Below are 45,147 nucleotides of genomic sequence, written 5' to 3'. Positions count from 1 at the left end.
GGTGCTGTACATGGCGCCGACGACGGCATTGAACGTCAGATCGTGGTGCGGCAGTCGCTGGAGAAGGCATTGGGCCTGCTCGATGAGCGCGAGCAGACCGTGATTCAGCTGTACTACGAGTTTGACCTGAGCCTGGCCGAGATCGGTGCGGTGCTCGGACTGACATCGGCACGTGTGTGCCAGATCAGCAAGAAGGCGCTGATGAAGATGCGAGAGCATCTTGGACAGCATTGATAGGGCGCTCGCCGTCGTGACCGCGCGGCGGCAACACAGGAAAAGATCATGCAACAGATATTTGGCATTCTGGTCGTGATGGCCTGCGTGTTTGGCGGCTTCATGTTCATGGGCGGCAACTTCGACAAGCTGTGGCAGCCGGTCGAGCTGCTGATCATTGTTGGTGCGGCGGCGGGTGCAATGGTGCTCGGCAACCCCCGTCACGTGCTGGTTGAGATGGGGGCGCAGCTGCGCAAGGTCGTCACGATCCGCAAGCGCGCAACGAACAAAGAATTTCAGCGTCAGCTTCTGCTGCTGATGTATGAGCTGCTCAACCTGGGCCGCGACCTGAAGGCGCTCGACAGCCACGTCGAGGCACCGGCAGACAGCCCACTGTTCCAGCGTTATCCGCTTGTGCTTCAGGACCCGCCGCTGCTGGCCTTCATCGTCGACAACTTCCGTCTGATGGCGATGGGAAAAATCAGCGCGCACGAGCTTGAAAGTGTGATGGAGCACGAACTGCTTGCCATCCATGAAGATCTTGAACAGCCGTCGCGCTCCATGAAGAAGATTTCGGATGCGATGCCGGGTTTCGGGATTGTCGCGGCCGTGCTTGGCATTGTGATGGCAATGAACAGCATCAACGAAGGTGCCAGCGCCGGTGAGCTTGCCGAAAAAGTGGGCGCGGCGATGATCGGAACCTTCATCGGCATTTTCTTCTGCTATGGCGTGCTTGACCCACTCTCGAACCTGATCAAGCAGGTCGTCAAGGCAGAGATGTCCGACCTCGAATGCGTGAAGGTTGTGCTGATTGCGTTTGCTGCCGGCAAGCCCGCGTTGCTCGCTATCGATTCCGGGCGCCGCGTTATGCAACTGACGGACAAGCCGAGCTTCTTGCAGCTTGAGGGCTGGATCGGCAGCCTCGACGGAGTCCGCGCGTGAGCTCGAACCCTGACCTGACATTGTCCGAGGCTGGCGCGAAGACGGACACGGCGCTACCGAAACGCGGGCGCCGGGGCGCGGAGCATGGTGACTTGATCATCAAGCGCGCGGCCAAGCGCGGTCACGATGATGACCATGGCGGTACCTGGAAAGTCGCGTTTGCCGATTTCTGTCTTGCGCTGATGTGTCTGTTTCTGTTGCTGTGGGTGCTGGGCGCACGCAATGAGGAAGAGACCAGCCTCAAGCTTATTGAGATGGCAGACAGTGTTGCCTATGAGGGCAGTTCTGGTGTGCTGGATGGCACACCCGCGGCGCCGCCTTCTGTCACCCCCCGAGAGGAGTTGGCACCGCGCGGCCAGGACGCATACAGCGCGGACACTGCAGCACCTGCAACGATGCCTGCCGAAACGGAAGCAGCATTGCGTGCGCTGGCAGAACGTGTTCGCCAGGTGGGCGAAGACATTGGCCTGCGCGACAACCTGCAAGCGATCATTACGCCGCTCGGCTTGCGTGTGATGCTGCACGATACCGATGAGCAGGGTGTATTCGTGAGCGGTGGAGCGACGCCATCAGCGCTGTTCCGGCCGATGCTCACTAAGCTGGGCGCACTCATGGGTGCGGTCGGTAACCCGCTGCTGGTGATTGGCCATACCGATTCGGTGCCATATCGGGGCCGGGGGTTCAGCACGCGGTCGAACTGGCATTTGTCCACAGACCGCGCCATGGCGGCCCGGCGCGGTCTGATTGAAGGGGGCATGACTTCATCGCAAGTGCTGCAGGTGGTCGGCATGGCCGATCGCGCACCGTTGGTGGACAACCCCCGTGCGGCGACCAACCGCCGGATCGAATTCCTGGTGCTCACGCCGCAACGCGCACACGCGATCAAGGCGATGTTTGGGCTGCCGGAGCAAGTCGTACCCCTCGTCGAGGGCGTTAACGCGGCATCGGGAGGGGATCCGGAGGCCGCACAGATTGGCGTGCGGATCGAAGCCGCGCGAGAACACGAACAGAATTTAATGGGTGCGGAAAATCGGTCGTCTTGAGGGTTCAGGTGTCTATTGAATCTTTAAAGGCCGAGTGGCCGTAAGGTGAAATCATGCGAATCGCAAATGCGGCGGGCCTGCCCGCAATCAATGAACCGGACAGCACCCCGCGCGCCGACGCGGTGAAACGTACGGAAGCGCCTGTTCCGACCATGGGTGCCGCCGATAAGACCCGCGACCGGGAAGCGATCGAGGCGGCGCGTGCCGCACTCGACCGCACGCCGGAGGTGGATGCCGCACGCGTTGCGGAGATCCGCGCGGCATTGCAGGCCGGTGAGATCCGCTTCGATGCGGCAAAGCTCGCAGGTGTGATTCAGAGATACCACGGAGGACATGAATGACGGTAAAAGGCAATCCTCGCCAACTCGTGGCCGACATCGTTGCTGATGGCGTCGGTTACCGAAAGCTCGCGCAACTGCTGGATGACCAGTTTGCCGCGGCGCTGCGGCTCGACGCCGCGCTGCTTGGCCAGCTCGCCAAAACGATTGCTGCTGAGGCAGATTCGATCGATGCACGTCGTCGTCATCGCGTTGAACTGCTGGGCAATGCGCCCGGCGCGGTCCAAGCATTCGGTGAACGCGCGTTGGCAGGGGAGCGGCACACGGCACAGCGGAAGTCCTTCATTGCGCGCTGCAATGAACTGAATGCCCTGACGGCCCGCTGCAAGGCGCTGGGAGCGCGCAATGGCGCGCTGCTAGCCGCACAGTACGAAGCGATGCAACGCCTCATGCACGGAGAGCGCCATGTCTATGTCCCTGCGTGACATAGCGCTGCGGTCAACGCCTTCCACGCCATCGGCTGCGCCGGCGCCGTCAGTCGCTCAGGCTTCGCTTGCTGCCGGCGCACGTTCGCGTGCGTCGGCCGCGAGCTTTGGGTCGTTGTACACCTCACTGAGCCGCGATATCAACGGTTCGATTCGCAACGGCTTTGAGCGGACGAGTACTTCGCAACTGTCGTCGCAGGCCGTGCAGTGGCACGAAGCCATGCGCATGCGCAACGAGGCGGCAAAGGCCGAGCGCACCACCAACGGCAAGGCGCTGACGTCTGCCGCATTCGTGACCACGGCCGGGCCGGTCGACCCGGATCGACAGGCTTTCTTGGCAAAGATCATGCCGCACGCCCGGCGCGCGGGTGAAACGCTCGGCGCTGCGCCGGAGCTGATCGCCGCACACGCTGCGCTGGAATCAGGTTGGGGGGCCAAGCCGCTGACGAATGCGCGCGGCGAGACCACGCACAACCTGTTCGGCATCAAGGCAACGGGCAACTGGAAGGGCGCATCGGCGGCGTCCACCACCACGGAATACTTGGGTGGCGTTGCAACCAAGGTGGTGGAGCATTTCCGCGCGTATCCAACGTACGCAGGCGCGTTTCGCGATTACGCGGCGCTGCTGAAAAATTCACCGCGCTATGCCGATGCGCTCGACGCCGGCAGTGACGCACGCCAGTTCGCACGCGCGCTCAAACGGGGCGGCTATGCAACCGATCCGGCCTATGAGAACAAGCTCGTGCAGGTTGTTGAGCAGGTAAGGAAGCTCTTCCGATAACGGCAGCGTTCCTGGGCTATCCCTATTTTGCTGCGCCGACCGGCTCAACGATGCCGGCGCCGGTGATGCGCGCCGTGATGACCTTGCTGGTGCTCACGTTCTTCACGCGGATCACGTCATCGATGGCGCCGTCCTGCATGGCGGTGCCCGCGCTTGTCACTTCGATCGGGCCGGCATTCGCCACGATCTGCACTGCCTGCCCCCGGCGGACCACCACCACCCCTTTCAATATGCGTGCCTGAACGACTTGGCCGGCTTTCAACGCGCGCCGAGGTGCCCGCCCGACAACGGCAGCTGGGTCGAGCAGCGCATCGGGGGTGAGTGCCAGATCACGTACTTCAAGTGCCACATCATCCGCCGTGAGCGGTTGATTGGCCAGCAGCGCGGACGCTGTGACGACTACCGGCGTCTTAATGTGGGCATGCACCACATAAACGCTCGCGCGTGACGTGCCCGGGCAGCGCACCGAAAAGCGCATTCGTGTGAGCACCTTCGTGTCGGCAGGGGATACGTTGTAAGCCTCGCCGCACGCAGGGGCAGCCCGGCGCGGCGGCACCACCGTCACCGAGGTGTCTGCGTCGGTAAGCCGATGTTCTTCAACGTAGCGCCCGATCCATTCCTGCGCCGCCTGCTCAACCTGCGCGGCGGCAGGATCACCAGCAAGTGGCAGCGCCTGTGCAGACGCCGCCCCCGCCAGGCTCGATAGCGCGAACACAGCCACCATCGTGGCCGCTGTTGGGGCCATTACCGTCGCCATTCGTGCGATCTGTCGCAAAACACAGGGTACGGGCATGTGGGTTTCCGTTTGTGAACGTGGCCCGATTATAGGAAAGATGTGCTCACGCCGTCCCATGCAAAACGGTTCGTTTGCCCCCGTCTCAATTCCCCGTTCAACGTCTGTACAACTTCTTCGCCGCGCATTTTCGATCCGCATAACCTCCTGTCTGTCCGATGACCAATCCGCCGCCAGCGCCAGCGCTGTGCGGCTTCTTCCGGAGGCAAGCAGCCAAGATGGGACTGAATTTGGAAAACGCGCTCGGCGTCCACCCCGCGGCATTGAAAGTGCGCGCGGAACGCACGAAGCTCCTCGCATCCAACCTCGCCAACGAGTCGACGCCCGGTTATCAGGCGCGCGATCTCGATTTCCGCGCGAGTCTGGACCAGGCACTCGCCAACGATGGGTTCGAGGCCGCGTTGCAGTTCGGCGGTAGCGACCCGAAGTACCGCGTGCCGAGCCGGCCCTCGCAAGACGGCAACACGGTGGAGCTCGGCGTCGAGCAAGCCGCGTTCTCGCAGAACACGGCCGATTTCCAGGCGAGCCTGACCTTCGTCAACATGAAGATCAAAGGCCTGAAGGCCGCGATCACCGGGAATATCTGATGAGCTTCAAAGACATTTCACAGATCGCCGGTTCGGCGATGACCGCGCAGACCGTGCGGCTCAACACGATCGCAAGCAACCTCGCCAACGCAGGCACGTCCGGTACGGAAGACACTGCGTACCGCGCCCGCAAGCCGGTGTTCGCATCGGTATTTGAGAACGGTGGTGCGCGCGTGCAGGTGCTCGATGTCATTTCCACCGACGACGCGCTCACGACGCGGCACGAGCCTGGGCACCCGCTGGCCGATGAAAACGGCATGGTGTACTACTCGAACGTCAGCCCGGTCGAGGAAATGACCGACATGATGGCCGCGTCGCGCGCTTTCTCCACCAACGCCGAGGTGCTCACGCGCCTCAAGGGCATGCAGCAAGACTTGCTGCGCATGGGCGAGGGCTGACCAGGATGAATATCCAAAACAACGGCACGCAAGCCAACAACGGCGCAGGCGTGGGTGACGGTGCATCGCTGCCGGGCGCCAACAAAGATTCGGGCAGCCTGTCGAACATGTTCACCACACTGCTGATCGCGCAGATCCAGAATCAGGATCCGCTCGCCCCGATGGAAGCCAGCCAGTTCGTCACGCAGTTTGCGCAGATGAGCCAGGTGGAAGCCATGCAGACGCTGGCTCAGATCAGCGCCGCGACGGCCGCCATGCAGGAAAGCATGCTCGTCGTGTCGCTTGGCTCGCAGGTGGGTTCGCTGGTGCGTGTGCGTGCCGATTCCGTCGAGCTGGATGGCGAGACCGTGCGCGGCGGCTTTACGCTGGACTCGTCGGCCAGCGATGTGGAGCTCATTCTGACTGGCCCTGACGGCACAGAGCACAAGATCCCGCTGGGCCCGCGCGAGGCCGGCACGGTCGATTTCGAGATCGACCCGGCTGAACATGATCTGCCGCCCGGCGACTACAAGGTGCGCATATCGACCGACACCGGCGAAAAGCCCGACGTTGAACTGACCGGAGAACTGCAGAGCGTGCGCCTAGGCGCCGACGGCCGCGTGATCCTGTCTGTTGCCGGCGTTGGCGACGTTGACACCGCTGATATCACCCGCTTCCTTGGTCGTCCGCAGAAGAAAGAACAAGCCCACGAGCAAGAGCGAGAAAACGGTCTCTTTCCCATCCCCTTTCTGAATAGGTTCCTGTCATGAGCTTCAACATCGCACTTGCTGGCATCAATGCAATCAACGGCCAGCTCAATCAGATCAGCAACAACATCGCCAACAGCGGTACGGTTGGCTTCAAGTCCGGCCGAGCGAACTTTGCGTCGAGCTACATCAACGCCATGCCATCGGGTGTGTCGATCGGCTCGACCTCGCAGTCGATGAGCATCAGCGGCAACCTCCTGCCCACCGGCCGCGGCATGGACGCCGCCATCTCGGGCAAGGGCTTCTTTGTCTCGCGTGATACCGACGGCTCGATGGTGTATTCGCGCGCCGGCATGTTCGACGTCGATAAAGACGGCAATGTGGTCGACTTCATGCTTCGTCGCGTGCAGGGCTATGGCGAGAGCGGCGCGCTGGGCGACCTGACGGTGCCCACGGGCGGGATTCCCGCAGAGGCCAGCAGCTCACTGGAGTACGTCGGCAATATGTCTGCCGACTGGAAGGAGCCCAGCGTCACGCCATTCGATAAGGACAACCCGCAGTCGTACAACGGCATGTCGGCCACCACCGTGACCGATTCGCTCGGCCGCGAGCACACCGTGACGCAGTACTTCGTTAAGGGCGCCGGCAACGATATGCAGGTGTACTACGCCATGGATGGTGAAGACGTTGGTCTGCCCACATTCCTGAGCTTTGACACCGAGGGCAAGATGGTCATGCCGATCGGCTCCGTGGATCTGGACCTGGGCACGCCGACTGGCGCGGCGCCGTTGTCGATCGCCATCAGCTACACCGGCACGACCATGTTTGGCGGAGACCAGAGCACCGCGAAGAACCGCGCGGACGGCTACAAGTCCGGCACGGTGACGGGCGTGTCGCTGGCCGAAGACGGCTCGATCCAGGTGCAGTACAGCAACGGCAAGAAGCTATCGGCGGGTCAACTGGCCATCGCTACGTTCCAGAATGAAAACGGCCTGGTGCCAGTGGATGGTTCAGCCTGGCAGGCCAGCGGTGCTACGGGTGAGCCGCTGCTTGGCACAGCGGGTGTGGGCATGGCGGGCAAGCTGGCCGTGGGCGCGGTCGAGCAGTCGAACGTCGACATGACCTCCGAACTGGTGAACCTGATGGGCGCGCAGCAGAACTACCAGGCCAACTCGAAGGTGCTGTCCACCGAGAACGAAATGATGCGCACGCTGATGCAGGCGCTGTAACGCGATGGATGCATTTATCTATACCGCGATGACCGGCGCAGACCACTCGCTGCGCGCGCTCAACGTTCGGGCCGGCAACCTGGCAAACGCGCAGACGGCGGGCTTTCGCGCCGATTTGGCGACCGTCACCAGTGAGGCAGCGCAGGGCTATGGCTACGACTCGCGTCATCACGCCGCGCTGACGGCAACGCACGTCGACCACACGCCCGGCAAGCTTAACGAGACGGGCCGCGCGCTGGACGTGGCGATCAGCGGCGCCGGTTATCTGGCGGTGGAGACCGACGACGGCGTGGCTTACACGCGCACCGGCTCGCTTCGGCTCGAAGGCGATGGATCTCTGACGCTGAACGGCCGCACGGTGCTGGGCGACGGTGGCCCCATCGTGCTGCCTGAGCACGACACCCTGACGATCGGCACGGACGGCACGATTTCCATCGTTGCCACCGGTGAGCAGGGCACGCAAGACGTCGGGCGCCTGCTGCTGGTGAACCCCGAGCCGGCAGACCTGATGAAGAACGCGCAGGGCCTGATCGTGTCGCGCAGCGGCACCGAGTACGGGGCGGACGCCAACGTCGCCGTCAAGGGCGGGCATCTGGAAGGCAGCAACGTGTCTGCGGTCGAGGAAATGATGCAGACCATGTCGCTCACGCGCTCGTTTGAAATGCAGATGAAGCTCTACAAGGTGGCGGACGAAATGGCCGACGCCGGTAACCGGTTGATCCGCGGTTAAGCGGATGCAGGCGACCCAATCAACACACAACGCTAAAGGTCAACTATGAATCCCGCATTGTGGATCAGCAAAACAGGCATTCAGGCGCAGGAATCGAAGCTGCAGACAATCGCGAACAACCTGGCCAACGTCAACACGGTCGGCTTCAAGCGCGATCGCGCGGTCTTCGAAGATCTGTTTTATCGCACCGAGCAACAACCGGGCGCGCAAGTTGCGGACAACGCGACGGCACCGGGCGTGCAACTGGGCAACGGTACCCGGCTGGTCGGTACGCAGAAGGTGTTCACCTCCGGTGCTCTGCAGACGACTGGTCAGACGCACGACGTAGCCATCGTTGGTAACGGCTTCCTGCAGGTCGAAATGGCCAACGGCGAGGTGGGCTATACCCGTGCGGGCCAGCTCCGGCGCAACCAGGAAGGGCGTCTGACCAATGGGCAGGGGCTGCCGATCGTGCCATCGATCGACATTCCCGCCGATGTAACGGGCCTGACGATTGGCGAGAACGGTGTTGTGTCAGTCACGACTGGCGCAAACACGACGCCGACCGAGATCGGCCAGCTGCAGCTCGCCAACTTCTTGAACCCGGCCGGCCTGCTCGCACTGGGTGACAACCTGTACGCCGAAACCAGTGCCAGTGGCCCACCGAACGAAGGCGAGCCGGGGCGCGACGGGTTGGGCACGCTCAAGCAGGGCGCGCTGGAAGGCTCGAACGTGACGGCTGTGGAAGAAATGGTCGAGATGATCGCTGCGCAGCGCACCTATGAGATGAACACCAAGGTGTTGTCCGCTGCGGACAACATGATGCAGTACCTCTCCCAGGCGGCACGATGATGAACGCCGCCCGCTTGCTCGCTGCATGTGCTGCGCTGGCCGTGCTGGCCGGTTGCGCCACGGGGCCACTGCACGACTACGACCGTTCGCCAGAAGTGGACGACATGCCGGACACCGCATTCGAGGTGCGCCGTGGGTCGGCGGGTGGCGTGCTGGTGCCGGATCAAGCGTGGTCGCTCACCTCCGATATACGCGCATTCCGCTCCGGCGATGTGCTTACCGTCGAGCTGGACGAAACCACGCAGGCGAGCAAGAAGAGCGGCACGCAAGTCGGCAAGAACAGCAGCGTAAGTGCGAGCAAACCATCGGTCTTTGGCGTGGAGCTGCCGTTGGATGCCACTTTGGGTGCCAAGCGCGGCTTTGACGGTACGGGCTCAAGCTCGCAGCAGAACATGCTGCGTGGCTCCGTCACCGTGGTGGTGCAGCGTGTGCTGCCCAACGGCCTGCTGCAGGTGCGTGGTGAAAAACGCCTCGTGCTGAACCAGGGGGAAGAGACCGTGCGGCTGTCGGGCTATGTGCGCGCGGCCGATATTGACGCAAACAACCGCGTGTCGTCGCAGCGTGTGGCCAATGCGCGGATCCACTACGCGGGCCGCGGCTCGCTGGCCGACGCCAACCAACCCGGCTGGCTGACGCGTTTCTTTAACAGCCCGTGGATGCCGTTCTGAGCCTATTCAAAGGATTTGCTATGAAACTGACCCGCCTCGCCAGTGTTGCCGCCGCCTGTTTGATTGCGATGACCGCAACGGTTTTCGGTCCTGTGCGCAACGTGCATGCACAAACGGTCGGCGCTCTCGTCGATGTAGAGGGCGTGCGTGAAAACGCGCTCGTCGGCTATGGTATCGTCGTTGGGCTGGCTGGGTCGGGTGACGGCACGCAAGCCAAGTACACCACGCAGTCGCTGGCGAATATGCTCAAGCAGTTCGGCACGCGTCTGCCGGAGAACGTCAACCTGCGCTCGCGCAACGCGGCGGCTGTCATGGTGAGTGCGACCTTTCCGCCGGGCTATCGGCGCGGTCAGACGATTGACGTGACCGTCTCGTCGCTGGGCGATGCCAAGAGCTTGCGCGGCGGTACGCTGCTGATGACGCCGCTGCGCGCGGCTGACGGCGATGTCTATGCGCTGGCGCAGGGCAACCTGGTGATTCCAGGCCTAAATGCACAGGGCCGTAGCGGGTCGAGCGTCACCATCAATACGCCCACCACGGGCCGCATTCCGAAAGGAGCAACGATCGAGCGCGAAGTGGCGACGGATTTTGCAGAAACGCCCAGCGTGCGCCTGAACCTCAAGCGGCCGGATTTCCAGACGGCGTCACGCATTGTCGATGCCATCAACCAGGCACTCGGTGGCGAAGTGGCGAGCACGGCAGATGCGACCTCGGTAGACGTGGCCGCGCCTCAGGGGCCGAGTCAGCGCGTTGCGTTTGTCGCCAAGGTGCGCGCACTGAAGGTTGGGCAAACAGAGGTGGCGCCGCGCATCGTATTTAACTCGCGCACAGGCACCGTCGTTATCAGTCAAGGGGTGACTGTCAAGCCCGCTGTTGTTTCGCACGGGGCGCTGAAGGTGACGATTGCCGAAGGCACGGCAGTCAGCCAGCCGAACGAATTTGCGCGTGGCACCACGGTTGCCGCGCCGGTTAGCGAGATTGATGTCTCGCAGCGCGGCGGCAACGCCTTCCAGTGGAAGTCCGGTGCAAGCTTGCAGGCGATTGTCGACACGATCAACCGCACCGGCGCGACTCCTGATGACCTGATGGCGATTCTGCAGGCGCTGTCCGAAGCCGGCGCGCTGACGGGCGAGCTGGTGGTGATCTGACGAGGAACCAAGCAATGACACACGATTTCATGCCGATTTCACGCGCGTCCAATAGCGCTACAGGCGCCGATGCGAGCGCTATCCGCCCGGCCGAAGCCACGGATCGCCAGAAAATTGAAGCCGCTGCCGTGCAGTTTGAGGGCATGTTCATCGCCCAGATGCTCAACGAGATGAAGAAGGCAACTGACCAGCTCAAGGCGGACAACGGCTTTGATGACAAGTCCAGCGATTCGATGCTCGACTACGCAAACCGGGTTGTGGCTGATGCGATTGCGCATCAGCGGGCGTTCGGCATTGCCGACACGCTGGTCGCACAGATGCTACCGCGCGAGACCGCGAGCACGAACGACTAACGCGCTTTGGGCGCATTCAACGGATAACGGAGCACGTACATCATGAACATCACCCGAATCGGCCTGTCCGGCACGCTTGCAGCGCAGGCTGGGCTCAACATGTCGGCGCGCAACACCGCAAACCTGCTGACGCCTGGCTATACGCGCCAGGGCGTGATGCTGATCTCGCGCGTTGGCGGCGGTGTTGACGTGGGCTCGCTGATCCGCTTTGGCGATCACTACAAGACTGAGCAGAAGTGGGCATCGAATGGCCCGGCTGGCCAGTATGGCGTTGGAGAGTCGTATTTCCGCCAGCTTGAGGAGGTGATGGGCCTGGAAGACGGCAGTGTCAAGGCCGGACTCGACCGGTTCTTCGGCGCGCTTGATGAGGCCAGCGCCGACGTCACCAACCCCGCGCTGCGCCAGCAGGTGTTGATGGCAGCGAGCGGGCTGGCCACGAGCTTCAACAATCTGCAGCAAATGATGCGCGGCCAGCTCGACACGCTGCGCCAGCAAAGCGCAGCCACGGCAGACCAGATCAACGGCCTGAGCGCATCCATTGCGGACCTGAACCGGCGCATTGCCGATGCCGAGGCGATGGGCGGTGCGCCGTCCGAGCTGATCGACCAGCGCGACCAGGCGATCGACCAACTGGCCGCCCTGGCCGAGATTCGCACGGTGCGCCAGCCGGATGGCACGATTGACGTGAACCTCGTGGGTGGCGCGCCGCTCGTGGCGGGGTCGCAAGTGGCCAAGCTGGGTGTCGAGACGCTGGCAGACGGCACGTTTGGTCTGACCTACGAGCTTGGCGGCACGCAGCATGCGCTGGACGGCAGCAAGGTGGGCGGTTCGCTGGGCGGGCTGTTCACGTTCGCACAAGATACGCTGCTGCCGCAAATGGAGGCGATGCGCTCACTTGCTGGCGAGATTGCCGATCGCTTCAACACGCAGATGCAGGCCGGCTACGGCATGGATGGCCAGCCGGGCCAACCGCTGTTCACGTTTGATCCGGTCACGGGCCGTTTGACGGTCAATGACATGACACCTGACCAGCTTGGCTTCTCGTCGGACCCGAGCGCACCTGGCAACAACGACAACCTGCTCAAGTTGATCGGCCTGCGCTCCGAGAAGATCAACCTGCCGGGCTTTGGTGAAACCTCGCTTGGCGACGCGTACACGATGCTTGTCGGCAAGCTTGGCGCTCAAGCCCAGCAAAACCAGTCGATGCTGGCGATGGCGGGCGAGGTCCGCAAGCAGTCGGAAGAGGCATGGCTTGCGGTGTCGGGTGTCAGCATGGAGGAGGAAGCCGTCAACATCGCTGAGTACATGCAGGTGTATTCGGCCAACATGAAAGTCATCTCTGTCGCGAATGAGTTGTTTGACGCGACGATCAAGAGCTTCTAAGGAGAACACCATGCGTATCACCAACCAGCAACTCGGCAACATGATGCTCTCCACCTTGCGGGCGTCGAGCTCCAAGGCCGCTGACCTTACGTCCAAGATGACGTCAGGCCAGCGTGTGCAGCGTGCGTCTGACGACCCGATTGCCGCCGTGCGGCTGCTGATGCTTGAGCGCGACACGTCGTTGACGGCACGCTATCGCAAGAACATTGACACGCTGACAGTGCGCCTGCAGAAGAACGAAGCCCATCTGGACGGCATGCTCGACACCATGATGTCGGCCAAGGACATGCTGACAGCCGCCGCCGACGGCAGCCACAGCGCGCCTGACCTGAACGCCATGGCGGGCCCGCTGCGTACGCTGCTCGACAACCTCAAGCACGCCGCCAACGCAAAGGACAGCGATGGCAACTACCTGTTCTCCGGCACGCTCACGGGCACGGCCCCGATTGCCTACGATCCGAGTGCACCCGCCGGCAGCCGATATACGTATGCGGGCAACGCCGAGACGCAGAGCGTCGTGATCGGACATGGCGTGACGCAAACCGCCAACGTGACGGTCGATCAATTGGCTGAGGTCATGAACAAGCTCGAAGCCGCAGTCGATGCGCTTGGCGATGCGAACGTCGATCCGAACGCCCCCGCGCTGCGGGACATCGTGACGGCGGCCCTCGATGCCACGTCGAGCAAGGGTGTGGATGCGCTGTCCGCGAAGATTGCTGGCCTGGGTGGTGCGCAGAACACGCTTCAACTGATGGACGACAACCATTCGGCGCAGCTCATTGCCAATGGGCAGGCGACGCAACTGGTGGGTGAGCTGGATTTTGCTGAGGCCTACGACCAACTCAATAACTACATAGCAGCCATGAAGGGTACGTACCAGATTTACGGCCGCATGAAGCAGTTGTCGCTGTTCGACGCCATCTGAGATCGTCGCCATGGATACGCGACTGAGCACACAGGGCATCGAGCGTGCGCATTTGGGACGTAGCAGCGATGCTACGGTATCCAGCCATTCACGGCGCGGGGCGGACGCGGCGCAGGCGGCCCAGGCATCGGCTGCGCTGTCTGCCAGCGCGCAAACGCTGCCGATCCCCAAAAGCAAGCTGATCGGCCCCCCTCTGTTGCCTGGCGCGGCGGCCAATTTCACGGCCAGCCAGGCCCAGCTGAATACCGATGTGACCGGCGTGCAGCGCGCGTTGGCCTTTGCCGATGCGGCTGCCGTGCACTTGCATGGACTGAAAGCATCGTTGAGCGCCGCGCTGAGCGGTGCGCCGCGCGCCGGTGACGATCCGGCAGCCAGGATTGCCAGGTTCGATGCGCTTTGGCGTGAGCGAGCGGCGGCAACAGGTGGCGTGCTCGACGCCCAACTCGCTGTGCGTCCAGCGGGGGACGCGACACGCACCTTTCGCCTGCGCGGGCTGGACGTTGAGCAATGGCGCCGCGGTAGCCCAGAAATGCTGACGTTTCACCCCGCAGGGCTGGGTAAGCAAACAGCTTCGCTCACGTTTGGCGACGACACGCTGGAGCCCGCTGCGTTTGCGCGGCGACTGGACCGTGCGCTGGCCAGCAATGGTATCCGCGTAACGCTGGCGGCAGATGGGCAGGTCGACTTCACGGTTGCTGAATCCCGCTGGCCGGTTGTGCGTGACCAGATGATGCTGCGCGGCGCAGGCAAGCGCTTTCCGGGTGGTCGACCAAGCCGTGCGCGCGCTGATGTGGCGCCGGAGGCTGTGGAGCCTGGGCGCTGGAAGGCCGGTGACCGAGCATCGCAACGTGTGGCATTGCGCGAGGTTGTGCTTGCGCTTGAAGGCCTCGGTCAAGCGCAGCAGACGCTGCGCGCGGAGCTCGACGTCGCTTCCAAGGGCGTGCGGGAAGGAACGGGGCGCGCAGCCAGAACGCTGGCCAACGATGCGGCCCAATCGGTGACGGCAGAACTCTCGCGCACCGGCGACTACAACGTGCTGTCGGCCGTCTCGGCAACGCTCTCGGGCCTGAGCCGCGCACGCGTTGAAACCTTGCTCAAGGCCTGAGCACAGGGTGCGGCGTTGCCGGAATCGTCAACAGCCAGTTGATCATCAAGATTCTGTTGAACATTGTTCAGCGTCGCTTGTGAATCAGTGACTCTGACGGGGAGATCCACTTCCCGAAAGGAGACATCGGCGATGAAGCACTCCCCCCGTTTGTTCCGCCCGCGCTTGAGCGCCGGCACGCAAATCCTTCTTGCGCTCATCCTTGGTATCGCAGCGGGCCACTTTATTGGTGAGCCGGCCAAGATGCTGCAACCGTTGGGCGACGTGTTCATGTCGCTGATCCGCATGTGCGTGATCCCGGTCGTGTTTGTGTCGCTCATCAACGGCATTACCTCGTTGTCCGATCTTGCCGCCATGCGCCGGATCGCCTGGAAATCGATCGCCATCTATGCGCTGCTGATGTCTGCAACGGCCGTACTCGCCATGAGCACGGCAGGGCTGTTCGAAATCGGCAGGGGTTTTGATTTGCCCGTTGTGGTGGACGCCACGGCGCTTGTCGAGCCGACCAGCCTGAAAGATGCGCTGTTGTCGGCCATTCCATCCAATCCATTCAAATCGTTTTCCGACGGGGCACTGCTGCCGACCATCGTGTTCGCTATCTTCTTCGGCCTGGCGATCAACCTGTCGGGCGAACGCGGTGAACCCGTGCGCGGCTTTTTCGACAGCCTGTCGGCCGTCGTCTTCAAGCTGATCGGTATGGTGCTCAAATTTGCGCCGGCTGGCGTGTTCGGGCTGATGGCCTACGTGACGGCTGATCATGGTTTCTCGGCGCTGGGCCATCTCGGCTCGCTTGTGGCGGTCAACTATGCGGTGCTGGTGGTGGTGATGCTCGTCATGTGCAGCATGTTGCTGGCCGTGTTTGGCCTCAACCCGTTGCCATTCCTGCGCAAGATGCTGCCGGTGCAGCTCTTCGCGTACTCGTCGGCAAGCAGCGCGGCTACGCTTCCGCTCAACATGGAGACCTGCCAGACGCGCCTGGGTGTCGATGGCCGCATCGCAAGCTTCGTGCTGCCGCTGGGCTCGACCATCAACATGGCCGGTCTGGCGAGCTACCTGGGCACCGTGGCGATTTTTGCCAGCAATGCCTATGGCATCGAGCTGTCGATGGGGCAGATGGTGATGGTGGTCGTCACGACCACGCTCGCCTCGATTGGTGCGGCTGGCATTCCGGGCGCGGGCCTGGTGGTGATGAGCCTGGTGCTGACGGCGGTTGGGTTGCCTCTGGAGGTGATCGCTGTCATCGCTGCTGTGGACCGGCTGATCGACATGTGCTGCACGTCCGCCAACGTGACGGGCGATACGGTGACGGCCGTGGTCGTGGCGCGTGCGGAAGGTGCGCTGGATATCGACAAGTACAACCGCGCGTAAGCAATGTAAGAGGCGGGGTACGGTGCAGCCAACGGCGCCGCGCTCCCATACCAACAGGCCACCCAGGGTGGCCTTTTTTTCGTGTTGCGTTTCCTTCAGGTGCTTTCCTGGGCATCGGCTGTGGTTGTAGAGCCTGCTGTTGTTGCAGGTCTCTACTGGCACGGCTGAAATAGGAGGCGTGCGAAGGCCGCGAACACTACGAGAAGCGCAGCCCCTCAAAAACTGGGGTGAGCAGACCCCTGATGTTGTCGGCGTCTCGATCTGGCGTGCAGAGAACAACCGGTTCGAATATGGCGACCCGGCCACCGGAAAATCACGGCGCCAGAAGGGTGGCGCCGGCCATGTCCTTTTCTCCGAGGGCAACGCCGACCAGGTCCGCGTTCGACATCGGAAGCGTGCTGGTACGTCGGCTGAAACACTGAATGCGCGTGAGTTCACCGACTCCCGAGAGGCGCCGCAACCTAGGAATGCGGGCAATCCGACGGTCCGGAGTGATGTCGTGCATACGCCCTAACGCTGGCGCGCATGCGATCCGCTTCAGCCAGCCCAGCCCCGCACGATAGCGAACCTGCGTCCATCGCACCCATGCAAAAAGGCCCGCGGCATTGCTGCAGCGGGCCTTTTGCATGCTGGTCCTGACCGGCGTCTTACCCCAGCGCGCCAACGACGCTGACTTCCTTGTTCTCCGGAATTTCGTTGTACGACAGCACGGCCAGCCCTGGTGCAAACAGCTTGGCGTAACGCGCGAGTATCGGCCGGATACGCGGAATCACCAGAAGCAGCGGGGTCAGGCCCATCTGCTTCATCTGCTCGGTCACGGCGGGCATGTGCGTCTGCAGTTGCGAGAGCACATTCGGCTCGACCGGGAAGTTGTCGATCGGGGCGCGCACGCCGGATTGCTCCGAACGGCTGAGCGCACTCAACAGGATGTTCTCTAGTTCGGTCGTCAGGCTGAAGCCCTTGAGCTCCGCTTGCTGGCCGTTGAGCCCCGCCACGATCTGGCGGCGTAGCGCGCAGCGGACCTCGGCAGCAAGCAGCAACGGTTCCTTGGTGGTCTCGGATGCCTCCACCAGCGTGGCGGCCACAGTCTCGATGTCCTTGATCGACACGTTCTCAGCCAGCAGCGTTCGGAAGACCTTGCGCAGTTGGCTGTGCGTCAGCGCCTTGCCCAAGGCATCGCTCAACACTGGTGCAATGGTGGTCAGACGCTCGATGATGGCCGTGACGTTGTCGTAGCTGAACAGCTCGGGCAGGGCTTCGCGCACCAGCTTGCTGGCGTGCGTGGCGATGACCGTGGCGCAATCGACCACTTGGTAGCCGAGGCCGAGCGCATGTGCCTTCTGTTCGGGTTCGATCCAGGTCACGGGCATGCCGTAGGCCGGGTCCACGCCAGGCGTGCCATCGAGCTCGCCGTACACGGTGGGTGACGGAATGGCCATCATCTTGCCGGGCTGCACCTGCGCTTGGGCCAGTGCGGTGCCGTTGAGCATGATGGCGTAGCCGGCAGGCGGCAGGCTCATGTCGTCACGCGCGCCAATGGGTGGCAGCAGAAAGCCGAGCGATTCTGACAGGCTCTGGCGCGTGCCCTGCAGGCGGCGCACGAGCGGCGCACCTTGTGTACGGTCTACGAGCTGTACGAGCTTGTAACCCAGCGACACCGAGAGCGCATCCACGTACGGCAGGCTGCTCCAGTCCAGCGTTTCCTCACGCGGGGCGGCCAGGGCGGCCTCCATCGTGCGAGCGGTTTCGCTGGCGCTTTCCTCTTCCGCCGGAGAGGGGCGCCGCGCCATTTTCCAGCCCACATAGCCCAGCACAGCCGCAAAGCCCAGGAACACCAGCGTCGGCATGCCCGGAATCAGGCCCAGCGCAGCCATCAGGGCAGCGGCGCTGAACAGTACAACGGGCGAAGCCAACAACTGCTGGCCGACTTGTTGTTCGAAATCGCGCGAGTCGTTGATCCGGGTGACGATCACCGCAGCGGCGGCCGACAGCAGCAGCGCAGGAATTTGCGCAACCAGGCCGTCACCGATCGTCAGCAGTGCGTATTGGCGGAAGGCGTCGGCGGTGGACAGGTCGTGCATCATCACGCCAATCACCAGACCGCCGATCAGGTTGATGACGAGCACCAGAATGCCGGCGATGGCGTCCCCACGCACAAACTTCGAGGCACCGTCCATTGCGCCGTAGAAGTCGGCTTCGGAGGTGACGTCCTTGCGGCGCTTCTGGGCCTGCTCCTGCGTGATGACGCCAGCGTTCAGATCCGCATCGATGGCCATCTGCTTGCCGGGTAGCGCATCAAGCGTAAAGCGTGCCGACACTTCCGAGATCCGCTCGCCACCTTTGGTCACCACGACGAAGTTGATGATCATCAGGATCACGAACACCACCAGGCCGACCACGAAGTTGTTGCCGATCACCACGTTACCGAACGACTCCACCACCTGACCGGCCGCGGCCGTGCCCGTGTGGCCGTTGAGCAGCACCACGCGGGTGGAGGCCACGTTCAGTGTCAACCGCATCAGCGTGGCGGCCAGGATGATGGTCGGGAATGCCGAGAAGTCGAGCGGCCGCTTGACGGTGACGGCCACCATCACGACGACGATGGCCAGCACGATGTTGAACGTGAACATCATGTCCAGCGCGATCGGCGGCAGCGGCAGGATCACCATCGCAAGGATGGCGAACACGGCAAGCGGCACGCCGAACTTCATCCGCTTGAGCATACCCAGGTAGGGGGCGAGTGCGTTCATCAGGATTGGGCCTTTTGCAAATGGTCAGGAATATCGAAATGGTTCGGTAGCATCGGCTCCAGGCCGCGCTTGCCGTGGCGGAACGCCTTGATCTGCAGCACGTAGGTCAGCACTTGGGCGACGGCGCGATACAGCGCGGCCGGAATCTGCTGGTTCACCTGGCTGGTGTGGTACACCGCACGCGCCAGCGGAGGCAATTCAATCACCTCAACGCCGTGTTCTTTCGCCACGTCGCGGATGAAGAGCGCAGTCTCGTCGATGCCCTTTGCAACAAGGTAGGGGGCGTGCGCCCTGGATTCGTCGTACTTCAGCGCCACGGCGTAGTGGGTTGGGTTCATTACCACCACATCGGCCGTCGGCACGGTCTTTCGGATGCCCTGGCGTGCAAGCTGGCGCTGGATCTGACGGATCCGGCTCTTCACTTCCGGCTTGCCTTCGGACTGTTTCATTTCGTCCTTGATGTCGCGCTTGCTCATGCGCTGGCCGCGCATGAAGATCATCCACTGCACGGGCACGTCAATCAGCGCGAACAGCACGAGCATGCCGGCCATCGCCAGCGCTGAATTCAGAAACAGGTCTGCACCCCCGGCCAATGCGTTGGCAAGCGGCGCGCCTTGCAGCTTGGCAAAGCCAACCAGGTTCACGCGGCAGACGATGACCAGCGTCGCGATCAACGCCATCGCCTTCACCACCGTCGTACCGAACTGGATGTAATGCTTGCCTGACACGAGCCGCTTGATCCCCTCAATCGGGTTCATGCGGCTCATCTTCGGCATGAAGTTCTTGCTGCTCATTACCCAGCCGCCCGGCACTATCGAGGCGATGATCACCGCCGCTGGCACCGCCACCAGCGGCGCGAGCATCTTGCCAATGAGCAGCAGCGTGGCCGGAAACAGCATGGAAGCGGTATCGCCCAGTGCGCCGTCGGCCGACAGATCGGCAAACGACAGTGCGAACAGCCGACGCAGGTCGATCAGCCAGCCAGGCGCGAGCACGACAATCAGCTTGAGCGCCACCAGCACGCCGACTGCGGTGCCAATGTCGCGCGAGCGCGCCACCTGGCCTTCTTTCTTGGCCTTGCGCAGCTTCTGCGGGGTGGCTTTTTCGGTCTTGTCGCCGTTGGACTGCTGGCTCATCAGGCCCCCTTAGCCAACGTGGGCGACATCGACGGCATGGCTGGCATGACGGGTTGCGCCTTGATGAAGAAGGAGAGGAATACCGACACGTTCATGGCCCCATCTGGTGAGTTGGCACCATTGTCGACGTGTCATGACGGAACCTTAAGAAGGTTGGACAGACCTTGAACGGAGGGGCAGGCACCTTCTACATGTGGCGCAAGCGCCCTGATTGGGGGCTTATTGTGGCGTGTGGCGCACGGTCGAGCGCTGGGCTCGTCACATGCGCTTGGCTGGCACCACCGGCATGGCCAATTGGTCGTACAGATCCAGCACATGCGAGATCATCCGGCCGTAGTGGTCCGGCAGCGACGGCAGCAGCAGCGTCAATAGCAGCAGGCCGAACATCGTCGTCACCGAAAAGCCGAGCGAGAAGAGGTTGAGTGAGGGGGCCGCGCGATTCAGCAGGCCCAGCCCGATTTGCACCACCAGCGTGGCAAACATCACGGGCAGCATCAGCGCAACGGCGGCTGAGAACATCCAGCCCGCCGCAAAGGCCAGGCGCCTGAGCGCTTCCATGTCAAACGCAAAGCTGCCGACCGGCCATACGGTAAAGCTGCGAGCGAGTACGTGCGTGATGACCAGATGACCATCCACGGCGAAGAACAGCAGGATGAACACGACATACATCATGCTCGTCACCACGTCGGTCATCTGCCCGCTCAACGGATCGTTGATCTGAGCCATCGACAGCCCCATCTGCGACGACACCACCGCGCCAAACATCTGCAGCACCGCCTGCACGAGATGGAACATAAAGCCGAGCAGCGCGCCAATCAGCACCTGCTCGGCCATGGCGACCACGCCTTGCATCGACATTGGATCAATTGCAGGCATTGCCGGCATGGCCGGCTGCACCACGAGCGCAAGCACCAGCGCAATCAGCGCGCGGATGCGCAGGGGAACGGCCGCCTCGCCCAGCATGGGGGCCGCAGTGAGCGCGGCGGCGATCCGGCAGAACGGCCAGACGATCGCGCTCGCAAGCGGCAAGAGCTTGGCGAAGGCGATTTCCACCGTCAGCCTGCCAGTTGCGCGGCACGGCCGAAGATCTCGACCGTGTAGTGCATCACGCGGTCTGCGACCCACGGGCCGGCCAGCGCCAGCGCCAGCAGCGTCACCACCAGGCGTGGCAGGAAGCTCATGGTTTGCTCGTTGATCTGCGTCGCCGCCTGGAATAGGGCGACGAGCACACCGGTAATCAGGCCCGGCGTGATAAGCGTCAGGATGATGACCAGCACCAGACGCAATGCATCAATGGCCATGCTGGCGGCAAGATCGGGTGTCAGCATCAGAGCGCCCTCACACTGGTGATGAGTGTATTGACCGTCAGCGACCAGCCATCCACCAGCACGAACAGCAGCAGCTTGAGCGGTAGCGAAATCACAAGCGGCGACAGCATCATCATCCCCATTGCCATCAAGACCGAGGCGACGATGATGTCGATGACCAGGAACGGAATGAACAGCATGGCGCCGATCTGGAACGCGGTCTTCAACTCGCTCAGCACGAATGCGGACAGCTTGACCAGGAACGGCTGCGCTTCGGGCTTTTCAATGTGTTCGGTGCCGGATAGCTTGGCCATTTGTGCGAGCGTGGCCTTGTTGGTTTGCGCCAGCATGAAGCGCGAGAGCGGTTGCTCTGCCGTCTGCAGCGCCACCTGCATGCTGATCTTGTTCTGATCATACGGAACGAATGCCTTCTGCCAGATCTCTTCGCCCACCGGGCGCATGGTCAGCATGGTCAGCACCAGTGCGACGCCGGTCACGATGCGCGCCGGCAGGCCCTGCTGAAGCCCAAGCGCTTGCTTGAGCAGCGATAGCACGATCACATAGCGCAGGAAGCTCGTCATCGTCATCAGCAGCGCGGGCAACAACCCGAGCAGCGTCATCAACACGAGGATCTGCGTCTTGACAGTGAAGCCTTGGCCATTTGCGCCGCTCGTTGCGAGCGTCAGCGCATCGGCCTGCGCAAGCGTTGGCAGGGCGAGTGCCACCAGTGCTGCGCCCGCGCACGCGATCGCGCGGCGGCGCACGGGCTGGCGCGCAGGTTGGCAAGTCAGCAGGGCGGCCGTCATGGTGCTCACGAGGCGAGAGATTTCAGATCGTCCAGATCGACGATCCGCAGGCCGTAGTGCTCGCCCGACACGACAACCTCTGCCGTGCCGATTTGCGCGCCGTTGACCTTGATGACGAGCGGTTCGCCCGCAAGGCGGTCGAGCTCCACGGTCGAGCCGGGCTCGAACGTGAGCAGGTCCGCCAGCGGTACGGTGGCAGAGCCGACTTCCAGCGTCAGGCGCACCGGAATGCGGCGCAGCATGCGCATCGGGTCGCGTTGCGGCGCAGCCTCCACGGCGGTTTGCGATTCGTCGCCGATGTCAAATTCATCCAGTGCGGCGGCCAGGTCGATGTCGTTGTGCGAGGTCATGTCTTGGGTTACTCCACGGGTTCGAAAGCGGTGATGCACACAGCGCCTTGCTGCTCGGCAAGCGCGGCGCGATAGAGGCGGACGTCGCCCACCAGCACCTCAGCGGTCTCGGGCAGGCGTACCGGTAGCACGTCGCCGCTGCGCAGCTTGAGCAGGTCGTCCAACGGCATGTCTTTGGTCAGCATGCGCACGGTGAGCTGCATCGGAATGCGCACGCCAGCGGGCGTGCCGTCGGCAACGGGCGTCGTTGCGTGCGGGCGCTGTGCGTCAAGCCGCGCAAACAGGCGGATCAGCCAAGCGTCGTCCAGTGCGAATTCGAGATCGCCTGAAAGGTTGCGCGCGGGCTCCTGGATCGTGATGCGCACAACGCGCGCACCCACGCTGGGGGACCCATCCGTGGTTGGGGAGAACGCGTCTGCCCGGTCACCGGTAATGGCCGTTGCGAAGGCGGTCAGCAGTGCACCGTGCATTTGCGCGGCAAAGCGGCGTTCCGTGCCCGATTCCGGCCCCGGATCAGCCGACGCGGCTGCATCGAACGGTGTGTCGTAATGGCACGCCAGCAGCGCAAGCATCAGGTGGCGGGTGGCGCGCACCGCAATCGCCCCGTTGTCAGACGTATATGCGTGCCAGCCGGCGGCATCGCGTGGGCGAAATGCACCGATGGCGATGTGTGTTGCCGTGAACTTGGTGCCACGACGCAGGTTGAAGCGCTCGTGGAAATAGTGGTCGATGCACCGCTGCACCTCGTGCAGGACATCGTCGAGCAGGTGATACGGCCGGCCCAGCGTGCACGGATCGAGCACGATCTGCGCCGCGGGTTGCACGTTGCGGGAGGAAGTGGGCAATGCCTGCACGTTCATGGTTCCGTTTGGGTGGGATGGCGCCATTGTCGTCAGCCCATGCTCAAAGGCGCAGAAGGTTGTACAGACCTTGAACAACAAAAAAGCCAACCCGCTTGTGGCGGGCTGGCTTGGTTTCCAGCGGGTTGCGGCGGTGGCCGCGCGTGCTTACTGGATCAGCGACATGACCATCTGGTTCATGCTGCTCGATTGCTTGAGCATGGCCATGCCGGCTTGCATCAGCACCTGTTGCGAGCTCATCTTGGCGGACTCGGCAGCCATGTCGGCGTCCATGATGCGGCCTTCAGCGTCGGCGGTGTTCATCGACATGTTGCCCAGGTTGTTGTAGACGTGGTCGAGGCGGTTTTCACCAGCACCGATGGCCGAGCGCATCGTGCCAACAGCGGCCAACGACGTTTCGAGCAAGGTGATCGTGGCGTTGGCGGCGGCAGTCAGCTCGTCGCCAGCGGTGGCGCCGTCGTACGACTTGGCGGCTGCCGTCAAGGCGGTGTGAACCGCAGTGAGTTGGGTGCCCACGTTGAAGCTCATCGTTTCGCTGGCAGACGCACCGATCTGGAACTTGATTTCCGCACCCAGCTTGCCGCCGGCTTCGGCGAGCAGCTTGGCACCGCCGTACGACGTGTTGCCCATGATGTTGTTCAACTCTTTGCCCAGTGCGTCGTACTCAGCCTGCATGGCCTTCTTGTCTTCGTCGTTGGACGAACCGTCGGCGGCTTGGGTCGCCAGATCCTTCATGCGGTACAGCACGTTGGTGACTTCGTTGAACGCACCGTCGGCCGTTTGCAGCATCGACGAGGCGTTCTGCGTGTTTTGCATGGCCACGCCCATGCCGCGCGTTTGCGCTTGCAGGCGAACGGCGATCTGCAGACCAGCGGCGTCGTCCTTGGCCGAGTTGATGCGCAGGCCGGTACCCAGGCGGGTCATGGTGGTGTTCAGGTCCGAACGGGTGTTACCGATGGCCTTCTGGATGTTCATTGCAGCAGCGTTGGTGTGCAGGCTCAACATGATGGTTCTCTCTAAATTGGGTTAGGGGGAAGAATCTGTTGCCGCCTGCTCATCAGACGGCCACGGCTGTTCAAGACGACGGCGGTGCGCCATGCATTAAATCAATCGTGCCGATAGGGCCGTGTGCGCCTCTGGCTGCAGAGGGGCTGGAAATGGCTGGCAAGGCTGGTACTATTTGCAGCACTCAATAGTGATTGACAATTCACGCATCTCGAACTCCTTCGACCATGTCGACGGCTATGTCTACCGACCACGAAAAAAAACGCATTGCCGTCCTTGAAGACAACCTTGCGCAAGCGCAGGCAGTTCAGCGCTGGCTGGAGAGTGCCGGGTACGATGTCATCGTCGAGCACGATGGCCGCAGCTTCATCGAGCGCATCGACAAGGAAAAGGTCGACATGCTGCTGCTCGATTGGGACGTGCCGGGCATGACCGGTATCGAGGTGCTGATCGACACGCGCAAGCGTGTTGACTACCTGATCCCCATCGTGCTGCTGACCCAGCACGACGACGAGCGCGACATCCTGCACGGGCTGGAAAGCGGTGCCGACGACTACCTCGTCAAGCCTGCCAGCGAGCGCATGCTGATCGCCCGCGTGGTTGCGCAATTACGCAAGTACTATCCGCAAACGCAGCAGAAAAAGCAGATCGAGTTTGCCGGCTATGTGCTCGACGAGGCCTCGCGCACGGCAACGCTGCCCGATGGCACGCAAGCAACGCTGCCTGAGCGAGAGTTTGCGATTGCCTATTACCTGCTCGAGCATGCGGGTCGTGTTGTCAGTCGTGATGCGCTGCTCAAGTATGTCTGGAAAGACACCGATCGTAAGCAGACCGGCACACTGGCAACCTATATGACTCGGGTTCGCAATATGCTGCGCCTGCGCAAACACGGGCTCGGGATCTCCAGTGTGTACCGCTACGGCTATCGCCTTGAGCGCATGGCAGATGCGCCCGATTCCAACATCGATTGACACGCCTCCGCCCGCCGTCCGGTCGCATGTCTGCCACCCTTCGCCGCCTCACTGCGCTTGGCCCTTGGCGGGGCCTTTTCGTGATTGCGATGCTGGTGTTGGCGGCCTTCAGTGGCCATCCGAGTGGTGGCGTGATGTCCGGGGCGCTCGACCGCGTTTTCTTTGATGTGATGGCGACGCTCGTTGCGCGGCCGTCGACCGGTCGGGTTGCCATCGTCAACATTGACGCGGCCACTGTGGCGCAGCTTGACCTACGGCAGATTGCCGATACTTCGGAGCAGCTACTCGATCGGTTAGGGGATGCGGCCAGCGTGGTCATCGACCTGCCTTTGTCGCGGGCGCTTGACAATTCGAGCCTTGAGGCGGGCATGCGCGTGCATCGGAACACGCTGCTGGTGCCGCCCGCCAACGCGAGCGACCCCGCTGGAAACCCGGTGCTGATGTTGCCGCCGACCGCGGTAACGCTTGCGGCGGCACTCAGCCAGCGCGAGGTTTACGTCGGTCACTATGGTGTGGTGACGGGCTTCGTCCCCTATGTTGCGTCCGCGAGCGGGCCGCGCGCGCACGTTGCGCTCGATGCACTGCGCGTGGCTGGCATCACGCCGCCGCTGCGCATAGATGCGTTCACGCAGCCCTACGCGCTATCCGTGGGCGGTGGACAGACGCAGGCGGTGGTGACGATGCTGCCGCGCAGGGTGGGGTTGCCGCAGTACTCGTATCTCGATGTCATCCGGGGGCGGGTGCCGAAATCCGCATTTGCAGGCAAGGTGGTGTTTGTCGGCAATCTCGCGTGGCGGGGTGAGGGCGCATATCAGGTGTCGTCGCTTGATTCGCACGAGGTTTCCCGTGCGCAGCTCGACGCGCTGCTCACCGATGCGGTGGTGGCGGGCAACCTCGCGCGGGAAGTGTCCTCCGCCGTCGAGGTGGTGGTCTACATTGCGTTGGCGCTGGGCATTGTCTTGATTTGCCTGTTCGTGCCGGGCCGCGCCATGCATGTGGCCGCAATTGGCTGGGGGGTGTTGATTTTTGCTGTGCCGCTTGTGCTGCTGGCGTTTCACATGTTTCTGCCGCTTGGCCTGCTGCCGTTCGTGTGCTTGCTGATCTACGTGTTTTTTGCATGGGATCGGCATAGCCGGACACTCGCATTGCTGCGACGTGAACTGTCGGAGTGGCGCGCGATTGCGGCATCGATTCAACCCAAGCATCGGATGTCAACGCCAGCCGCACTTGCACTGGCGCCCGATGGTGATCTCGCCGAGATCAAGGCTGCGCTGCGCCAGGTGCGCGGCTGGCAGACGCTGTATGTCGACATGATCAACCAGTTGCCGTATCCCGTGTTTCTGGCGATGGACGGCCATGTTGCCGTGTGGAATGCGAAGGCGGCGGCATTGATGAACGCCGATGCGGCGGCCGAAGCCACGCCCGGTACGACGCAGGCACTCGCACAGGTCGAACAGTTCGTCGCAGAAAGCGTGCTCAAGGGCGGTGATATCAGCCACGAAATCGAGTGGGGCGGTCGCGCCCACATGTTGGTATGCGAACCGCTGTCGAGCGAGTCGGAAGGCGCCGACGGGGTGGCGCAGAGGTCGCACCTGGTTTGCCTGATTGATATTGCTGATGTGAAAGACTTGGTCTCGCAAGACAAGCGCATGCTGAGGCATATTGCGCACGATTTGCGCAGCCCGCTGACGGCGATCCTGTCGTTGATCGACCGTCGCGGTGCGACCCACAATGACAATGTGGTCACGCCGACGGACCGTGAGTTCTTGAGTGATCTACGCCAGCAGGCCGCCTATTCGCTGCGCATTGCGAAAGACTTCATGCAGTTGAGCCGCGCCGAGCGTCTGGATCGCGCGGAGTTCGAGCCCGTGGCATTGAGCGAGGTGGCCGAAGAAGCCATCGACCAAAGCTGGCTTGCCGCCGATCAGAAGGGAATCGTATTGCACGAGCCGGTGTTTTCGGTGGACGACACTATCGTTGATGGCAATGCCGACATGCTTATGCGGGCGCTCGTCAACGTTGTGGATAACGCGATCAAGTACTCGCCGTCGGGCACGACGGTGTCAGTCGCCATCGACGCCACAAGTGACGGCGCGCTCGTGCTGAGCGTGACCGACCAGGGAATCGGCATGACCGACGAGACGGTGCACCGCCTGTTCGAGCCGTTCTTCCAAGCCGAGCGCAAGCCCGATGGCAGCGGGGGCGTTGGCCTCGGGCTGCCCTTCGTCAAGACCGTGATCGAGCGGCACGGTGGCACGATCGACGTGCGCAGCCGGCCAGGGCATGGCACGGTATTCGCGCTGATCCTGCCGCGCACGCTCAAGGACTGATTCGCGCGCTGATTTGCGCGTCGGTTTCCCGTTCGAGCCTGCCTCGGAGTATCGTGGCAGGCATGTCACCCGCCGCTTTCACGTTTGATCGCATCCTGACGCCGCTGCTGCCGCTGGCCTTGCGTGGGCATACCGTTGTGCGTGCCTGGGCTGCGAGCGCCACATTCAAGCACGCCATCGAAGCGCTCGGTGTGCCACATACCGAGGTGGGACGGGTGCTTGTGGATGGCCGCGCGGAGGCATTGGAAGCCGTGCTGCCCGTGCACGGTCACGTGACCGTTCTAGGCGTGGAACCGTCGCTTCCTGCTGCGCCGCTGCACTTTCTGTGTGACGCTCACCTGGGCGCAACCGCACGCCTGCTGCGTATGGCCGGCTTCGATACCACCTACGACAACAATTATGCCGATGCCGCCATCGAGGCGCTGGCCTTGGCGGACGACTGGATTATCCTCTCGCGCGATCGTGAGCTGCTCAAGCGGCGCGGTATCCGCCGTGGCGCGTTTATTCGCGAGCGTGAGCCGCAGGCGCAGATGCGCGAGATCGTTGCGCGTTTCAGGCTGGCGGATGCAGCACGGCCATTTTCACGCTGCCTGGAATGCAACGTGCCGCTGCGTTTGCTGAGCTTGGAAGAGGCCGCCGGCAGCGTGCCGCCGCGTGTGCGAGAACGGCAGCACCTGTTCAGTACCTGCGATGTCTGCCAACGTGTCTACTGGCCGGGCTCGCATTGGGCACGTATGAATGCCCTGCTGGCTGGCATGCTGGCACCGCAGGCAGAAGACGGGGTACCCAAGACCGCCGAACGCATCCTGCGTAGCGGCAGCGCAGGCGCCTGATAGCGAAGCGCCCGCCGCAACGGAAGGGTACTCAGACCAGGCTCAGGCGCACGTCGATATTGCCGCGCGTAGCGTTGGAGTACGGGCAGACGATGTGAGCGCGGTCGATCAGCGTCTGGGCTTGGTCGCGCTCCATGCCGGGCAGGCTGATCTTCAGTTCGACCTCGATACCGAAGCCATTGGGAATGACGCCAATGCCAACGTTGCCTTGCACGCTGGCGTCTGCGGGCATGCGCAGCTTGTCGCGCGCGGCCACGAACTTCATCGCGCCGATGAAGCAAGCGCTGTAGCCGGCCGCAAACAGTTGTTCTGGGTTGGTGCCTTCGCCACCAGCACCGCCGAGCTCACGAGGCGTGGACAGGCGCAGATCCAGGTTGGCATCGCTGATGACGGCACGGCCGTCGCGGCCACCGGTGACGTTGGCTTGGGCGCGGTACAGGACGTTTTCGATCGACATGGCAGTTCTCCTGATCAAGGTTGGGAGCGAAGTGCAGCGGCCGTCGGAGCCGAAGCACTGGGTTGATATAGTTTGCTATTAAATAGCGCGCTATGTATTTGCTTCAAAAAAAGCGAGTGTATTGCGGCACCCGCCGGGGTCGTGTTCTCGCTTTAGGCGGCGTGTTTGAAAAGCCGCCCGCGCAAGTCATTCAGCTGCGTACGCAAGGCTTCAATGTCCTTTGGGGCGCATTCCGCGGCAGCACCGATGCAGTTCGGCACGTCCTTGGCGCGTTCCCGCAATTGCCAGCCCGCGTCCGTCAGCGAGATGATCACCTGGCGCTCGTCCTCCTCGGAACGTCGGCGCTCGATCACGCCCGACGCCTCCAGACGCTTGAGCATGGGGGTGAGGGTGGCCGAATCGAGAAACAGCCGCTCGCCGATCGCCGACACGGTCTGCGCGTCGTTCTCCCACAGCACCAGCATGACCAGGTATTGCGGATACGTCAGGCCCAGGGGCTTGAGCAGCGTCCGATACACCTTGTTCAACCCGATCATGGTCGAGTACAGCGCGAAGCACAGCTGCACGTCCAGCGACAGGTTCGAGTGCGGAGAGGCGGTCTTGCGTGTGTCCATGTCGTGCATATTAGATAGTGCGCGATCTAATAGCAAGCTAAATTTGTGAAAATGCCAAAGTGACGTTAAGGCTCTATCGCTAGGATGGCTCAGGTGCGTTACGAAGATCCGCAACGAAGCGCTCGCGCCAGACCGTCAAGTTTGCTGTGCGCAGCCGATCCATCATGTGGGCATAGCGCGCCTTGCGTTCTTCCAGTGGCATGGTCAGCGCGCGGTTGAGCGCCTCGGCCATGCCACGCGTGTCGTACGGATTGACGATGAGTGCCGCGTCCAATTCGCGCGCCGCACCGGCAAAGCGTGAGAGCACCAGCACGCCCGGGTTCTCGGGGTCCTGCGCGGCCACGTATTCCTTGGCTACCAGGTTCATGCCGTCGCGCAGCGGCGTGACATAGCCGATGTGCGAGGTGCGGAACAATGCCATCAGTACGCGCCGCTCGTATTGCTTGTTGATGTAGCGAATGGGGGTCCAGTCCAGCTCGGAGTGCTTGCCATTGATGCGCCCCGATTCTGCCTCCAGGCGCTGGCGAATCTGCTGGTAGCTCTGCACGTCCTGGCGCGAGGTTGGCGCGATCTGGATGAAGGTCACGTGCCGGCGGTGGTCTGGAAAGTCATCAAGCAATTGCTCGAATGCGTGAAAGCGCTCGGGCAACCCTTTCGAATAGTCCAGGCGGTCCACGCTCATGATGAGTTTGGGTTGATTCGCCGGGCCATTTTCCTGCTCACTGCGCGGGCTGGTGTGCCGTGCGAACGGATTGCGCCGCGCCAGCGACGACACTGCTTGTTGTGCGATCTCATCGGGATGCACGCCGATGGGGTAGACCTCTGCACGTAGCGTGTGGCCGAACGCGTGCACCGGGCCGTTCTGCTCCCTGTTCTCGATGTAGCCACGTGCCTCGCGTTCGATGTAGTCGTAAAAGGCGACGCGGTCGGTTTCGGTCTGGAAGCCGACAAGGTCGTACGCACACAGCGCGCGCATCAGTTCCTCATGCGGTGGGATTGTCGTCAGGATTTCCGGTGCCGGAAACGGGATATGCAGGAAGAACCCGATGCGGTTGGTCAGCCCCAGTGCACGGCATTCGGCGGCAAACGGGATCAGGTGATAGTCGTGTACCCAGAGGATGTCGTCTGGCTTGACCAGCGCCTTGATCTGATGCGCAAACTGCGAGTTGACGCGTCGATAGCCGTGGTACTCCTGCCGCTGAAAGCGCGCCAGATCCACGCGATAGTGGAAGATCGGCCACAGCGTCGCGTTGGCGAAGCCGCGGTAGTACTGGTCGTAGTCGCGCCGGTTCAAACCGACGGTGGCATAGGTGATGTTGCCCTTGGTGACGATGGCGGGCTCGCTAGAGGCAGTGGTTGTGGTCTCGCCGCTCCAGCCGAACCACACGCCACCCGTCTCGCGCAGCGCATCGAACACGCCAACGGCCAGGCCGCCTGCCGTCCCCTGGCCCTCGGCGATGGGCGCGACGCGGTTGGAGATCACGATGAGCCGGCTCATGCGCCACCTCGCCTGTCTGCAACCATCGCGGCAAGCCACGTACGCAGCGCCGCTGGATCGTGTACGCGCCACAGTGCCTGGCTTGGACCGTTGCCAATCTTGATCGACCAGCCGTCAAGCGCGTTCACCGCGTCAAAGGCGCTTTCGTCGGTCAGATCATCGCCAGCAAACAATGGCGTGCGGCCCATGAAGGGGCGCTCGGTCATCAGCGTGTGCACGACATCGCCCTTGCTCGCGCCGCGCGGCTTGAGCTCGACGACCATCTTGCCCGCCTGCAGGCGGATGTGGTCGGAGTAACGGTGCGCAAGACGATCTGCCAAAGCGAGCACCGTGTTTTCCGCATCCGGGGTGTGGCGATAGTGCAGCGCGAAGGCGATGCCCTTGCTTTCCAGCATGACCCCCGGCAGTTGTGTGAGTTCGGCGCGCAGTTCGCGCTCCAACTCGGCGAGGACATCTGCGTCGGTATTCAGGCGGACGAAGCTGCCATCGGCATAGCGGCGTTCGGCGCCGTGCACCCCAGCAATCACCAGGCCGGGCAGGGCGAGCAACGATTCGAGGTCATGTACCGTGCGCCCACTGATGACCGCCAGCGCACCGCCGCAGGCGGCATGCAAAGCGGCCAGTGTTTCGCGCAGCGGCGCACAGACATGCACGGCGTCCGGTTGCGGGGCGATGTCGACAAGCGTGCCGTCAAAGTCCAGCAGGAAGGCCGTATGGGCAACGTCCACCTTGGGGAGCGGCGCCGCGCTGGTGAAATGCGGTGAGCGATCGTTTTTGGGCAAACCGGTTCATGTGAATGTGCGTGATGCGCCTGTTGACGCAAGAACCGGACCGGCCGCGCCAGAACCTGCGCACGATCCTGCTGCGCGGTCCGATCCTGGCCCTGCGATGCTCACCGTATCCATGTATGGCTGCGCTTCTCAGGCCAACCTTGGACCGCTCGCTACGGATCGCGCACAGGTTTTCAAGCGTTGTCATTTCGCCATCTACGGCCGGTTTGATGGGAAATTGGCATGTAAAAACGGACACGGGGTGCAAATCCTTCACCCTGCGCACGCTGCAGGCGTCACAACGATGCGGCCAGACGCGTACCTTGATCGATGGCCCGTTTGGCATCGAGTTCGCGTGCCTCATCCGCGCCGCCAATCACATGCACCTTGGCGCCGCCTGCTTGTAAGGGTTCGACCAACTCGCGCAGCGGTTCCTGCCCGGCGCACAGCACGATGGAATCGACCGGCAGCCATTCGGCGGCCTCGCGTTTCTCGCCGTAGCTCACCAGCAGGCCCTCGTCGCCGATGCGCTCGTAATTGACGCCGCCGACCATGCGCACGCCCATGTTCTTCAGGCTCGTGCGGTGGATCCAGCCGGTGGTCTTGCCCAGGCCCGCGCCCAGCTTGCCGGCGCGCCGCTGCAGCAGCATGATCTCGCGCGCTGGCGCCTCGGGCTGCGCGCGGATGCCATCCACGCCGCCGCGCACCTGGGTCGGATCGCCGACGCCCCATTCGGTGCGCCAGGTTTGCAGGTCCAGCGTGGGCGAGTGGCCGTCAAGCGCGAGGAATTCCGCCACATCAAAGCCGATGCCGCCCGCGCCGACAATCGCCACACGCTTGCCCACCGGCTTGCGATGGCGCAGCACGTCGATATACGACAGCACGCTCGGATGGTCCTGCCCTGGAATCTTGGGATTGCGCGGCGACACGCCCGTCGCAATGATGATCTCGTCGTACTTGCCCGCCAGCAGTTGCTGCGCGTTCACGCGTGCGCCCAGACGCAGCGTCACGCCGGTGGTCTCCACGCGGCGCGTGAAGTAGCGCACCATCTCGTGAAACTCTTCCTTGCCCGGAATCGTCTTGGCCATGTTCAATTGGCCGCCCAGCTCGGGTGCCGCGTCGTACAGGTCCACCGCATGCCCGCGCTCCGCCAGCGTGATCGACGCTGACAACCCGGCTGGCCCCGCCCCCACCACAGCAAAGCGTCGCTTGGCCGGCGTCTGGCGGATGACGAGTTCGGTCTCATGGCATGCGCGCGGGTTGACCAGGCAGCTCGCAATCTTTGCCTTGAATGCGTGGTCCAGACATGCCTGGTTGCAAGCAATGCAGGTGTTGATATCCTGCGCGCGGCTGGTTGCAGCCTTTCGCACAAAGTCCGGGTCGGCCAGCAGCGGGCGCGCCATCGAGACCATATCGGCGCAGCCATCGGCCAACACGCTCTCTGCCACTTCCGGCGTATTGATGCGGTTGGACGTGACCAGCGGAATGCCGACCTCGCCCTTCATCTTCTGCGTCACCCACGCGAACGCCGCGCGCGGTACGCTCGTCGCAATGGTAGGAATACGCGCTTCATGCCAGCCGATACCGGTGTTGATGATGGTGGCGCCGGCGCGCTCCACGGCCTTTGCGAGCTGCACGACTTCTTCCCACGAGCTGCCGTCGGGAATCAGGTCGATCATCGACAGGCGGTAGATGATGATGAAGTCACGGCCGACCGCCTCACGCGTACGCTGGACGATTTCCACGGGCAGGCGCATCCGATTGGCGTAGCTGCCGCCCCAGTCGTCGGTGCGCTTGTTGGTATGGGTGACGAGGAACTGGTTGATGAAGTAGCCCTCGGAACCCATGATCTCGACGCCGTCGTAGCCCGCTTCGCGTGCCAGTTGGGCGCAGCGCACGAACGCGCGGATCTGGCGCTCGATGCCGCGCGCGGAGAGTTCGCGCGGCGTGAACGGGCTGATGGGGGAGCGCAGCGCGGTGGGCGCCACGGCAAACGGGTGATAGCCATAGCGGCCGGTATGCAGGATCTGCAGCGCGATCTTGCCGCCTTCTTCGTGCACAGCGCTGGTTACGGCGCGGTGGCGGCGTGCTGCCCCATGCGTGGCCAGGCGCCCGGCAAACGGCTTGGTCCATCCCGCAATGTTGGGGGCGAAGCCACCCGTGACCATCAGGCCGACATCACCGCGCGCGCGCTCGGCAAAGTAGGCCGCCAGGCGGTCGAAGTGGTTGCCGTCTTCCAGCCCCGTATGCATCGAGCCCATCAGCACGCGGTTTTTGAGCGTGGTGAAGCCGAGATCCAGCGGAGCGAGCAGGTGGGGGTACGGCGAGGAGGGCTTGGAGGAGGACATGGCCGGCGCGTCACGTGATGTGGGAACGCGCCGGACGGTAGCACCCAAGCGCCCGTTGGAACAACAGGGCGGGGCTCTAGATGCGTGGGGCGTGTGTCAGGATTTCTTCGGCTCGTCTTCAGCAGGCTTGCCGAGCAGCGCTTTCAGCAATTTGTTCTGGGGAATCGCACGGCCGGTGCCTTGGCCGGGCTTGCCGGCGCGCTGGCTGTCGCGCTTGAGACTGTTGGCGATCTTCAGGCCCTTGAGTTTTTCGAGGTCGGTTTTCTTCACAATGGGATCCGCAATGGGCGTCATGAACTGCGTGTTACGCTCGGCAGGATACGCGAAACGCCTGCTCCCGCCGGTTTTTTCCTGCATTTTCCCGTATGTCCGCCAACCCAACGCCACCTGCCACGCCCGTTCCCGACCTGTTTCAGCCCACCCTGCAGGACTGGGCCGACCAGCCCGCTCAGGCCTTTGAGCACTGGCTGGCCGCGCGCGGCTATCGGGAGTCGTCGGCCACGGTGTACCGCGCAATGTGGCGCAAATGGCTGCGGTGGGCCGAATCGCACCAACGTGCGTTGGCGGATTGGAGTGCGGGCGACATTGCCGCCTTCCTGGATGCGTCCGGCCTGACCAAGCTGCATCGGTATCGCTATGCGCGCCTGATCGAGCGCGTCTTCCATCAGATTGAATTGCTGCGCATGGGCACGCACAACCCGGCCAGCGCGGCAGTGAAGCAGAAACTGGCCGAGGGTGAGAATGACCCCACCACCTTTCTTTCCGCGGCCGAGCGCGTTGCCATCGAGGCCTCACTGGAGGTAGGCGCGCGGGCGAGTGAGGCGGCTGCCAATGCCAGTGCATTCAAGCTGGCGCGCGACAGGGCACTCGTGGCGGTGTGCCACGGTGCGGGGCTGAAGGTCGCGCAGGTGCAGTCATTGTTGCTTCGCCATGTGGGCGAGGCGCTGGAGAGCATTACCGTCGAGCCGTCGCGCGGCCCGGCGTATCACGCGCCGTTGCTGGTGAGCGCGCGCCCTGCGCTAGCGGCCTGGCTGGCCGTGCGCGGTCACGCCGAGGTGCCGGGCGAGCGTATCTTCGTGGCCGATGCCGGTGGGCGTGTCATGCATGCCGCCTCGATATACCGGCGTGTGGAGGCCTGGCTGGCCGCGCTGCCCGCTTTGGTGCACCGCAGCGAACGGCTTTCGCCGCAGACACTGCGCAACGGCTATGCCGCGGCGCTATTCGATGCCGGCGCAGCCCCTGCCGAGGTGGGGTACGCACTGGGCTTGCGGGACCAGACCTCGGCCTGGCGTCTGCGCTCTGCATATGCCGACTGGCAAGCGGCAGCCCATCCGGATGCGCACGCGGGCACCGCTTCATAACACCGCTTTTTTGCGCAACATCGTTTGCAAACGGCCCGCAGTACGGCGCTGGGCTTGCTATGATCGCGCTGTTCCGCCGCGCCGGTTGCATCGATGCTGCGAACCCGATGCCGCGCTCGAATCGGCACGCCACGATCTCTTTCTCGATACCTCGCACCCATGACAGAAACCATTCTGCTAACCGGCGCCACCGGCTACATTGCCTCGCATACCTGGGTTGAACTGCTGGATGCGGGCTATCAGGTGATCGGCCTCGACAATCTGTGCAACAGCAGCTCGATCGTACTGTCTCGTATCGAGCAGATCACCGCCAAGACGCCCAAGTTCGTACAAGGCGATGTGCGTGACCGCCGCCTGCTCGATGATCTCTTTGCCAGCACACGCATCTCGGCCGTCATCCACTTTGCGGCGCTCAAGTCGGTGGGCGAGTCGGTGCAGAAGCCACTGGCCTACTACGACAACAACATCGGCGGGCTGGTCACGCTGTGTGCATCGATGGCGCATGCCAATGTGCGCCAGTTGGTGTTCAGCTCGTCGGCAACCGTGTATGGCAATCCGCATACGGTGCCGATTACCGAGTCGTTTCCGCTGTCGGCCACCAACCCGTACGGCCAGACCAAGCTGATGGGCGAGCAGGTGCTGCGCGACCTGGAAGTCTCCAACGCCGCTTGGCAGATTGCCTACCTGCGCTATTTCAATCCGGTTGGCGCGCACCACAGTGGCCTGATTGGCGAAGACCCGCGCGGCATTCCAAACAATCTGATGCCTTACGTGGCCCAGGTGGCAATCGGCAAGCGCGAGAAGCTCTCCGTCTACGGTGGCGATTGGCCTACGCCCGATGGCACGGGCGTGCGCGACTACATCCATGTGGTCGACCTGGCGCGCGGGCATCTGTCGGCGCTTGATGTGCTGCGTCGCGATGGTCGTGGCTTTACCGTCAACCTGGGCACTGGGCGCGGTTATTCGGTGCTGGAAGTTGTTGAGGCCTACAAACGTGCGAGTGGCCGCCCGGTTCCGTACCAGATCGTGGACCGCCGCCCCGGCGATATCGCCGCGTGCTACGCCGATCCGGCACTCGCTGCATCCATGCTGGGCTGGCGCGCGCAATACGGTATCGAGCGCATGTGCGAAGACTCGTGGCGCTGGCAAAGCATGAATCCGGACGGCTTTCAGTCCCGCTGATCCACGACGCTGTTTGATACCCGCAGAACTGGAACCACCCCGCAGTGGATGATGTCGCTCACCTTGTTGCTCAACTGACTGGCAGGCTTGCTGGCGCGTTGTTGCCATTGATCGTGGCATGCGGCGCTGGCAGTTTGCTGCTGCGTTTGCTGGACGATCTGCGCAGTGCCGATGTCACGCGCGCCCGAGTGCCGCTGGCGATGACAGCACTGTTTTGCGCGATTGCGCTATGGACGGTGCCACTGCTGCCGCTGGTTGCGCGTTGGCCGCTGCACGAGGGCGCCGCGCTGTTGATGATGACGCCGGCATCGTTCTGCTGGAGTCTGGCGGTGGCCGCGCTGTGGTGCATCCTGGGTGGCCAGGCGGGCACCGTACGCGCGGTGCTGCTGGGTGTGTTGCTGAGCATCAGCGGCCCTGTGGCCGTGTTGTTGCTGGCGGGTGTCACCAGCTTCGATGCGCTGGCGTGGTCGGATGCCGGCGTGCTCGGCATCGTTATGCTGCTGTCGGCGGGGGCCTGTACGGCGGCGTTGCAGTTTGCGCTGTCGGCGCAATCAGGTGCGACGGGGGTGGCGGTCCGTCGCCCCATCGTGAGCCTGTTCGTGAGTGTGCTGTTTGGTATCGGTCTGGCCGTCGACGCGGTGTATGCGGCTTCGCTGGTGGATTCACCATCGGCTCTCATCGGCAACGTGCCGGCCTGGCTGCAGCTGCTGCTGGCGGGCGGGGCGGTGGCTACGGTGCTCGCCGGCTTTTTGCTCGGCTATCGTGACCGCGCATCGGGCGACACCTCCGCCGCGATTGCCACCCGCGAAATCCGCCGCCGCAAGGAGACGATGCAGGCACTCAATGATCTGGAGCAGAGCTATCGGCAGCGCGAGGCCGAGCTGGCCGCGCGGCATCAACTGCTGCTCGATGGTGCGGATGTCGGCTTGTGGGAATTTGATCTGATTACACGCAGCGCACAGTTCTCCATGCGCTTTGCCGCCATGCTCGGCTACTCGCTCAAGGAGATCGGCCCGAGTACCAGCGAGTACCTGCGCCTCGTGCACCCGGATGATCTGCCGCTCGTGCTCAACCGTATCCAGGCGCACGTTGATGGCAATGTGCCTTCCTATGCTGCGGAGTTCCGCATGCGGCACAAGGATGGCAGCTATCGTCAGATCGTCGCGCACGGTGTGGCTTTGCGCGATGCGGGCGGCCGTGCCACACGCATGGCTGGCTCGCACGTCGAGCGGGTGCTAAAAATCGCCTCGGCAAATACTGCCTTGCCAGATATTGCCGCGTCTGCTGCGCAGCCCGAGACGCTTCGTCGCCAGGGGCTGTGGGAGTCGTGGTCGCCGCTGGACAATGCGACCGATATCTCCGACGCACCAACCACCGTGACTGTGCCGACCGAGCCGGCACCAGCGCCCGCCAGCAACGGCACACTGCCCAGCATCAATCCCAACGCGCTGCGTTGAGGTTTCCTCATTTTTCCGGCGCTTGATCACGCCCGGTACTCAAGTTTTCTTCCGGCTCGCCCGATAGCTCATGCAGAGCGCGTGCAATCGCGCCGGGGAGCACCGCCAGCATCATGCGGACAAGAAGAAACGCTTGGAGGAAGGAAAATGAACCGACTCACGCTTCGACAGAAGCTGTGGCTGCCGCTCGTCCTGAGCTGGCTGTGCCTGCTTGTGATCACCTTGTGGAGTGCATGGAGCGCACGGACTGTGCGCATGGAGGAGCGGCAGCGCGATCTGCAGAACGTCAGCGCCACCGCATTCAGCGTCATCAAGGAATACGGCCAGTTGGCGCAGGACGGCAAGATGACGGTGGAAGAGGCCAAGGCTCAGACCATCGCGCGCTTGAAAGACATGCGCTATGGCACCGACGGCTATTTCTCGCTGTCGAGAACCGACACCGTTTCGGTCATGCACCCGATCAAGCCCGAGATGGTCGGCAAGAACATGTCTGCAGCAACCGATCCCGAGGGCAAGCATCTGTTTGTGGACATCGCACAGATGGCCAAGGCAGGCGGCGGGTTCGTGCGCTATCTGTGGCCGAAGCCCGGCAGTGATAAGGCGGAGCCCAAGCTCACCTACGTCTCGTATTACGAGCCTTGGGATTGGTCGATGACGACGGGCCTGTATATCGATGACGTTGATGCTGCGTTTCGTGCCTCGCTCATGCAATCGCTCGGTTTGTTGCTGGGTGTTGGCCTGCTGATGACGGTGGTTGTGGTGGCCGTCACGCGCGGTTTGCAGCGGCAGTTGGGCGGTGAGCCGGCGTATGCCGCAGATGTTGCAGCGCGCATTGCGGGCGGCGATCTGGCGGTACGCGTGCAGACGCGCCAAGGTGATCGCGACAGCATGCTCTTCGCCATGTCGCAGATGCAGCAGCAGCTGACGGGCACGATCAGCGACATCAAGAACTCGGCTGATTCCATCGCCAGCGCAACCAAGCAGATTGCGGCCGGCAACGCTGATCTGTCACAGCGGACGGAGCAGCAGGCGTCGTCGCTGGAAGAGACGGCATCGAGCATGGAAGAGCTGACCAGCATCGTGAAGCAGAACGCCGACAACGCCCGCCAGGCCAGCACGCTTGCAGTCAACGCGTCGGAGATCGCCGTCAAGGGCGGTGAAGTGGTCGGGCGTGTGGTCGAGACCATGTCGGGCATCAACGAGAGCAGCAAGAAGATTGCCGACATCATTGGCGTGATCGAGGGCATCGCGTTCCAAACCAACATCCTGGCGCTCAACGCCGCAGTGGAAGCCGCCCGCGCCGGCGAGCAAGGCCGCGGCTTTGCCGTGGTGGCGGGCGAGGTGCGTAGCCTTGCGCAGCGTTCGGCCAGTGCCGCCAAGGAGATCAAGGAGTTAATCGGCGACTCGGTGGGGCGTGTGCAGAACGGTTCTGCGCTGGTGCAGGAAGCGGGAACCGTGATTGACGAAGTGGTGGTCGCGGTCAAGCGCGTGACCGACATCATGGGTGAGATTTCTGCCGCATCCGACGAGCAAAGCTCAGGTATTGAGCAGGTCAATCAGGCCGTGAATCAGATGGATGAAGTGACGCAGCAGAACGCTGCGCTGGTGGAGCAGGCTGCGGCTGCAGCGCTCTCATTGGAAGAACAGGCGCAATTGCTGCGCTCGGCAGTGGGGCGCTTCCAGGTATAACGAGCTGAAGCCTAAGAAAAACAAGGCCGGCAATATCGCCGGCCTTGTCTTTTGTGGTTTCCGGTTGCCTCTGTGTGCAGACTCGGATGTACTACTTTTCTGTGCGGATCAGGCGACCAGAAAATCCTCCATCTTCCGACCCGACGACAGTTCCTTGACCAGCCAGCCTGGGCGCTTGCCGCGGCCCGTCCAGGTATTGCCGCTGCTGTCGCGGTAACGCACCGGCACCTTGCGGCCAGCCTTTTTCGAAGCCACTGCACCCTTGGCACCAAAACCGAGGTCGTCGGCGGTCAGGCCATATTCCACGATCTTCTGCTTGATTTCGGCGATCACCGTCGCCTGTTCGTTTGCCCGAAGTTCATCGGCCTGGCGCTGCAGTTCAGAGATCTTCTGAACGATTTCCTTGTAAGTCGGCATTATGGATTCCTCAACTTTGCAATTGAAACATGGGCACGCTCCCCGTTGCCCACCGCATTATAACGACTTTGCCCGAGTGAAATGAATTTCGTTAAGACCTCATGTCAACAGCGTGGATTTTGCGCAGCGCTGTGCGTTGCGCAAACCGGCATGGCGCGGCCATTTATCCGGAGTAATGGAAATTGTGAACATATGAAGAAGTGAGAAATCGCACTACTGTGTGCGTTCAATGCCAACGAGAGGCATTGAGCGGTCAGGGCACACATTCTTTTTATGTGATTGCTTCATTGCTTCGGCAGCCGTACTGGATACCGATTTGACGAAAGGCTTTTGGAGGAAATTGAAAGGTTGCTGAAAGGGAAATGGAAAATGCATCAAATTGGCGCATTTTTACAATTGTCTCAAGCGAACTGCATTCCCTCGAGCAAGCATTGAAAATCCTTTGCCGGCAACGGACGCGCCAACAGATAGCCCTGTACTTGGTCGCATTGCAGATTCACCAAGGCTTCCATCTGCGCCTCGGTTTCCACGCCTTCCGCCACCACTGTCATGTCTAACGAATGCGCCATCGCGCAGATGGCACGGATGATCGCGGCTGCCTCGGGCGGGTTGTCATCGAGCGCGGAAATGAACGCCCGATCGATCTTGATCTGCTGGGCGCGAAAGCGCTGGAGATAACTGAGGCTGGAATAACCGGTGCCGAAATCGTCGATGGCTACCTCAATGCCGAGCGCCTGGATCTGACGGATCACGGCAATGCTCTGGCTGGCATCGCGCATGGCCGCCGTCTCGGTAATCTCGAACATCAGGCGGTGTGCGCTCACCTGATAGCGGTGCAGGATCTGCGACAGGCGCTGCACGAGGTCTGGCTGCTGAAACTGGCGCGGTGAAAGATTGACTGCGATGCGCTGTGGGGCCATGCCGGCCGCATCCCAATGCATGATCTGGCGGCAGACTTCTTCGACCACCCAGTCGCCCAGCTCGACGATGGTGCCGGTGCGCTCTGCCAGCGGGATGAACTCGGCAGGCGACACGGGACCAAGCTCAGGGTGATTCCAGCGCAGCAGCGCCTCCGCCCCCGTCATTGCCTGCGTGAACGCATCGAATTTGGGCTGGTAGTACACCGATAGCTGGCCGTTCAGTGCTGCGTGCGAGAGTGCGCGCTGGATCTGCAGTACGCGATGGGCCGTGGTATTCAGGCGCGGCTCATAGAAGCGGTAGGCGTTGCCGGTGGACTGCTTGCAATCGAACATGGCTGCGTCCGCATGTTCCAGGAGCGCGTCGGCCGTTGCGCCATTGTGCGGATGGATCACCACACCAATGCTTGCCGTCGCACGCAGGCGGCGGCCGTCCACCTCCACCAGTTCGCGCAGGCGGAACAGCAGCTTGTCGCCAACGGTGGCAGCCGCCTCGGGCAGGGTGAGGCCCTCGACCAGAATGGCGAACTCATCGCCGCCCAGCCGGACCACCATGTCTTCGCCGCGCATGGTCTGACGCAGGCGCTCGGCGATGATCTGCAATACGCGGTCGCCGGTGGCACGGCCGTATTGCTCGTTGATCTGGCCAAAGTTGTCCAGGTCAAGGCAGAAGAGGGCGAAAGGGCGTCCGCGTCGCGTTGTCGAGAGAATTGCGCTATCCAGCGATTGCCGAAGCTGAAGCCGATTGGGCAGGCCGGTCAACGCATCGTGATGCTGCGGCGTGGGTGCCTGATTCGCGACACGCGCCAGGGATGCTGCCAGGTGGGCTTGCGCCGAATCGACTCGCGTCTCCAGCATGATCAGTAACGCGTGCAATCCAAGCGCGAGCAGCACGCCGCCGGCACTCAGCATGATGACGGGCACCACATGCAGCGTGGTTGCCTCGTCTGCGGGCCAGGCGCTGGCCGACGGCCAGGCCGCCAACGAGAGCACCGCAGATGTGGCCAACACTGCTGCCGCTCGCGCACGCAACCCGACTGCGGCTCGGCGTTGTGCCGGCGGTAGATGAAAGGCCATGCACATCGCCAGGCATGTCCCCGCGCCGAGCACGAGGGCGCCGCCGCCCCAGCCCACCAGCGTGCGCCGCAGCGAGAGGGCGTCGTCGTGTACCCATGGGCGTGCCAGATACAGTTCGGCCATCAACAGCCCGATCCCCAGGGCGATGGCCCCCATGGCAATGCGATGGCGATGCGGAGGCCGCCCCGCGATGGCGGGCGGCATATCGGGCAACACGGTCAGGAGTGCCACGAGCGACGCCGCCAACGCGGTCATGAGCGTGGCGGAAATGGGGGCCGCAAGTTGCGAGGCCAATGGCCGGTGCAGGCCCACCTGAGCTAGCCAGAGCCCCGACCATAGCCCAATGCCGAGAATGATGGCGCAGGCAATGCGCCAGTTCCGGCGTTTTGCGACCGTCGAGCCCCCCGGCATACGTGTCGCAGCGTCTAATGCGGCAAACGTGGTTAAGCCCGTGCTTACCCACGCAAACAGCAGCAGCGCAATATGGAAATCGTTATGCATGCGAGCGCATTTGGCGCGGCCCCCCGACATTCGACCGGCGCCTATCTGTGTTTTGCGGCGAGGATAGCGCAAGAGCCTGGTGTTTCAGGCAGTGAAAAAGCCCGCTTGTTGCGCGCTATTCACAGAATGCGTCGGAATAATCCGCCGCTATTGCATTGCATCAAGCAATTGCGGCGGCTCCACGCCTGTCCTGATGCATCGGCAGAAAGCCGCGGTCGCATGACCCGGGTATACGCGAATGGCTGTACGCCCGCGATTGCGGGTGAAGATTCAGGCGTTCAGTCGAGTGCGTCGGCGGGAGGCGGGGGTGGCCGCGCCGGCACGTTCCAGGTCGACGCTGGGCAGCAGATGCAGCAGGCGCACGAGTTCGGATTGGCGATGCGTGCCGGTCTTGCGCAGAATGTCGCGGATGTGCACGCGCACGGTATGCAGCGACAGGAATTCGCGGTCGGCGATTTCCTGCAGGGTTTCGCCCGCGGCCAGCCGGGCAGCGACGATGCACTCCTTGTTCGTCAGCCCGAAGAGCGAGGCGAGCACGCCAGCATCCATGACCGAGCGTGCCTCAGAGTTGCCGACCAGTACCAGGGCAAGCGGTGCCGCCCAGGCCGAGCGCATTGCATCGGACGGTGCCAGCGGCGTAGCAATGAAGGGAACGGGGCGCCCATCGCGTGCCAGATACATCCACGAGCCGGCAGCGCCTTGTATGCCCATCGAGCCTGCTGCCTGTTCGATCAGGTTGCGCAGCGCCGTATTATGTGTGTGATCCGCAGAGTGCAACACGCTGCCATCGAGCGACAACCGATCGTCTTCTGCCGCCATCGTGCGCGCCCATGCATTCGCGTATTTCACGCGCATGCTACGTTCGATCACCATTACGCCAAAGTCGAGCGTATCCAGCCCCGCCATGCCGAGCGCGGCGAGTTCGTTCAGTTCTTGATTGCGCTGCTGCATGCGCGCTGCACGCTGCAGATGGGGCAGGACGCGCTGCAGGCGCTCTTCGCGTTCGGCGACGCTCACTTCCGAGGCGCCCTCGCGTGTGCGCAGGCGCATGGTGATGGACAGGTCCGGCGTGTCCATCAACATTACGCCACGCGCGGGCGTGTCTTCAGCCTGTGCTGTGGGCAGTAATTGGGGGTCTTGGCAGAACGCTTTGCAGTGGCCCGGTTGCGGGCAGTGCTGGCACCAGCCCGACGAAACGCCTTGGCGTGGCGCGTCGGTGTGCTTGTCCCAGACAAAATAATGTGCGCTTTCGGCCCCGGCATAGACGGAGAGCAAGGCCAGGGCAGTCGGCATCTGCGCGGGGTCTAACACCGCCTCGTAGATGGTATCGACGAGTCGATGAAATTCTGCGTCATCCGATAGACGTTGCAGCATGGTGGCCCCCGGTGCGTATTGCGATGACTGAGGGAGCTGACCCCCGCCATCGGCGTGTTGCGGCTCAATGTCCTGCCGGCCGCTGTCGCTGTGTTGATTGTTGTTCTTCTGCGCGACTTCCTTGGTAATCGGCAACTCTTTGGAAAAACTTAACATTCCGCTTCTGATGCTCCCAAATTCCAGCGGTGCTGTATCCCCCACGTTAGGAGGGAGTATGGGCGACTTTCAGCGCTGAAAATATAAAAAATATACAAAATTCGTTAACCTGTTCAGTGCCTTGCGCGTCGACTAGTTGAACTGGTACGTATAGGCGGCGGTGAAGCGCAGGCTCCGAGAGTTCGTGTTGATCGGCTTGTCGCCCACCGGGCGTGCAATGGCCAAGTCCAGCGTGTAGTACTTGCGATCAGAGAAGCGCACTCCCAAGGCAATGGAGCCGAGTTGGTCGTGCACCAGCGTGCCGGCGTTTGAATACACCTTGGCCGTGTCGTACAGCACGTACGGCTGCACGGTCTTCAGATATTCCATCGACACCGTGAAGACCCGGTTCAGTTCCACCGATGCGCCCCAGCCACGGTCGCCCGCCACTTCACCAGCCGGATAGGCCAGCCCAAAGAAACGCCCGCCAAAGCTGATCTGCTCCGACGACGGTAGTACCGCGCCGCTGTATTGCGCCGCGCCCGAGACCACGATGCCGAAGCCCAGCGGCAAGTCGTGTGCCTCGCTTGCGGTGATGCGCGTGCGCAGGAAGCTCAGGTCGACATTGTTGTTGGCCGACTTCCCGGCCCCGAGGCTGTTGATGCCCTGATACAGGCCGAACGACGCGCGACGCGTCTCACCCGGGTTGACCTCGGTGTACAGCGCTTCGGCGCCGGCCACACGCGCCTTGGCGCTCAACTCGGTTTGCGGAATGGCGATGTTCTGCGGCGAGTACTGCTGCTTGTCGTCGTTGCCGTAGAACGTGCCCGTGAGCGTAAGGCTGCGCGTGTTCGACAGCAGCACCGGATAGCTCAGCGACAGGCCCAGTCGCTGCGTGTCGGTCAGATAGCGCGACTGATAGCCGAGCTGCTCAAGCGGCAGGTTCTCGGGCATGCCGCGATAGTGCGACCACGTGAGCTTGGCCAGCAACCCGTCGGTGCCGATCGGCTGCGCCCAGGTGGCGGAGTAGAACGTTTCGTGATCCGGTCCGCGCGG

46 protein-coding genes are annotated in these 45,147 nt (G+C 62.8%); 26 read left to right on the top strand and 20 right to left on the bottom strand.

Annotation, left to right across the window (positions count from 1 at the left end; genetic code table 11):
• From JHD73_RS09960 to flgJ, 6 genes are all read left to right on the top strand, one after another.
• Positions 1 to 234: sigma-70 family RNA polymerase sigma factor (locus tag JHD73_RS09960; protein ID WP_199030127.1), on the top strand; the 234-nt coding region annotated here is incomplete at its 5' end.
• A gap of 48 nt (positions 235 to 282) precedes the next feature.
• Entirely contained in the window at positions 283 to 1,155 is an 873-nt protein-coding gene (gene motA / locus JHD73_RS09955; protein ID WP_199030126.1) for a flagellar motor stator protein MotA, read from the top strand.
• Complete coding sequence (locus tag JHD73_RS09950) at positions 1,152 to 2,198, top strand: flagellar motor protein MotB (RefSeq protein ID WP_368735529.1); 1,047 nt, start codon at positions 1,152 to 1,154, stop codon at positions 2,196 to 2,198. The genes motA and JHD73_RS09950 overlap by 4 nt, the downstream gene beginning before the upstream one ends.
• Before the next feature lie 53 nt (positions 2,199 to 2,251).
• A complete protein-coding gene (gene flgM, locus JHD73_RS09945; protein WP_199030125.1) occupies positions 2,252 to 2,539 on the top strand; it encodes a flagellar biosynthesis anti-sigma factor FlgM in 288 nt (95 codons plus the stop codon).
• Positions 2,536 to 2,961 (top strand): flagellar export chaperone FlgN, encoded by a 426-nt coding sequence (flgN, locus tag JHD73_RS09940; RefSeq protein ID WP_199030124.1) that lies wholly within the window; start codon positions 2,536 to 2,538, stop codon positions 2,959 to 2,961. The genes flgM and flgN overlap by 4 nt, the downstream gene beginning before the upstream one ends.
• Positions 2,942 to 3,742: a flagellar assembly peptidoglycan hydrolase FlgJ gene (gene flgJ / locus JHD73_RS09935; protein WP_233176872.1), complete on the top strand. Its 801-nt coding sequence runs from the start codon at positions 2,942 to 2,944 to the stop codon at positions 3,740 to 3,742. Before flgN ends, flgJ begins: the two co-directional genes overlap by 20 nt.
• 22 nt (positions 3,743 to 3,764) lie before the next feature.
• Here the strand turns inward: flgJ and flgA are convergent, their stop codons facing one another.
• Positions 3,765 to 4,487: a flagellar basal body P-ring formation chaperone FlgA gene (gene flgA / locus JHD73_RS09930; protein ID WP_199030123.1), complete on the bottom strand. Its 723-nt coding sequence runs from the start codon at positions 4,485 to 4,487 to the stop codon at positions 3,765 to 3,767.
• Between the two features lie 266 nt (positions 4,488 to 4,753).
• On the opposite strand from flgA, the gene flgB reads away from it, so the two are divergent.
• The 13 genes from flgB (at position 4,754) to JHD73_RS09865 (ending at position 15,946) form a co-directional block, all read left to right on the top strand.
• Entirely contained in the window at positions 4,754 to 5,122 is a 369-nt protein-coding gene (flgB, locus tag JHD73_RS09925; protein WP_199030122.1) for a flagellar basal body rod protein FlgB, read from the top strand.
• Positions 5,122 to 5,520: a flagellar basal body rod protein FlgC gene (gene flgC / locus JHD73_RS09920; protein ID WP_199030121.1), complete on the top strand. Its 399-nt coding sequence runs from the start codon at positions 5,122 to 5,124 to the stop codon at positions 5,518 to 5,520. Before flgB ends, flgC begins: the two co-directional genes overlap by 1 nt.
• Positions 5,521 to 5,525: 5 nt before the next feature.
• Entirely contained in the window at positions 5,526 to 6,269 is a 744-nt protein-coding gene (locus tag JHD73_RS09915) for a flagellar hook capping FlgD N-terminal domain-containing protein (RefSeq protein ID WP_199030120.1), read from the top strand.
• A complete protein-coding gene (locus JHD73_RS09910; protein ID WP_199030119.1) occupies positions 6,266 to 7,435 on the top strand; it encodes a flagellar hook protein FlgE in 1,170 nt (389 codons plus the stop codon). Before JHD73_RS09915 ends, JHD73_RS09910 begins: the two co-directional genes overlap by 4 nt.
• Positions 7,436 to 7,439: 4 nt before the next feature.
• Positions 7,440 to 8,165, top strand: a complete 726-nt coding sequence (locus tag JHD73_RS09905; protein ID WP_199030118.1) for a flagellar basal body rod protein FlgF — start codon at positions 7,440 to 7,442, stop codon at positions 8,163 to 8,165.
• Positions 8,166 to 8,210: 45 nt separating this feature from the next.
• The gene (gene flgG, locus JHD73_RS09900; RefSeq protein WP_199030117.1) at positions 8,211 to 8,996 is read left to right on the top strand and encodes a flagellar basal-body rod protein FlgG; all 786 of its coding nucleotides are present in this window, start codon (positions 8,211 to 8,213) and stop codon (positions 8,994 to 8,996) included.
• Entirely contained in the window at positions 8,996 to 9,664 is a 669-nt protein-coding gene (flgH, locus tag JHD73_RS09895) for a flagellar basal body L-ring protein FlgH (RefSeq protein WP_199030129.1), read from the top strand. The genes flgG and flgH overlap by 1 nt, the downstream gene beginning before the upstream one ends.
• 68 nt (positions 9,665 to 9,732) lie before the next feature.
• Positions 9,733 to 10,812: a flagellar basal body P-ring protein FlgI gene (locus JHD73_RS09890; RefSeq protein ID WP_233176876.1), complete on the top strand. Its 1,080-nt coding sequence runs from the start codon at positions 9,733 to 9,735 to the stop codon at positions 10,810 to 10,812.
• Between the two features lie 14 nt (positions 10,813 to 10,826).
• A complete protein-coding gene (locus JHD73_RS09885; protein ID WP_199030115.1) occupies positions 10,827 to 11,165 on the top strand; it encodes a hypothetical protein in 339 nt (112 codons plus the stop codon).
• Positions 11,166 to 11,207: 42 nt separating this feature from the next.
• Positions 11,208 to 12,548 (top strand): flagellar hook-associated protein FlgK, encoded by a 1,341-nt coding sequence (flgK, locus tag JHD73_RS09880; protein ID WP_199030114.1) that lies wholly within the window; start codon positions 11,208 to 11,210, stop codon positions 12,546 to 12,548.
• Between the two features lie 10 nt (positions 12,549 to 12,558).
• A complete protein-coding gene (gene flgL, locus JHD73_RS09875) occupies positions 12,559 to 13,473 on the top strand; it encodes a flagellar hook-associated protein FlgL (protein WP_199030113.1) in 915 nt (304 codons plus the stop codon).
• A 10-nt stretch (positions 13,474 to 13,483) separates the two neighbouring features.
• Complete coding sequence (locus JHD73_RS09870) at positions 13,484 to 14,578, top strand: hypothetical protein (RefSeq protein WP_199030112.1); 1,095 nt, start codon at positions 13,484 to 13,486, stop codon at positions 14,576 to 14,578.
• 132 nt (positions 14,579 to 14,710) lie between these two features.
• Positions 14,711 to 15,946: a dicarboxylate/amino acid:cation symporter gene (locus JHD73_RS09865; protein WP_199030111.1), complete on the top strand. Its 1,236-nt coding sequence runs from the start codon at positions 14,711 to 14,713 to the stop codon at positions 15,944 to 15,946.
• Between the two features lie 313 nt (positions 15,947 to 16,259).
• Here JHD73_RS09865 and JHD73_RS09860 read toward each other — a convergent pair whose 3' ends face one another.
• The 9 genes from JHD73_RS09860 to JHD73_RS09820 all read right to left on the bottom strand — a co-directional run bounded on the left by JHD73_RS09860 (position 16,260) and on the right by JHD73_RS09820 (position 24,160).
• The gene (locus JHD73_RS09860) at positions 16,260 to 16,574 is read right to left on the bottom strand and encodes a hypothetical protein (RefSeq protein WP_199030110.1); all 315 of its coding nucleotides are present in this window, start codon (positions 16,572 to 16,574) and stop codon (positions 16,260 to 16,262) included.
• Between the two features lie 19 nt (positions 16,575 to 16,593).
• Positions 16,594 to 18,696, bottom strand: a complete 2,103-nt coding sequence (locus tag JHD73_RS09855; protein ID WP_199030109.1) for a flagellar biosynthesis protein FlhA — start codon at positions 18,694 to 18,696, stop codon at positions 16,594 to 16,596.
• Entirely contained in the window at positions 18,696 to 19,832 is a 1,137-nt protein-coding gene (flhB, locus tag JHD73_RS09850) for a flagellar type III secretion system protein FlhB (protein WP_199030108.1), read from the bottom strand. Before flhB ends, JHD73_RS09855 begins: the two co-directional genes overlap by 1 nt.
• 258 nt (positions 19,833 to 20,090) lie before the next feature.
• Positions 20,091 to 20,885 carry a flagellar biosynthetic protein FliR gene (fliR, locus tag JHD73_RS09845; protein ID WP_199030107.1) on the bottom strand — a complete coding sequence of 265 codons (795 nt, stop codon included), beginning with the start codon at positions 20,883 to 20,885 and terminating at the stop codon, positions 20,091 to 20,093.
• Between the two features lie 2 nt (positions 20,886 to 20,887).
• Positions 20,888 to 21,160, bottom strand: a complete 273-nt coding sequence (locus tag JHD73_RS09840; RefSeq protein WP_199030106.1) for a flagellar biosynthetic protein FliQ — start codon at positions 21,158 to 21,160, stop codon at positions 20,888 to 20,890.
• Entirely contained in the window at positions 21,160 to 21,945 is a 786-nt protein-coding gene (gene fliP / locus JHD73_RS09835; RefSeq protein WP_199030105.1) for a flagellar type III secretion system pore protein FliP, read from the bottom strand. Before fliP ends, JHD73_RS09840 begins: the two co-directional genes overlap by 1 nt.
• Positions 21,946 to 21,950: 5 nt before the next feature.
• Positions 21,951 to 22,295 carry a flagellar motor switch protein FliN gene (gene fliN / locus JHD73_RS09830; protein WP_199030104.1) on the bottom strand — a complete coding sequence of 115 codons (345 nt, stop codon included), beginning with the start codon at positions 22,293 to 22,295 and terminating at the stop codon, positions 21,951 to 21,953.
• Positions 22,296 to 22,303: 8 nt separating this feature from the next.
• Positions 22,304 to 23,155 carry a FliM/FliN family flagellar motor switch protein gene (locus JHD73_RS09825; RefSeq protein WP_199030103.1) on the bottom strand — a complete coding sequence of 284 codons (852 nt, stop codon included), beginning with the start codon at positions 23,153 to 23,155 and terminating at the stop codon, positions 22,304 to 22,306.
• Between the two features lie 147 nt (positions 23,156 to 23,302).
• Positions 23,303 to 24,160, bottom strand: a complete 858-nt coding sequence (locus JHD73_RS09820) for a flagellin (RefSeq protein ID WP_199030102.1) — start codon at positions 24,158 to 24,160, stop codon at positions 23,303 to 23,305.
• A gap of 239 nt (positions 24,161 to 24,399) precedes the next feature.
• Here JHD73_RS09820 and JHD73_RS09815 point away from each other — a divergent pair, with 239 nt between their 5' ends.
• From JHD73_RS09815 to JHD73_RS09805, 3 genes are all read left to right on the top strand, one after another.
• Entirely contained in the window at positions 24,400 to 25,131 is a 732-nt protein-coding gene (locus JHD73_RS09815; protein ID WP_199030101.1) for a response regulator transcription factor, read from the top strand.
• A gap of 26 nt (positions 25,132 to 25,157) precedes the next feature.
• Positions 25,158 to 27,461 carry an ATP-binding protein gene (locus tag JHD73_RS09810; RefSeq protein WP_199030100.1) on the top strand — a complete coding sequence of 768 codons (2,304 nt, stop codon included), beginning with the start codon at positions 25,158 to 25,160 and terminating at the stop codon, positions 27,459 to 27,461.
• A 62-nt stretch (positions 27,462 to 27,523) separates the two neighbouring features.
• Entirely contained in the window at positions 27,524 to 28,294 is a 771-nt protein-coding gene (locus JHD73_RS09805) for a Mut7-C RNAse domain-containing protein (RefSeq protein WP_199030099.1), read from the top strand.
• 31 nt (positions 28,295 to 28,325) lie between these two features.
• Here JHD73_RS09805 and JHD73_RS09800 read toward each other — a convergent pair whose 3' ends face one another.
• The 6 genes from JHD73_RS09800 to JHD73_RS09775 all read right to left on the bottom strand — a co-directional run bounded on the left by JHD73_RS09800 (position 28,326) and on the right by JHD73_RS09775 (position 34,275).
• Entirely contained in the window at positions 28,326 to 28,751 is a 426-nt protein-coding gene (locus JHD73_RS09800; RefSeq protein WP_199030098.1) for an organic hydroperoxide resistance protein, read from the bottom strand.
• Between the two features lie 152 nt (positions 28,752 to 28,903).
• The gene (locus JHD73_RS09795; RefSeq protein ID WP_199030097.1) at positions 28,904 to 29,365 is read right to left on the bottom strand and encodes a MarR family winged helix-turn-helix transcriptional regulator; all 462 of its coding nucleotides are present in this window, start codon (positions 29,363 to 29,365) and stop codon (positions 28,904 to 28,906) included.
• Positions 29,366 to 29,444: 79 nt separating this feature from the next.
• Positions 29,445 to 30,863, bottom strand: coding sequence for an alpha,alpha-trehalose-phosphate synthase (UDP-forming) (gene otsA / locus JHD73_RS09790; protein ID WP_199030096.1), 1,419 nt, complete (start codon positions 30,861 to 30,863; stop codon positions 29,445 to 29,447).
• Complete coding sequence (otsB, locus tag JHD73_RS09785; RefSeq protein WP_199030095.1) at positions 30,860 to 31,645, bottom strand: trehalose-phosphatase; 786 nt, start codon at positions 31,643 to 31,645, stop codon at positions 30,860 to 30,862. Before otsB ends, otsA begins: the two co-directional genes overlap by 4 nt.
• 284 nt (positions 31,646 to 31,929) lie before the next feature.
• On the bottom strand, positions 31,930 to 33,981 hold the full coding sequence (locus tag JHD73_RS09780; protein ID WP_199030094.1) for an NADPH-dependent 2,4-dienoyl-CoA reductase: 2,052 nt from the start codon (positions 33,979 to 33,981) through the stop codon (positions 31,930 to 31,932).
• A 96-nt stretch (positions 33,982 to 34,077) separates the two neighbouring features.
• Positions 34,078 to 34,275, bottom strand: coding sequence for a hypothetical protein (locus tag JHD73_RS09775; RefSeq protein ID WP_199030128.1), 198 nt, complete (start codon positions 34,273 to 34,275; stop codon positions 34,078 to 34,080).
• A gap of 71 nt (positions 34,276 to 34,346) precedes the next feature.
• Here JHD73_RS09775 and JHD73_RS09770 point away from each other — a divergent pair, with 71 nt between their 5' ends.
• From JHD73_RS09770 to JHD73_RS09755, 4 genes are all read left to right on the top strand, one after another.
• Complete coding sequence (locus JHD73_RS09770; protein ID WP_199030093.1) at positions 34,347 to 35,342, top strand: integrase; 996 nt, start codon at positions 34,347 to 34,349, stop codon at positions 35,340 to 35,342.
• 159 nt (positions 35,343 to 35,501) lie between these two features.
• A complete protein-coding gene (gene galE, locus JHD73_RS09765; protein WP_199030092.1) occupies positions 35,502 to 36,524 on the top strand; it encodes a UDP-glucose 4-epimerase GalE in 1,023 nt (340 codons plus the stop codon).
• A 44-nt stretch (positions 36,525 to 36,568) separates the two neighbouring features.
• Positions 36,569 to 37,981, top strand: coding sequence for a PAS domain-containing protein (locus tag JHD73_RS09760; RefSeq protein ID WP_199030091.1), 1,413 nt, complete (start codon positions 36,569 to 36,571; stop codon positions 37,979 to 37,981).
• A gap of 147 nt (positions 37,982 to 38,128) precedes the next feature.
• Positions 38,129 to 39,670, top strand: a complete 1,542-nt coding sequence (locus tag JHD73_RS09755) for a methyl-accepting chemotaxis protein (RefSeq protein ID WP_199030090.1) — start codon at positions 38,129 to 38,131, stop codon at positions 39,668 to 39,670.
• Between the two features lie 108 nt (positions 39,671 to 39,778).
• Here JHD73_RS09755 and JHD73_RS09750 read toward each other — a convergent pair whose 3' ends face one another.
• The 4 genes from JHD73_RS09750 to JHD73_RS09735 all read right to left on the bottom strand — a co-directional run.
• A complete protein-coding gene (locus JHD73_RS09750; protein ID WP_021192590.1) occupies positions 39,779 to 40,087 on the bottom strand; it encodes an H-NS family nucleoid-associated regulatory protein in 309 nt (102 codons plus the stop codon).
• Between the two features lie 401 nt (positions 40,088 to 40,488).
• Positions 40,489 to 42,582, bottom strand: a complete 2,094-nt coding sequence (locus tag JHD73_RS09745) for a bifunctional diguanylate cyclase/phosphodiesterase (RefSeq protein ID WP_199030089.1) — start codon at positions 42,580 to 42,582, stop codon at positions 40,489 to 40,491.
• Positions 42,583 to 42,852: 270 nt separating this feature from the next.
• A complete protein-coding gene (locus tag JHD73_RS09740; RefSeq protein WP_199030088.1) occupies positions 42,853 to 44,112 on the bottom strand; it encodes a helix-turn-helix transcriptional regulator in 1,260 nt (419 codons plus the stop codon).
• A 132-nt stretch (positions 44,113 to 44,244) separates the two neighbouring features.
• On the bottom strand, positions 44,245 to 45,147 hold a 903-nt coding region (locus tag JHD73_RS09735; protein WP_199030087.1), incomplete at its 5' end, for a ShlB/FhaC/HecB family hemolysin secretion/activation protein.

Source organism: Ralstonia sp. ASV6 (genome assembly GCF_016429285.1).
GTDB classification, from domain to species: Bacteria; Pseudomonadota; Gammaproteobacteria; order Burkholderiales; family Burkholderiaceae; genus Ralstonia; species Ralstonia flaminis.
Note: the sequence above shows the minus strand (reverse complement) of the source record. Positions and strands in the feature narration are given on the sequence as shown.

What these genes read in the sequence shown, in the direction of transcription:
- JHD73_RS09815 (WP_199030101.1), top strand. Translation starts at nt 24,400, where the DNA reads ATGTCTACCGACCACGAAAAAAAACGCATTGCCGTCCTTGAAGACAAC.
- JHD73_RS09915 (WP_199030120.1), top strand. Translation starts at nt 5,526, where the DNA reads ATGAATATCCAAAACAACGGCACGCAAGCCAACAACGGCGCAGGCGTG.
- JHD73_RS09805 (WP_199030099.1), top strand. Translation starts at nt 27,524, where the DNA reads ATGTCACCCGCCGCTTTCACGTTTGATCGCATCCTGACGCCGCTGCTG.
- flgM (WP_199030125.1), top strand. Translation starts at nt 2,252, where the DNA reads ATGCGAATCGCAAATGCGGCGGGCCTGCCCGCAATCAATGAACCGGAC.
- motA (WP_199030126.1), top strand. Translation starts at nt 283, where the DNA reads ATGCAACAGATATTTGGCATTCTGGTCGTGATGGCCTGCGTGTTTGGC.
- flgH (WP_199030129.1), top strand. Translation starts at nt 8,996, where the DNA reads ATGAACGCCGCCCGCTTGCTCGCTGCATGTGCTGCGCTGGCCGTGCTG.
- JHD73_RS09775 (WP_199030128.1), bottom strand. Translation starts at nt 34,275, where the DNA reads ATGACGCCCATTGCGGATCCCATTGTGAAGAAAACCGACCTCGAAAAA.
- fliP (WP_199030105.1), bottom strand. Translation starts at nt 21,945, where the DNA reads ATGACGGCCGCCCTGCTGACTTGCCAACCTGCGCGCCAGCCCGTGCGC.
- flgG (WP_199030117.1), top strand. Translation starts at nt 8,211, where the DNA reads ATGAATCCCGCATTGTGGATCAGCAAAACAGGCATTCAGGCGCAGGAA.
- JHD73_RS09770 (WP_199030093.1), top strand. Translation starts at nt 34,347, where the DNA reads ATGTCCGCCAACCCAACGCCACCTGCCACGCCCGTTCCCGACCTGTTT.
- JHD73_RS09755 (WP_199030090.1), top strand. Translation starts at nt 38,129, where the DNA reads ATGAACCGACTCACGCTTCGACAGAAGCTGTGGCTGCCGCTCGTCCTG.
- JHD73_RS09840 (WP_199030106.1), bottom strand. Translation starts at nt 21,160, where the DNA reads ATGCTGACACCCGATCTTGCCGCCAGCATGGCCATTGATGCATTGCGT.
- fliN (WP_199030104.1), bottom strand. Translation starts at nt 22,295, where the DNA reads ATGACCTCGCACAACGACATCGACCTGGCCGCCGCACTGGATGAATTT.
- JHD73_RS09780 (WP_199030094.1), bottom strand. Translation starts at nt 33,981, where the DNA reads ATGTCCTCCTCCAAGCCCTCCTCGCCGTACCCCCACCTGCTCGCTCCG.
- JHD73_RS09905 (WP_199030118.1), top strand. Translation starts at nt 7,440, where the DNA reads ATGGATGCATTTATCTATACCGCGATGACCGGCGCAGACCACTCGCTG.
- JHD73_RS09795 (WP_199030097.1), bottom strand. Translation starts at nt 29,365, where the DNA reads ATGGACACACGCAAGACCGCCTCTCCGCACTCGAACCTGTCGCTGGAC.
- JHD73_RS09740 (WP_199030088.1), bottom strand. Translation starts at nt 44,112, where the DNA reads ATGTTAAGTTTTTCCAAAGAGTTGCCGATTACCAAGGAAGTCGCGCAG.
- JHD73_RS09865 (WP_199030111.1), top strand. Translation starts at nt 14,711, where the DNA reads ATGAAGCACTCCCCCCGTTTGTTCCGCCCGCGCTTGAGCGCCGGCACG.
- flgL (WP_199030113.1), top strand. Translation starts at nt 12,559, where the DNA reads ATGCGTATCACCAACCAGCAACTCGGCAACATGATGCTCTCCACCTTG.
- JHD73_RS09855 (WP_199030109.1), bottom strand. Translation starts at nt 18,696, where the DNA reads ATGAACGCACTCGCCCCCTACCTGGGTATGCTCAAGCGGATGAAGTTC.
- JHD73_RS09890 (WP_233176876.1), top strand. Translation starts at nt 9,733, where the DNA reads ATGACCGCAACGGTTTTCGGTCCTGTGCGCAACGTGCATGCACAAACG.
- JHD73_RS09745 (WP_199030089.1), bottom strand. Translation starts at nt 42,582, where the DNA reads ATGCATAACGATTTCCATATTGCGCTGCTGCTGTTTGCGTGGGTAAGC.
- flgN (WP_199030124.1), top strand. Translation starts at nt 2,536, where the DNA reads ATGACGGTAAAAGGCAATCCTCGCCAACTCGTGGCCGACATCGTTGCT.
- JHD73_RS09800 (WP_199030098.1), bottom strand. Translation starts at nt 28,751, where the DNA reads ATGTCGATCGAAAACGTCCTGTACCGCGCCCAAGCCAACGTCACCGGT.
- JHD73_RS09810 (WP_199030100.1), top strand. Translation starts at nt 25,158, where the DNA reads ATGTCTGCCACCCTTCGCCGCCTCACTGCGCTTGGCCCTTGGCGGGGC.
- flgC (WP_199030121.1), top strand. Translation starts at nt 5,122, where the DNA reads ATGAGCTTCAAAGACATTTCACAGATCGCCGGTTCGGCGATGACCGCG.
- flgK (WP_199030114.1), top strand. Translation starts at nt 11,208, where the DNA reads ATGAACATCACCCGAATCGGCCTGTCCGGCACGCTTGCAGCGCAGGCT.
- otsA (WP_199030096.1), bottom strand. Translation starts at nt 30,863, where the DNA reads ATGAGCCGGCTCATCGTGATCTCCAACCGCGTCGCGCCCATCGCCGAG.
- JHD73_RS09910 (WP_199030119.1), top strand. Translation starts at nt 6,266, where the DNA reads ATGAGCTTCAACATCGCACTTGCTGGCATCAATGCAATCAACGGCCAG.
- JHD73_RS09885 (WP_199030115.1), top strand. Translation starts at nt 10,827, where the DNA reads ATGACACACGATTTCATGCCGATTTCACGCGCGTCCAATAGCGCTACA.
- flgJ (WP_233176872.1), top strand. Translation starts at nt 2,942, where the DNA reads ATGTCTATGTCCCTGCGTGACATAGCGCTGCGGTCAACGCCTTCCACG.
- JHD73_RS09750 (WP_021192590.1), bottom strand. Translation starts at nt 40,087, where the DNA reads ATGCCGACTTACAAGGAAATCGTTCAGAAGATCTCTGAACTGCAGCGC.
- JHD73_RS09860 (WP_199030110.1), bottom strand. Translation starts at nt 16,574, where the DNA reads ATGCAAAAGGCCCGCTGCAGCAATGCCGCGGGCCTTTTTGCATGGGTG.
- JHD73_RS09825 (WP_199030103.1), bottom strand. Translation starts at nt 23,155, where the DNA reads ATGAACGTGCAGGCATTGCCCACTTCCTCCCGCAACGTGCAACCCGCG.
- galE (WP_199030092.1), top strand. Translation starts at nt 35,502, where the DNA reads ATGACAGAAACCATTCTGCTAACCGGCGCCACCGGCTACATTGCCTCG.
- JHD73_RS09870 (WP_199030112.1), top strand. Translation starts at nt 13,484, where the DNA reads ATGGATACGCGACTGAGCACACAGGGCATCGAGCGTGCGCATTTGGGA.
- flgB (WP_199030122.1), top strand. Translation starts at nt 4,754, where the DNA reads ATGGGACTGAATTTGGAAAACGCGCTCGGCGTCCACCCCGCGGCATTG.
- flhB (WP_199030108.1), bottom strand. Translation starts at nt 19,832, where the DNA reads ATGAGCCAGCAGTCCAACGGCGACAAGACCGAAAAAGCCACCCCGCAG.
- flgA (WP_199030123.1), bottom strand. Translation starts at nt 4,487, where the DNA reads ATGGCCCCAACAGCGGCCACGATGGTGGCTGTGTTCGCGCTATCGAGC.
- JHD73_RS09820 (WP_199030102.1), bottom strand. Translation starts at nt 24,160, where the DNA reads ATGTTGAGCCTGCACACCAACGCTGCTGCAATGAACATCCAGAAGGCC.